Source organism: Microcystis sp. M061S2 (assembly GCF_020245605.1).
Taxonomy (GTDB): Bacteria; Cyanobacteriota; Cyanobacteriia; order Cyanobacteriales; family Microcystaceae; genus Microcystis.
In genome coordinates this window covers 1-57,671 of record NZ_JADBUP010000022.1, presented here as the reverse complement: position 1 = coordinate 57,671, position 57,671 = coordinate 1, and the positions used below count along the sequence as shown (strand labels likewise).

Genomic DNA, 57,671 nt, shown 5'->3' with positions numbered 1-57,671 from the left:
AAACTAGATAAATAGTTTTATGTTTAGTTTCTCCTATGTTTAACTGGTTCCGTCGTCAGAAAGTCCAACCCGAACAAGAACAAGCACCCCCTGCACCCGTAGAGGAAACCCCCAGCGAGGCAACCAGTCAGGAAGACTATTTAGATTGGGCCAAAAAAGCCTTTAAAAATATTCAAGAGAAAAAAGCCACGGCCGAGGCCGTCGTGAGCGAAACCCCTGAAACATCCATTGCTGAAACGGAACCTCTGCAAGAGGAAGAACCGGTTAAAGAAGAAGAAACCGAGGATAATACCCCCGCATGGCTGAAAAAATCTGATCGCCTCGAAATTCTTAAAGAAACCGCCATCGAAACCCCCACAGAACCGGATGAAGATTTTATCTGGTCGGCCAAAGTTTTAGCCAATCAGGGACGACAAGCAGAGGACGTTTCAGAAGAAGAAATCACCTGGTTAAAAAAATTGCGTCAGGGTTTAGGCAAAACGCGCCGCAGCTTGGTCAATCAGCTTAAGGCCGTGGTCGGTCAGGGTCCCCTCAATCAAGATGCGGTGGAGGAAATCGAAGCTTTATTGCTTCAGGCCGATGTGGGGGTAGATGCCACCGATTATATTATCACTACCCTCCAAAATAAGCTAAAACAGGAAGCTTTGCCCCCCGAAAAAGCGATCGAATATCTCAAAGAAATTATCCGCGAGATTTTAGATGCACCTTTAGCCAATTATAGCAACCCCGGTTTTGAGCCAGAAAAAGGCAAATTAAATATCTGGATGCTCACAGGAGTTAACGGAGTTGGTAAAACAACGACTATCGGCAAATTAGCCCATTTATCTAAACAATCTGGCTATAGTTGTATAATCGCCGCTGCCGACACCTTTCGCGCTGCCGCCGTGGAACAGGTGAAAGTTTGGGGAGAGCGATCGCAAGTCGAAGTAATTGCCAACCCGGGCAAAAATACTGACCCGGCCGCCGTGGTGTACGATGGCATCGAAGCCGCTAAATCCAGGGAGGTAGAATTACTTTTAGTAGATACGGCGGGAAGATTGCAGAATAAAAAGAACTTAATGGCAGAATTAAGCAAAATTCGCCGCATTATCGACAAAAAAGCTGAGAGTGCCGTGGTGGAATCCCTTCTAGTTCTCGATGCCACTTTAGGACAAAACGGGCTGCGACAGGCAGAGGTTTTCTCGGAAGCTGCCCAATTAAGCGGCGTGATCCTGACTAAAATCGATGGTACAGCTAAAGGGGGTGTTGCCCTTGCCGTAGCGCGTCAGCTTAACCTACCGATTCGCTTTGTTGGCGCTGGGGAAGGAATCGAGGATCTGCGGCCCTTTTCCAGTTACGAATTCGTGGAAGCTTTACTGAGTGGCGATTGATCTCACCCTGGCTATCTTTCATAATCTTTTCATGGTTGCTTCATAATTGTCTCATTTTTAGTTATGCTAGAACTGGAGACTCGGGGTAACAACTATGCAAAGGACAATTACAGTTAGTCATCTAGGAGTATATTATCGCGGCGTGGAAGCCCTGCGGGATATCACCCTGAAAATTCATCCAGGACGATTAACAGGTATCATCGGTCCCAACGGTGCGGGCAAAAGTACCCTGATCAAAGCCATGCTAGGATTAATTCGCGTACAACAGGGAACCGTTAACTATCAAGGGCAATCTCTACAGCAACAACTGGATAAAGTCGCTTATGTTCCCCAAAGATCTCAAATCGACTGGACCTATCCCGTCACCGCTTGGGATGTGGTAATGATGGGGAGAGTCAGAAAAACGGGTTGGTTTCGTCCTTTTTCCCATATTAGTCGTCAACAGACTTTAAATGCCCTAGAACGGGTGGAAATGGCTGATTTACGCCATCGTCCCCTCGGTCAGCTGTCGGGGGGACAACAGCAAAGAGTCTTTTTAGCCAGATCTTTGGCCCAAGAAGCGGAGATTTTCTGTTTTGATGAACCTTTCGTTGGGGTAGATCAAAAAACTGAGGGGATTCTTTTTAATATCTTTGGTGAGTTAGCCCAAGAAAATAAAATTATCATGGTGGTTAACCATGATTTAGGCGAATCTATCACCCATTTTGCTGATTTAATCCTCTTAAATAAAGAATTGATCCTCGCCGATCAACGATCTAAGGTCTTAACCGATTTTAATCTCCGGCGCGCCTATGGGGGTAAAGTCTCCTTCTATGATGCCATGACACCACCAGATCATCGCCGATCAAGTCTCGATTATCTCGATCGCTTCTCGAAAAACAATGCGATAAACTAGAAGCGAAGATATTTTGGCTGACTGCCGATAGGGACACCGATGAAAACTATTTCCCCGCAAGAAGTAACAGGAACGATCGAACTGGCTCCTAACTATCGAATTCCCCTGTTTTTGGTAATTTTATCGCTGCCTTTACTCTTTTTACAGGTCTGGCTCGGAATAATTTTCTCCCTGTTAGGGCTATTCTTGATGTTCCAGACTACCCGCATTCGTCTCCAGTTTACCCCCACTTCCCTAGATGTCTATCTATCTGGGCAACAAATTCGCTCCTTTCCCTACCAAGAATGGCAAAATTGGCGGATTTTCTGGAACAAAGTCCCGATCCTATTTTATTTCAAAGAAATTAACAGCATTCATTTTTTGCCCATTATCTTTGACAGCGCAACCCTGAGACTGTGCCTCGAAAAATACTATCCTTTAGCAGCATCGCAAGCGATCGACTCAGAAGCGAACTAAGATTGAGATAAAATAAAATCTGGCTAATAGCGTCTTAATTGCCTGCCTTGGCCCTTTGTTCGCTCTGCATTTCTAAAGCCGATGAATTCAGAAGATTTTAATGTTTTACCCCTTGACAAAATGACAGACTTACCCAATGAATCTGTCGAAGAATTTAGTTTTGACGATCTCTGGAATGATCGCCCGGTAGAGAATCCCCTGCCATCGGAAACCGCCCCCGAAGGCGAATTAGTTCCCACAGCGCAGGCGCAACCCCTGCGGGGGGAAATCGAGGCTCTAGAACGGCAAAAACAGAGCCTAGCGGCAGAAATCTCGGCGTTAAAAGCGGAAAAAGAACGCTTGATCGCCGAGGAACTAGGAGATATCAAAGCTCAAATCGAAAGAATGCTCAAGGAAGGCGTAAAAGACCTAGAACAACGCAAACAGGCTTTAGAATTGGCGATCGAACAGTTAGAACGCCGTCGTGAGCGTATTCGGCAGGAAATGCGGAGTAATTTCGCCGGAGTCTCCCAGGACATAGCCGTGCGGGTTCAGGGATTTAAAGACTATCTGGTGGGCAGTTTACAGGATTTGGCTGCAGCTGCTGAACAGTTGGAATTACCCCGTTTTGAAACCCCCGAAAAATCCCCCCGACCCGTGGAACCTCCCCTGCGGACTGAACGGGAGGAAAACCCGCGCCCATCCCGTGGCAGTCAAGGCCGGGATGATCGCGAAGAAAGTCCCCGTCCCCCCCGTACCAGTAACCAGGGCCGGGATAATTGGCAAGAACCCCGTCGTTCTAACCGTTCGGGTTATGAATCGGAACCAGTGGGGCAATCCACCCCTAGACAGGGCTTTTCTGACCAAAATCAGCGCATCCAAACTCTTTTAGACCGTTATCGCAGTCGTCCTGACTATTACGGTCCCCCTTGGCAATTACGGCGCACTTTTGAACCAATTCACGCCGAACGGGTGCAACAGTGGTTCTTTAAACAGGGGGGCCGGGGTACGATTCGCGGTATGGGTAGCCGTCTCCAGAATATTCTGGTCGCTTCGGCAATTATCTCGATTATGGCGGAATTACAGGGCGATCGCTTCCGTTCTCTCGTTCTGGCTAATAGTCCCGAACGTTTAGGCGAATGGCGGCGCGGCCTCCAAGATTGTCTCGGCATTTCCCGCGCCGATTTTGGACCGGACCGCGGCATCGTTCTCTTTGAGTCTCCCGAAGCTTTAATTCAAAAAGCGGAACGTTTAATCGACGATAAGTATTCACCGCTCATTATCATCGATGATACCGAAGAAAGGCTGAATTTCGCTCTTTTACAATTCCCCTACTGGTTAGCTTTTGCCCCTGAACCCCAACAAAGTTCTAGTTATTGGTATTAACTAATTAGTCGTTGAGTATTGCGATACATTGGGCTAAAGAAGCGTTAGTTTTCAGTGCTTGCGGGTTAATATGGGTGGCAGCGGCTCGATAACCTTGTTCTAGGAGAGCTGCAATTAAATCTTCCCTTTTGGGTAGATCTAATTTGCCCCTTCTACCAATTTCCCGAAAGCTATAAAAATAGGGAGGAAAATCGTTTTCTTCCCTCATTATTTCTAACAATTTAACTACCTTTTTCCACTGCCATTGATCGGCTAAATCTGCCATTTTTTCTAGATAAAGGCGATCGTGTAAACTGCCTAACCACAAAGGTCCGGTTAAGGTTAAAGGTTGCCCGTCCCCAGAACAAACTATCTTGCCTAACTTCGGCCAAGGCACTGATTGATATTCCCCGCAGCTATGACAATAACCGAGAAAACCGTAGTTATGACTATTTAATTGTCTATTAGCCGTTAACCGCACCATCACCCGATAACTTTGACCAAAAAAGAAGGAAAAAATCGGCGTAATTCCTAAACCTAACCGGGCTGATTCTAATTGCAAACTGGCGATAATTAATCTTAATCCCTGTTCGTGGGCAGCTGGATGATTGCGAGCATAGGCTCCATAATTAGCTAAACTATTTTCCAGATTATGACCCGTCAGCGTCCGTCCATCGGTATTAGTCAGATAAATTAAACCACCGATTTTAGTGGCTAAAGGAATAGCACTAAACAGAGATGCAGGGGAACCAAAAGCATCAATATCAACTAGATCGTAATAGTCTTTTTCAAGATAACATTCTAGGAGAACTTCTTGAGCAGATTTATAGGTTATTTTGCCTTTTTTCTGTTGTAATAAACTCTCTAAATTAGCGGCTAAAGTTGGCTTAATTTCTGGATTACCATCATTAACCCACAGCCAATCCGCACCACTTTCTAACCAATACCTGAGCGCTCGCACACCGGAGCCGCTCATTACCTCTAAAACGCGCAAACTGCCCCGCTCTTTTTGGGCAATTGCCGCCCCTAAAACTCCTAAATCTCGGACGATTTTACTCTCCGGTCGATAAAAAGTATTGTTGATATTAAATATCGCTTTTTCTTCCTGCATCGATCATCTCATAATTAGCACTCGGCGGAAAGGGTCAGACACTGCCAAAACCGATCAGACATCAAGATAGAAGTAAATCTAAAAAAAGTGTGAAATTATCAGAAATTCCTGATTGTTTTTAGTATTCTAGCCCCAGAAGGCTGATAGGTTCCCCATGAGAACGGCAAATTGAAGATCAAAAAATAACTATTTTTTAATATCTTATAACAGTTTAATCCGGTTTGATGGGAGATAACCTGAAAGCAAAATCATTCAACCTTGATATAGAGATGAAAAAGTATCTAGCAGAGTTCATCGGGACCTTTTGGCTGGTTCTCGGTGGTTGCGGTAGTGCCGTTTTAGCGGCAGTATTTGTGGGTAAAGCCAAGAGTGTCGTAGATGGTGCTGATTTTAATATCCATCTGGGGATTTCTTTTGTCGGTGTCTCCCTCGCCTTCGGTTTAACCGTCCTTACCCTTGCCTACGCTTTCGGGCATATTTCGGGGGGACATTTTAATCCCGCCGTTTCCTTCGGTCTCTGGGCAGGTAAACGCTTCCCCGGTTCGGAACTACTTCCCTACATCATCGCTCAAGTTTTAGGGGCGATTTTAGCGGCGGTAATTATCTACATTATTGCCAGTGGTCAACCGAGTTTCGCTTTGGGAGGCAGCAATCCTCTGGCCACCAATGGTTACGGAGAACATTCTCCCGGTGGTTACAGTTTATTCGCCGCTTTGGTCACGGAAGTGGTCTTGACCTTCATGTTCTTAATTATCATTTTAGGTTCTACCGATCGACGCGCTCCAGCCGGTTTTGCTCCCATCGCTATTGGTTTAGGATTGACCTTAATTCACTTAATTAGCATTCCCGTGACCAATACCTCCGTTAATCCCGCTCGTAGTACTGGTGTCGCTCTTTTATGCGGTAATATGGCTCTCGTTGGTCAATTATGGTTATTCTGGATTGCTCCCATTGTTGGGGCCGTGGCTGCGGGTTTCCTCTACAATAGTTTCTTTGAAGAAACTTTAGAAGAAAGACGAGTTAGAGAATAAGTGGAAAGTTACCGCTAAAGTTTGATTGCTTCAAGAGTCAAGTGCTGATAGCGACCCCACAGGAATCGCTATTTTTTTCGTCCCCACCGACAAAATTGAGCAGCGCTCGTCGTCTCTGCTCGCCTCGATCGAGTAAAGTAATCTCTAGATAATTTTCCGGCAAAAAAGTTAAACGTTCCGACCATTTGATCGCCACTATCCCTAAATCCACCTCGATTCCAGTTGAGCCGATATAGTCATTTCAGATAAGTCTGATACAATCTAGACCGATGAAAATCTTATGAACTCTGGCATTTATATTCTCAATCTTAATTGAAATGACTATAAATCTAAAGAAAGTGTGAAATTAGCAGACTGGACAGTGGGAAGTTCTCAGCTTAGCAGCTAGAAGTCAAGAAAAAGGGACATGGCCTGACCTAAAAGGCCTGTCATACTAAATCCTGTTATAATAAAACGAGTAAAAACGAGGAGATAAAATGCCCAAGAAAGCTTACTTAGCCGAACATCTAAGTTCAGAGGAACTGAAAGATAGATACAGAAGCAGTCAAGCTAACTTATGACTGATTGTTATCATTTTTTAAAACAGGATCTAGTATGACACTTTGTTAACAAAATCTTTTCTTCGAGGTGTATTTGAGTATCTGAGGTGAAATACATGAACTTTTAAGTGAGCAGAAAATCTCTAGACGGCAAATGTTTGCACAAACGAACCTCCTTGAGCTATGGCAAGAGGTAGTAGAAGCCGATGGGCAAATCGCCATTCGGAGCCATTACCGACCTGAACAAGGAAATTACAGATTTTTTCAAGCTAGGATCAAAGATTTTGTATCGAAAAATACAAAAACGGTCAAAGTGACTGTTTAGGATGGTTTTTTCGAGAAGCTTAAGAACCAATCCATACGTCAAAGGAGTTTTCCATGCCCGAAACGCCACAAGAAGTCTTGAAAATGATTCAGGACAACAATATTAAGATTATCGACCTGAAATTTATTGATATGCCAGGTATCTGGCAACATTGCTCCTTCTACTACGATCAAATCGATGAAAGCTCTTTCAGCGATGGTGTTGCCTTCGATGGTTCCAGTATTCGCGGTTGGAAAGCAATTAACGAGTCCGATATGGCCATGGTTCCCGATCCTACCACTGCTTGGATCGATCCCTTCTACAAGGAACCTACCCTCAGCATGATCTGTAGCATCAAAGAACCGAGAACCGGTGAATGGTATAGTCGCGATCCTCGCTCTATTGCTCAGAAAGCGATCGATTATCTGAGCAGTACCGGTTTAGGTGATACTGTATTTTTTGGACCGGAAGCAGAATTTTTCCTCTTTGATAGCGCTCGTTTCGACCAAACCGCCAACTCCGGCTATTACTACATGGATAGTGTCGAAGGTCGTTGGAATAGCGGTAAAGACGAAAAAGACGGAAATCTTGCCTATAAACCCGCCTACAAACAGGGTTATTTCCCCGTTAGTCCCACCGATACCTCTCAAGATATTCGCACGGAAATGCTCTTAACGATGGCTGACTGCGGAGTTCCCATCGAAAAACATCACCATGAAGTCGCTACTGGTGGTCAAAACGAGTTAGGGATTAAATTCTCTACCCTAGTACGGGCCGCCGACTACTTGATGACCTACAAATACTGCATCAAGAACGTGGCCAAGAAATACGGTAAAACCGTCACCTTTATGCCCAAACCCATCTTTGGTGATAACGGTTCCGGGATGCACGTTCACCAGTCTATCTGGAAAGATGGTCAACCCCTGTTCGCCGGGGATAAATACGCCGGACTTAGCCAAATGGCACTGTACTACATCGGTGGTTTGCTTAGACACGCTCCCGCGCTCTTAGCTTTAACTAACCCCACCACCAACTCTTACAAGCGTCTCGTCCCCGGTTTTGAGGCCCCTGTAAACCTGGCCTACTCCCAAGGTAATCGCTCCGCTTCGATTCGGATTCCTTTATCGGGAAGCAACCCGAAAGCCAAACGTTTAGAATTCCGTTGTCCTGATGCCACTTCTAACCCCTACCTCGCTTTTGCCGCCATGCTCTGTGCCGGTATCGATGGGATTAAAAATCAAATTGAACCAGGGGAACCTCTCGATGTGGATATCTACGAACTCAGTCCCGAAGAATTGTCAAAAATACCCTCTACCCCCGGTTCTCTAGAAGCAGCTCTGGAAAGTCTCGAAAAAGATCACGCTTTCTTGACCGATTCTGGTGTTTTTACCGAAGACTTTATCCAAAACTGGATCACCTACAAACTCGATAACGAAGTTAACCCGATGCGCTTACGTCCCCACCCCTACGAGTTCTCTCTCTACTACGATGTCTAAGATTTGATTGAATAATCATTAATCCTAGGGTAGGCTTTTGCCTGCCCTTTTTTTTCGAATCAGCAAGGAGTTGGGGGTTGGGGAGTAGGGGAATTATGAATTATGAATTATGAATTATAAATTATGAATTATGAATTGGGGAGTGGGGGAATTATGAATTATGAATTATGAATTGGGGAGTGGGGGAGCGGGAAGTGGGGAGCGGGGGAGATGGGATAATAAATATAGTCATTTCAATTAAGATTGAGAATATCAATCCCAGAGTTCATAAGGGTTTTGTCGGTCTAGAGTGTATCAGACTTATCTGAAATGACTATAAAAGCTGAATACTCAATAGTGACTCCTGAATACTGACTCCTGAATACTGCCTAATCAAACAACAATCTTAAGCTTGATCTCCTCAGTCGTTAACAGTGATACAATTGCCGTCATAGCTAGGGGTGTCTGAGATAATCAGGCTGAGAAAGACCCTTAGAACCTGAGACTGGGTAATTCCAGCGTAGGGAAGCTGTTTACAGAGGAAATAAAATTATGAGACAAGAATGGGTTGCCCCCCGGCGCGGACAAGCAAATGTATCGCAAATGCACTACGCCCGTCAGGGGATAATTACCGAAGAGATGGCTTATGTGGCAAAACGGGAAAATCTCTCTCCCGAATTGATTCGCAGCGAAATCGCCCGAGGAAGACTGATTATTCCCGCTAATATCAATCACCTCAACCTCGAACCTATGGCGATCGGTATTGCTTCTAAGTGTAAAGTTAATGCTAATATCGGGGCTTCCCCTAACTCCTCGAATATTAACGAAGAACTGGAAAAATTACACCTAGCGGTCAAATACGGCGCCGATACGGTGATGGATCTCTCCACTGGGGGCGGTAATTTGGACGAAATTCGCACCGCGATTATCAATGCTTCTCCTGTCCCCATCGGTACTGTACCCATCTATCAAGCGGTGGAAAGCGTTCACGGTAATATTGAAAAACTCACCGCCGAAGATTTCCTCCACATTATCGAAAAACACGCCGGGCAAGGGGTAGATTACATGACAATTCACGCAGGAATCCTCATCGAACACCTGCCTTTAGTCAAAACTCGTCTGACCGGGATTGTCTCCCGGGGCGGTGGTATTATTGCCAAGTGGATGTTACACCACCACAAGCAAAATCCTCTCTACACCCATTTCGATGAAATTATCGAGATTTTCAAGCGTTATGACGTTTCTTTTAGTCTCGGTGACTCCCTGCGTCCTGGTTGTACCCACGATGCTTCCGATGCAGCCCAATTAGCGGAATTGAAAACCCTCGGCCAACTGACGCGTCGCGCTTGGGAACACGATGTACAGGTAATGGTGGAAGGACCTGGCCATGTTCCCATGGATCAAATTGAATTTAATGTGAAAAAACAAATGGAGGAGTGTAGCGAAGCACCTTTCTATGTTCTTGGTCCCCTTGTCACCGATATTGCTCCAGGGTACGATCATATCACTTCGGCGATCGGGGCGGCTCTGGCGGGTTGGTACGGGACGGCGATGTTATGTTATGTCACCCCGAAAGAGCATCTCGGTTTACCCAACGCTGAAGATGTGCGAAATGGCTTAATTGCCTACAAAATAGCGGCTCATGCGGCAGATATCGCCCGTCATCGTCCGGGGGCGCGGGATCGTGATGACGAACTCTCCATCGCTCGTTATAATTTCGATTGGAATCGTCAATTTCAGTTATCCTTGGATCCCGATCGCGCTAAGGAATACCACGATGAGACTTTACCCGCAGATATCTATAAGACGGCGGAGTTTTGTTCGATGTGTGGACCGAAATTCTGTCCCATGCAAACTAAGGTCGATGCCGATGCAATTACGGAATTAGAGAAGTTTCTCGCTAGTCAGAATCAAGACAATTTAACCCCGGTTTAAAGGGGAGTTATGGGAAGGGCTGACTTGATTTCAGCCCTATTTCTAGCATAGAAGTCAAAATTATGGTAATAACCGCCATTTTTTGACTAATTGACCCGTTTTTCTAGATATTGACCGATCATCAATTCTTGACCGGCGCGAGAGATAATAGTTTGTCGGGTGCGATATTGTTGACCGATGAGTTTAATTTCTTCTTCAAAGACAGAACCGGCGTATTCTGTTCTCAGACAGAGAGTAGAGGGGTTAGGAAAGGTATAAATGGCACTAACGGGTTTATCCGTCGCAAATCCCCGATCGCGATAGAGAATATTATCTAAAATACCGAATATAGTGGAACCGTTGGAGGGTTTTTTACTCTGGGGACGGAGATAATTACTTTGCCAAGTCACTTCCGTACCACCTAATAGAACTGTATCTTCCAGATTATGTAAACGGGCCAGTTGAATTAATGGTTCGCTGCCTTGGGGTAAATATTTAATCTCGATGGCGCTGATAACTTCTTGGGGTTCCGTTTCTTGAGTGAGGGTGTAATAACGTCTCTGGGATTGCCAGCGTCCTTCTGTCTGCTTAAAAAAGGCTAAAGCCGAGGTTTCTAGCGATAATTGGGCGGTTTGAATTAATGTCATAGAAATAAAACCTTTCCTGTTTTTTGGTAGAGCAGATTTGTTATCCTTTGTCAAGAGTTTGCCAGAGAACTGTTACACATCTTAATACAATTATAACCTTGCGGGGAAATTAAGTGGTAGGTGTGTTGAGGGAGATAATTGGGAAAAAGTCGCATAGATACAGCAGTTACAGGGAAAAAAGGGGATAAGATTACTAAAACCTGCGAGCTTATCCTAGTTACTTCCATTTACCCCTATCTATCGATTAATTCTGTCAAATTGGCTACAGTGAGGCCGAGGTGATTTCCCCAACCCCCTTTTTTACCTGTTACTTTTCATCCGATCTGCCCAGTCTTGGTATTGTTAAAAATATAGAACCTCCGAACCAGGTCTCAACTCCGTGCAGTTAAAACAAGTAATCATTGCTCATAAGGCCAACCATCCCCAAAGTAAAGCATGGGCGGAAAAATGCGCTAAACAGTTAGAAGCCCGTCAGTGTAAAGTTTTAATGGGACCCAGTGGCTTTAAAGATAATCCCTATCCAGTATTTTTAGCCTCAGCATCGGAAAAAATTGACCTCGCCATCGTTTTGGGCGGAGATGGAACCATTTTAGCCGCCGCTCGCTATTTAGCTCACGAAGACATTCCAATTTTAGCGGTGAATGTCGGCGGCCATCTGGGATTTTTAACGGAACCTTTTGAGATTTTCCAGGATACGGAGACGGTCTGGGAGCGTTTACAATCCGATCGCTATGCGGTACAACAACGGATGATGTTAAAGGCCAGAATCTATGAAGGGGATAAAAGAAACCCCCAGGCAGTGAGCGAGGCATTTTATGCCCTGAATGAGATGTGTGTGAAACCCGCTAGTATCGATAGGATGCCCACCTCGATCCTGGAAATCGAAGTGGACGGGGAAGTAGTAGATCAGTACCAAGGAGACGGACTATTAGTGGCTACTCCCACGGGATCCACCTGTTACACCGCTTCCGCTAATGGCCCGATTATACACCCCGGCATGGAAGCGATCGCTGTCACCCCGATTTGTCCCTTGAGTCTCTCCAGTCGGCCGATTGTCATTCCCCCGGCATCTCTGGTCAGTATTTGGCCTCTGGGAGACTACGAATTAAACACTAAACTCTGGATGGATGGTGCTTTAGCCACTTCCATTTGGCCCGGGCAATGGGTGGGAGTTACCAAAGCTGAAAAATTCGCCCAATTTATTATCCTGCGGGAAAGCTATTCTTTTTATCAGACTCTACAGGAAAAATTGCAATGGGCCGGGGCGAGAATTCATTATGATGGCAATCGTCATAATTAGGATCGGCTAAAGAGCTTCTGGGGATACTGTCTGAGGGATGATTAAGTAATAGGACAAAATTAACTTCTTGGTTAGGATGGCCAAAAGGTAAGAGGCACTCATGCAAGAGGTAGTTAGATATATGTAATTAATTGTGTCCAGCTACTTATAATTACTAACTACCGAGATGCCAGTAGGTATCGTTAAAGGTTGAGCGGGGGACAAGCAGCAAAAAGCACCTTTTGCCCGCAGCGAATAGCGGGTCAAAAGTTGTCAAAATATTTGACAAAGTTGCCACTTTATGGTAAGAAATTGGGTCATTATTATCCCTTAAATTTTAAATTTCATCCCATCCAGTTAAGCCAGAAGACATAACATAACTGGTAACAGTTGCTTCAAAAAAGTTAGCTTTGGTGTGGCCTTCTTTTTTGGTATCGGAAAAGCGTTCCAGATGGTTATAGGGACTTTTGTTATACTTTTCTTCCCTGTATAAAGGCTCAAGTCCGATCGCTTTTAGCCGAATATTAGCGAGGTATTTAGTGTACTGTTCGGTACTGTATTCGGTAATACCTAAAATGTCGTTGCCAACGATGTGATTTGTCCAGCGACATTCGTGTTTAACGGCACTATCGAACATCTCATAAATCTGTTCAACAGAATGGGGAAAAATTGCCATGGCTTCGGGAATAAGTTTTTGATACAAACGGACGTGACTTAATTCGTCCCGGTTGATCATTTTGAAAACGTCAGCGCTACCGGACATTAGCTGTCGAGAAGCGAGATTATAGAAAAAGATAAAGCCGTTGTAAAAATACAAACTCTCTAGCAAATAATCGGCGACAAGGGCGATAAAATAGCTTTCAGTAGTTTGTTTATCGATGTATTGCTGGTAGAGACTAGCAATAAATTCACAGCGATCCTTGAGAACTTTATCGGTGCGCCAAAAGTCATAAACTTCGCCTCTGCGATCCGAGGGAATAATCGTTTCAATTAAGTATTGATAACTTTGATTGTGCATGGCCTCTTGAGAAATTTGTTCCGCCATACAAAGACTAATTTCTGGCGCAGTGACGCTACCTTTTAGGTGGGGAATATTACAGGTTTGCACGGAATCAAGAAAGGTTAGATAGGACAAAATACCATCATAAGCATATCTTTCTTCGTCGGTAAGATGCCCGTATTCAGTCACGTCTTGAGTGATATCTAAGCGTTGTGGTCATTTATGTTCAATTAGGTTCGCTACCCCTAACCCGCTTTATTCAAGCTGCCATCTGTCACCAAATGGATCGGACTATATCATCATCCTTTGCTTATGCAAAGGAGTCCCCCGCTTCGACAGTCAATCGCTTACTGCCTACTTTACTTAGTCAGATATGATCTGCTGTTCATTAGTCTCTACACCTTCTGCTTTTTTTCTAGCAGCTTGGCACGGTATTGTCTGTGGTGCAAAATCCTGTGACAGTTGGAACACAAGAGAATACACTTATCTAATTCCTTGAACACCTTTTCTTTCTTCAACATCAACATATCTGATGGGGTATATTCCTTCTCAGAGGGTTCGATGTGATGAAAATCAAAGGCCGCAATAGTGTCTTCCGTTGCAGCAAATCCACATTCGGAACAGTACCCTCCTTTATAGAGGCAAAACTCAAGTTTTTTTTGGTTTTTAAACTGAGCATCTCTGTACTTCTGAGAATACTGTTTACTGTAAGTGGATCTTTTTTCTTTATTTCGCTCAATGTAGGCTTTTATTTTTGCGTTTCCTTCGCTTGATGCGTAATACTCTCGCTTGTATTCACAAGTACAGCTTTTACACCTTGCTACTGTCCCGCTTTTTAGCCTTTTATCTTTGTGAAATTCAGAAATCGGTTTTGTGGTATGACACTTAGCGCAAGTCTTGCTTTCCATTTGTTTTGTTGTGCGATACATATTACGCACTATAACAAATTTTCTTGCAAGATAGATCACAGAGTTTCACCGTTTTCAGGGGATTTAGTCTGGACTACCTTATTTAATCCAGAAATTTTCCCGCATTTGTTGATATAAACCCACCGCCCAGGTGTAGCGGACATCGTTTAACTGCATCAGGTTGGTGGTGTTACCAAACCAGATCGAACGGTTTTCGATCGCATCATCTCCCGCCGGATTGAAGATCGGGGAAATGGGCATCGAATGGCAAGAATTAACTAAATGTAAGGACATGATTACTTGGATATTATGGCACTTTTAGGTTATAATAGATTTTCGGTAAAAAGTCAAATGTTTTGATTTTGATTAGGAATAAATTCAAAATCTAGGGCTTCTGCCAAAGTAAATGGGCAATCCTTCGGGAATTTCTCTAGGTTTATCCCTGTTTCAATAGCGGCTTTTTGTCTGGCTTTATTATAGCATTTTTTTAAATTGTCTTCTGTTAAAAAACTCTTAAGACTAGGGCTATTTTCTAAATCTTCTTCGATTCTCTCGCGATGCTCAAAAAGGGTTAATGCCCAGCTTCTGGTTTGTTTTTCTGGCTCTTGTAAGTATTTTAGTAAATGCCATAAAATCACAGTTAGATTGCTTTTTAATGCTTTCTGTTGACTGATAGACATAGATTTTATTTCGTCAATTAAATTCTCTAAATCTAAATCAGAAAATTGATGATTTTCTAGTAAATATATGGTTTTCTCTAGCCAGAGATAGTAGTCCTTTTCGTATAATTTCTTTTCCATAATTACCCACCTTCACTTGCTTTTATCCTCTATCAATATTATTTTGAGATTTCAGGGAACCAATCCTCATTTAAAGCCTGTTCTATAGTGCAAATTGGAGCTAAACTGACCAAATTTTCAGCCATTCCAGATACATCTAAAAACAATTTACGGGCATTTTGATAACAGGGAGAGAAAATTTCCGATAGATAGGGCTTTAAACTGGGACTATCTTCAATAATTTGTTGAATTCGTAGGCGAAAGTTACGAATTTCATTTTTCCATCCTCTTTGATTATATTCTAATTCCGATTCCCAGTAAGCTAGTTTCAGCAAATGTTCTAATAACCGAGTTAAATAACTTTCTAAACTTCGTTTCTCACTTTTCCCCATACTACTAATTTCCTCGATGAGATTATCTAAATCTAAATCGGAAAATTGATGATTTTCTAGTAAAGATATGGTTTTCTCTATCCAGAGATAGTAATCCTGTTCGTATAAAGTCTTATCCATAGCTGTGATTAGGTGATCAATAAAACTCATTTTATCAGTCCTAATCTTTGATGTAAAAAAATTAAGGTGGGCATTGCCCACCGAAGTTAACCTTAATTAGCGCAACTAGAACAACTATCGTCAGACTCTCGAAAATTGTCCTTTTGTACGGTACGGATATAATAAATCGCTTTACACCCCAATTCCCAGGCCATAACTAGGGTATCAAAGATATCTTTGGCAGTGAGACAACGGTTGGGTTCTTCGGGGAAATAAACCCCTTCATTGAGGTTGAATAATAACTCCATAGAAATCCCCGTATCGATCCATTCTTGCATAGTAGCGATCGCTTTCACCACTTGCTGTTGTTCGAGATTTTTATTCTCCGGATAAAACCAGAAAGCTTCTTCAATAAAAGGTGGCGCGATGGGAACAGTTCCCTTTGCCCATTTATCGTAGAAAAAGCGACTATAAACCGGCAAAACACTAGCGGTACATCCCTGTACCAAACTGGAGGAAGTATTAGGAGCAATGGCGGTAATATGGGAATTACGGATACCAAATCGTTGAATATCTGCGGCTAATTGTTGCCATCTTTGCGGTTGCACCGCATTAGTTAAAAACCATTCCACTGGTTTTGCACCGATTAATTTACCTTGACTCCATTCACTACCCAAGAAAGCTTGATAAGCGCCGCGTTCTTTGGCTAATTCCATCGAGGAATAGGTACACCAATAGCCAATTTCTTCAAATAAATTACTAATTTCTGACAGGTTATTGTAGGATAATTTCCGATTAGCTAACCAGTCAGCTAATCCCATCGCCCCTACCCCAATAGTGCGGTATCTATCGTTGTGGTTTTTAGCATTATCAAAGGGAGGGTTAGTAATATCGATAGTATTGTCGAGAATCCTGACAGCGATTTGACAATTAGACTCGATTTCTTCCCTGTCGATATTGGCTAAATTAAGGCTAACTAAATTACAACAATGGGCAGTTTTATCGGGGGTGACATTCGAGAAACTCTCCGTGCATAAATTTACACCGGGGATATAGCCATCGTGTTTATTAGGATTAGCGCGATTGATGGTATCTTTGAAGGCAATGTAGGGCATTCCTGTTTCTACTTGGGAACGCATGATAGTTTTAAATAAGTCCCGGGCATTGATTTTTTTATAGAGGAGAATCTCTTGATCTAAATTAGCTTCTACTAAACGATAGGCCTCTTCAAATTCTTCCCCCCATAGTTCCGCTAATTCTATACCTAATTTAGTGCTAACTTCGTAGGGATCTACTAATGTCCACTCGGCTTTAGTTATCACCCGACGCATGAATTCATCGGTGATAACTAATTGGGGAAAAACATCATAAGCTTTGCGTCTTTGATCGCCGTTTTCTGTCTGCATTTCCAGAAATTCTGGCACATCTAAATGCCAGATGTCAACACCGATAGTTACTGCCCCAGCGCGTCTTCCCCCCTGATTTACTGCAATAGCTGTATCGTTAAGTAACTTAATCCAAGGAATAATCCCACCGGAAGCATTAGCTTTCCCCATTACCCAGCTACCAGTGGCGCGAATTCTACTCACATTCACTCCGACACCGCCACCATTTTTGGAGATGCGGGCAGCATTAGTAATCTCGCCGAAAATGCTTTCTAAACTGTCGTCAATGGAGAGGATAAAACAACTGGTTAGGGAACCTTTGGGAGTGCGTAAATTGGCTAAAATTGGGGTAGCAAGAGAGATTTTTCTTTGAGCAATCGCTTGATAAAATTTCTTCGCCCAGTGGAGTCTATTAGCCGGTTCTTCCACAATGGCAAGCAGTAAGGAACAGGTTAATAATGCCTCTTGGGGTAACTCATTTTTGAGTAAATAACGGCTAGTGATTAACAATGCGCCAGCGTAATCATAATCGATGTCCCAATCGGGATTAATCCAAGAACCAGCTTCTTTTAATTCTGCCTCAGAATAGATGAGAATCCTTTCGTCGTACAGGCGATTTTTAACTTGAGTTTTGACGGTTTTCTCGTAATTTCCGTACTGATAACCCCGGACTACTAAGGTATCTTTCCAAAGACTCCAAATATGCAATCTTCCCGCCACATAGCGCCAATCTGGTTCCTCTGGACTACACATTTCTAGGGCGCAATTAATTAAATTATCCTGTATTTCCCTAGTGGTAATCCCATCCCGCAGGCGTGTGGTTAAACCCGCTTCTAAGGCAATAGAATTGACTTTTTTGCCCTCACAAGCCCACTCTACCACGTCGCGAATTTTGCCGATATTTAAGCTTGTGGTGGAACCATCGCGCCGAATCACTCTAATTGCATGGCTGCCCATATTAGCTAAAGGGGTAGAACGAAAGGGTATTACTTCGTTATTTTTGTGAATGGAAACGGCAGTAGTCAAGGGCTTCGATTGCATAATTGGGAAATTGCGGCGTTAAAAAAACTTGACAAATTAATCTATTTGTACTAGAGTATTCTATCAGATTTTCTAGGAAAACACAACATCTAGCGTGTTAAATAATTTTATAACTCTATATGTAGTAGAGCCAAGATTGTTTTCTTCCCCAAAACAGTGTTTTGGATAATATTTTCTGCCAAAAATTCTCAATTTTCCCGAAAAGATAGTTCTTTTGTATGCTTGACAAAAAGTTTATTCTTTGGTAATAAAAACGGATTGACAAAATATTTCCGATCCCATTGTGCTTGACTACTGAGAAGGTTGTGGTCAGACTTTATTTGTTCTTAACTTTTCGATAATTTAAGACAAGAGTGGATTAAAAGTCAAATTTCCTCTGAGAACCTCTGAGAGAGTAAATTTTCTCTTTTCTCTATTTAGTGGCTTACCGCTAGAATAATAGGACAAAAACGCTATATATAGCGTCTAGCGAGTAGAGGACAAGGATGAAATATTTAGAAGAATGGCGTGATAGCGGGGTGGATGCGGAGTTAATCGATCTCAATGTCACCAGTTTAGCGGGGTTATCTCCCAGTGAATACCTACTCTACTCCCAAGAATTACCGCGACGCAATGATGGCAGAGTTAGGGATGATATTCTCAAGCGTTATGAACATATCAGTCAAGGCGGTTGGTGGTGTTCAGGAATTGACTTATTAACGGGTAATTATGACCTTTGGGGCTGTTTTAAGCCCGATTTTCCCCGTTTAAGCTTTGATAAGGCTAAACCGATTAAGTACGAACATCCTCCCCAAACCCCTACGGGAGTCTTTGCTTTGCGGGTTCCCCTGAAAATTTGGCAAAAGACAGCCCAGCGTATCAGTATTAATATTTTAACTGAAGAAGTGGATAATAAGCAAGAGGATCTCGGTTTTTGGTCCTGGGTGATGAAACATCCAGAGATACCTATTTGTCTTACGGAAGGGGCGAAAAAAGCGGGGGCATTACTAACAGCAGGTTATGTGACAATTGCCTTACCCGGGATTCACAATGGTTATCGTACTCCCAAGGACGAATTAGGTAGGAGAATCGGCAAATCTTATCTAATTCCGCAGCTAGAAAAATTAGCTAATTCGGGACGAAAGATTTATCTAGTTTTCGATCAAGAAACTAAACCGAAAACCCAGCAAGCGGTTAATTTAGCTTTACAGAAAATGGGTTATCTATTCAGTCAGGCTAACTGTGAGGTAAAGGTAGTTACTTGGGATGCTGCTGACGGTAAAGGGGTAGATGATTTACTAATCAATCGAGGAGAAGATTACTTTCAACAAGTCTATCAAAAAGCTACCTCTTGGGAAATTTGGAAGGCATCGAGTTTAAATAGTTTAACTCTCTCACCTCATCTAGAGTTAAATAGCCGTTACTTGCCAGATATTTCTATCCCTACATCAGCGCAGTTAATGGCGATTAAATCTGCTAAAGGTACGGGAAAAACTGAGTTTTTAGCCAAGATAGTTAAACAGGCTGTTGCCAATCAACAAAAAGTTTTAATTATTGGCCATCGTGTGAAACTGGTAGAGGAGTTATGTCAACGCTTTGGTTTAAACTATATCAGCAAAATTAGGGATAATCCTGCGGCACAAATTTACGGTTATGGTTTATGTATTGACTCTCTCCATCCCCAATCGCAAGCAAGATTTCAAGCGGAAGATTGGCAAGGAGCTATTATTATTATTGATGAGATCGAACAAGTCCTATGGCATGGGTTAAATGGGGATACTTGTAAAGCTAATCGTGTAGCAATTTTAAAGTCTTTAAAGTCCCTGCTGCAAACTGTGGTCAGCAGTGGGGGAAAAGTCCTAGTTGCTGATGCTGATTTAAGTGATATTTCCCTAGATTATTTAACTTCTTTAGCTGCAATTAAACTAGAAACTTTCTTGATTAGTAACGAGTGGAAACCCAGTTATCAGGAAGCTTGGCGAGTTTATAGCTACTCTGATAATACTCCCCAACAGTTAGTTAAGGATTTAGTTAAACATATTAAAGAGGGAGGAAAACCTTTTGTTTGTCTATCAGCACAAAAGTTAACCAGTAAATGGGGAACAATTACCCTAGAATCCTATCTAAAAAAGCAATTTCCTCACAAGAAAGTTCTGCGAATAGATTCAGAGTCATTGCAAGATTATAGTCACGCTGCTTATCAAGCGATTGGCAATTTAAATCAGTTGTTGCTTAACTATGATATAGTTTTAGCTAGTCCTGCGATCGAAACGGGAATTAGTATTGATATTCAGCAGCACTTTTCTTCAGTTTGGTGTTTAGCACAGGGAATTCAAACTCCCACTTCTATCGCTCAATTTTTAGGGAGAATTAGAGAGAATATTCCTCGTTATATTTGGTCAGCAGTGCATGGATTTAATCAGGTGGGCAATGGGTCCACTTCTATCCCCAAACTTCTCACCTCTGGACACCGATTAACCGAGGTTAATATTCGCTTACTACACCAATCAGATTTAGAATCTCTGGAGGATTTAGATACAAGTTTTCAAGCGGAATCTCTCCTCTGCTGGGCAAAAATGGCCGTGCGAGTCAATGCTTATATGCTTAATTATCGTCAGTCAATTCTAGGTATTTTACAAGCAGAAGGTCATAGAATTAAAGAACGAAATCAGGAAGAAGAACTAGAAATAAATAATCAGTTAACGGAAGCAATTGAGGAAATTATGGAACATAATTATCGTTCTGAATGCGCGGCGATTGCCAGCGCAGCCGAGATAACGGAATCAGAGTGTCGTCTGCTAAAAAAACAGTTAATTAAGTCCGTGAAAGAAAGGAGAATTCTTAGAAAATATGACCTATACAAACGCTATGGAATACCCGTCACACCGCAATTAGTGATTAAAGATGATCAAGGATGGTATCAAGAACTACGCCTACATTACTTTTTGACAATCGGGCGACAATTTTTGTGTGATCGAGATGCTTTAATTGCCCGTAAACTGATAGAATCAGGTCACGGAAGTTTATTTATTCCCGATTTTAATAGTAGTCAATTAGGAGTGATTATCGGGACGTTAGAATTGTTGGGAATTCCCGTATTATTAGCTAACCCTGAAAGAGAATTAAATAATCATGATGCCGATTTACAAAAAATGGCCGAAATCGCCATTAAAAACCGTAACGAGATTAAAACTATCACCAAGATTAACCTCTCTAATACTTCCCGTCCTCTGACGATTATTCGTAATTGTTTGAACTTGTTAGGTTATAAATTAACTGGCAAGGGCAGCCAGAGAATTGCTAAAAAATCCCTAAAAGTTTATCAGATTGTTGCACCTCAGGATGGTAGAGAACAAGTGTTTCAACAATGGTTATTTAGAGACGAAAAATGTGCGGGAAGTTCCGAGTTTTGGTATGAATAAGGTTCTTAGGGACTTGTTATACAAATAATTAATTAGAAGAATTCTCTAGGTTATTTTTCGGGACATTCAAAACAGGATTTTGGTCAAAGAAACCCCAAGACATAATCTTAAAACCTGCTGGATGTACGGTCATAATTGGCCATTCTTCGGGACGAGGAATATGGGTAACACCGTAGGTATACCAGATGACTAAATCCTCATTGTCGAGAGATTCATTATCAGCAGTATATTGCGGTAAACCTCGGCCTTTTTTGCCTTGATTGGGATAATCTCCCGCTGCATAAAGCTCGTTCGCTTTGTAACGAGTTGCCCAAAAATGATGGGTAGCAAATTCACCCCGTTGACGAGAATCCGCTTGGAAATTGGGATAATAAATTGAATTTGCCGATGGCATTAACATATAACTTGTCGGCATTCCTAGGGAGTTTTTCTGATTCTTATTCATTACCATCCAAGCGCGACTTTCAGCTAAATTCACATCACGAATTGCCTCGGATTCTTGCTGAAGCTGTCTTTGGGACATAGTGAAGGCATTACCAAAGGGATTCTTTTCTGGTGATAAAGTAGAAACCTTCATTTCAGTAACAGAATTTTTAACCCCATCCACATCGAAATCAAGACGAAAATTTAAGAAGTGCTGATGATTAATTGCTTCCACATTTGCCGCTACTAATGTTCCAAATTGATCGCCATGCTCATGAGAATTAGTGAGATCAGGAGTCGCTTTAGCTAACATAATTCCCGTTAAATCGCTGCGCTGTTCTAAAGTACCATCTTCATGAAAAATCCAGTTAATTCCATAGTCATAATTACCAATAGCAGCCACGGTACTAACTACTAATTGACGGGCGCGGCGACCTTCAAAAGTTTCTGTGTTAAAATCATAATGTCGCCAGAGAATTCCCGCATCTTTTTCGTAAATACCTATGATATTTTCTCCGATATAAGGTTCCCCATTATCATCAGCAAACAAGGCATTTAACAAGACAGTATTTTCGGGAACATCATTACCTTTATCCAAGGGAGTCGATAGCCAACCAAAACGATATTCTCCCACATCAAAAGCACTACGAACCGCCCATTCTCGCGAGGTATTGGAGTAGGGAACTAGCATTTCTGACAGTCCTGCACGATATAAAATCATTCTATCTTTACCGTTATCATTGTAGGTAACTAGATAAAGAACTAATCCCTCTCTTGGGTGCATGAGATAACGAAATTTCCAATTTTGCCAGCTAACTTCGTTACCCCTAATCTGAAAAGTTGTCCCTTGCGGTTGTTTAATTCTTAAGGGTTTTAGAGCTTTTTGAAGGGGTGAAAGGGTTTTTTCATCGTAATCAAAATTGGCTTTTGAGAAAGGTACAATCCCAGTATCTCGCACTTCAAATACTTGGCGATTATTTAAATCTACCGTCACCGACAAACCTTCGATCGGTGCGCCATAATAATTACTGCGATCCTTGCCTTTATAGTAAGTAATCCCGCGAATTAAGCGCTTTCCCGATGCTTGTTCTTTCTCGCTCATCATCCCAGGGGCCCAACCATCAATGATGACGTTTTCAAAGTCAGCAATCCCGCGTTTTTTCATAGCTTCTTGCCAACGAATATCAGCTTTAGCTACTTGATCGAGAATTTCGTATTCTTCATCTAACAATGGTGGTTGTCCTGTCGATACTTCTTGCCATGAGAGAATTTTACTCGCTTTGGTATCGACAATAGCCTCATAGGTTTTATTCAGTCTGGGTTCCAGAATTACTAAAAAAGCCTGACGAGCAATAGCATCTCCTTTTTTAAAGTTTAAAACAGTTTGCTTATCGGGTTCTTGTAAAGAAATATTAGGAAATCTGGCGAACTCCGTCAGGGATTTGTCTTTTTTCACCACAGTTACCGCCATTTTAATCTCATTTTCTGTGAGGGGGTCGAGAGGATGGCTAATCCCTGGGGATTGGGCGAAAGTTTTCCCAAAAATTAAGATCACTCCGCAGCTGATTACAAATAAAATCGTCAGTGGCCGCCACCATGAGTATTTTTTCAGCATAGAAATCCCTCGATAAGGCTAAAAGATGGTCAATCCTAGACATGATAATCTGGGATGTCATAATTAACCTTATATCTTTTCAAAAAATTAAGATCGATGTCGGCAGTATTAGCGCAGCTTGATGCACATCAAATTGTTAATTTTGCCACAATACAATATTAGAAAAATCGGCGTTGCTGAATCAAGCTATGAATGTCAACCGTGCCATCCTATCTAAAAGTTAGTTTGCCAGAAGCTTCCTATCTCAAATCAGCAACGCTAACCCCTGCCAACCGAAACCGATAGCAACTCCTCAACCACCGGCTAAAACAGCGATCGAAACGAGATTAAATCCATTTAATAGAGTTCAGACTTGATAGGGATTACCCAAGCGATCCACAAAAACATTGTAATCTAAGGGTAAACGCCCCGGATTAAGCCGTGGTTCCGCTGCGTAACCGATGGGAACGACAACAGCGATCGCCAGATGGGGATGATCGGCAGCACCGATCACAGCTTTTACCTTGTCCTCGATCCAACCGTTGAGAAAACAACTAGATAAACCGAGACTTTCGGCAGCTAAAACCAGATGAGTAGCGGCGATCATGGCATCTTTAATCGCGTATTCCCGGGTTTTTTCGCCCAAATCCTTTTGAAATCCCGGGATTGCCTGTTTAAAATATTTTACCGTGCCTTCGCTCCAAGCACCTGTACCGAGAGCCTGTTCATAGATAGGAGTTAGATCTCCTCCTCCTGCGGCAGCATCGGCAGCGAAAACAAAAGTAACCGGCGCTTGGATAATTTGCTTTTGTCCCCAAGCGGCCTCGGCTAAAGCGGCCTTTTGTGCCTCATCTTGTACTAAAATAATTCGCCAATCTTGGATGTTGAAACTACTAGGTGCGGCAACGGTTAATTCTACTAGGGTTTTCAGCAGTTCTGGGGCGATCGGATCGGTGGTAAAATTTTTAATAGAACGACGTTGATTAATCGCCGTGGGAACATCGAGAGGCAAGGTCATAAAGTCAGTGGATCAAGTTAAATACTTCTAATTATTATAAGGTCAAGCTATCAGCCTCAGCCTTAGGTGTGAAAAAACAGAAATAGTAAAACATCGGGATTAAATTGTGGCGGTCAGGAAAAGATCCACTATACTGTTAGACTTAAACAGGTCATAACCCAATGACCATCTAGCTATAATCATGTCACCGCCACAAAGATCATTTTATGCTTTCTGAGCCGGAACCGAGCGACACCCTCACCACTCCCACCGTCAATATGGGCGATCACAGTACCGATATCAAGCCAATTTTAGCCTTAAAAGAGTTGGTCGCCAGTTTATATCGCGAACAAAACAAAGTTCAAAATCTCTTAAGTTCCCTCGGTTTTGCCCTGCGGAGTTTCAATAATTTAAACCAATTCCTCGATCTTACCCCCTTGATGGCCGCACGAGTGGCAGACGCGGAGGGAGGAGCGTTGATTTTGAGCAAAAATAACGGTCAAGTAGCCCTCGATCAACTCCATTGCCAAGATAATCAAATTAATGGGGAACTACGCCGACAATTAGAGCTAATTATCCGACAATTAAACCAAGAAGCGACACTTGAGAATAAAAATAATCGATCGCTTCTCGACAGTCTCGACCATCAGATCCGGCAAACTCTCGGACAGGGTACACAGGTTTATAGTACACCTGTTTTAGTAAAAAATAGTGAGCGGGGACGTTTATACGTTTTCAGTCGCGATCCCGATTATGGTTGGACACCCACCCGTCGTAAACTGTTGCAGCTAGTGGCCGATCAAACGGCGGTAGCTATAGCTAATAATGAATTAACGGTCGAATTACGTTCTAAGGAACGTCAGGATCGAGAGTTAGAAATCGCTGCCGAAATCCAAAATCGTCTTTTACCCCGGCAATGTCCGAAAATTCAGGGGGTAGAATTGGCAGCCCACTGCCAAACGGCTAATCGCGTTGGTGGCGATTATTATGATTTTATCCCCTGCAACTACGATCAATTTAAACCGGCAAGGGAGGCGGAAATGGAAGCCAGTACCGCTCCTTGGAGTATAGTCATCGGTGATGTCATGGGTAAAGGTGTCCCGGCAGGATTATTGATGACCATGACCCGGGGAATGTTGCGAGCGGAAGTGTTAAATCGTCACTCCCCGGCCCAGATTTTGCGTCATCTCAATCGGGTTATGTATGCCGATCTCGATAATTCTCATCGTTTCGTGACATTATTTTATTCCGAGTATGATCCCCTGACGCGCCGTCTTGGCTACAGTAATGCTGCCCATTATCCCACCCTCTGGTGGCGGGCCAAAACGGGAGAGTTAGAGTCTCTCGACACGGAAGGGACATTAGTGGGTTTAGAGGCCGATTCTATCTATGACGATGCCCAAGTGCAATTAGAAGCGGGAGATACGTTGATCTATTATACCGATGGCTTTACCGATGCAGTTAACTCGAAAGGGGAAAGATTTGATCAGCAAAATTGGCTATCGGCAGTTAAAGAAGCCTGTCAACAGTACACCGATCCCGAACAGATTCTCGAATATTTATTTGGGAAAGTTGCCGCTTTTACTGGGTTGGGAAATGACGGTAGCGACGATATGACTTTAGTAGTTATGCGAGTGAAATCGGAGGAATAAATTATCACTTCCTAGCTCATAAATTAGCTTAATCCTGCTCTTGCCAAGGAGCAAATAAAGGCAATAACGCTAACCCGGGTAAAGCGGCAATTACTGTGATTAAAAAGAACCACTGCCAACCGATCGCCTCGGCTACAACTCCGGCGGGAGCCACCAAAATATCGCGACTAAAGGCCATTAAACTCGATAAAAGGGCGTACTGAGTAGCGGTAAAACGAGCATTACAAAGACTCATTAAAAAAGCCACAAAAGCGGCAGTGACTAAGCCACCGCAGAAGTTTTCAATGTTAATAGCCAAGACCATAAAAGGATAATTTTGACCTAAATTTGCTAAAATAAAATAGGCTAAATTACTAACAGCTTGCAACAGACCAAATATCCAGAGCGATCGATTAATTCCCCAACGACTTAACAGGGAACCACCTAATAAAACTCCCACCATAGTTGCTATCATGCCCAGTCCGCCTTGGATCGCCCCGATATCGGTTTGACTGAAACCAGTTTTTAAGAGAAAAGGAGTCACCATATTATTAACTAAAGCATCCCCTAAACGATAGAGAACAATAAAGGCGAGAATGCCGATTCCTTTACCTATTTGATAGCGTTGAAAAAACTCTTGGAAAGGCAACCAAACTGCCTCTAAAAGAGTTTGGGGATGATCATCTCTAGGGGGAGTAGCTGGGGCGAAAAAAGACCAAATAATCGTTAAAGCCATCAATCCAGCTAGGAAAAGATAGACGAGGGGCCAGGGTTCGTGATCGGCTAAAATTAAAGCGATAGAACCGGTTAAAATTAAAGCCAAACGATAACCTAAAACCCCGATTGCTACCCCAGCACCCATCTCCCATTTTTCTAAAATATCTGTGCGATAGGCATCGTAGGCAATATCTTGGCTGGCACTAAAAAAAGCGATCAGTAAAGCATTAATTGCCAATAATTCCAAAGATTGTTTTGGTTGTTGAAAAGCCATGGCTGCAATCGCTAAAGTTAAACAAACTTGAGCGATTAAAATCCAACCGCGACGACGACCAAGCAGCGGTGGAAGATAGCGATCGAGTAAGGGAGACCAAAGAAATTTGAGAGAGTAGGGGAGAGCGACTAAACTAAATAAACCGATCGATTTCAGATCAACTCCTTCGGTGGTCATCCAAGCTTGCAGGGTACGACCAGTGAGAAAATAGGGCAATCCCGAAGCGAAACCTAAGAATAACAAAGCCGCCATTTTTTGACTGCGGAACACTTGCAAATAAGCGGAAATTTCTTTGATCATGGAGGGGATAGGAGAATAGATTAGATTAAAGAATATAGTTAATTGACCCAAAAAGAAAGAGATTAGTTCTAACCAGCATCATCCCCTCTTAACCATTGCCTGGAGATCAAAAAAAATTCCCGAAAAATAGCGGTCTTTCCCCCAACTGGGGCTATAGGCAGTAGAATAGATGAGATTTTGATTCAGTAGTCTTGAAAAATTGCGGTATTCTCCTTAAGATAGATGCTTGATTCTCCCAACTAGCTCCCACCCCTATTTACCTTTCCCTGATAAGGACTGCCATCCCCACCTTCCCTGCCGACTCCTGTGATTAAAGTGGACTCCTGTTTTATCTCATACCTATTGTCTCATCCCTCCGACTCGGAAGCGACCGGTGACAGTGCCGCCATTACCGTCGAGGTGCGTTTGGCCCAAAGCCAAGATCTCAAAAGCTTGGCGGAGATTCTCGCCGATAGTTTTTTCCCCACGGCCAATTATTGGTCTTTTCTGCGTCCTATCTTTAAATTAGGCATTTACGAGGACTTACGGGGACGATTACGCGGTGATACCCCTTACTATCACTGTCTGGTAGTCAGTCAAACCAGTGTCACCGCCACGGGTTCTCAGGAAGTTATTGTCGCTACGGCGGAAATCAGCTTAAAATCCAGTTCTTTTTTAGCTGTTCCCATTCCTTATATTTCTAATTTAGCCGTTAGTCCCGATCGCCGGCGTGCGGGCCTGGCCCGGAGATTGCTGCTCAAGTGTGAACAGATCGCTAGAGAATGGGGTTTTGAGGAACTTTCCCTCCATGTTCTCGATAATAATCTAGCGGCCCAGTCACTGTACTTAAGTAGCGGTTATCGTTTGCAAAAAACCGACGGTTGGTTGATCAATTGGTTATTTAATCGACCACAAAAGTTATTTCTGCACAAAAAAATCAGCCAATGAGGAGACTCCGAGACAGGTTTTAGGTGTTGGGGGTTGGGGTTTTGGGGTTTTGGGGTTTTGGGGTTTTAGTTCAATTTCCCCACTTCCCCACTTCCCCACTTCATAATTCATAATTCATAATTCATAATTCATAATTCCCACACCCCGCTCCCAGGAAACAAACCCTAGATATTTCTCCAAAATTGCGATGCAGAACGATTATAGGGAAAAATTCTGCTATATTATCTGCTAACTCTCTAAAAAACCCGATTAGTTTAATGATCTTTTCCGGTTATCTGAGAAAAAAAATAGTTCATCTCTTTAAAATATGGTTTTAGGGAGATATTTAGTGATTGTGTGAGGCAATTTGTGGTTAATAAGACGAAATCAAGGCTTAAAAGCGTAAAATCAAGCAAATTAGCAGCTAAACCTGTGAAAAAGCGGCGATTGTCCGGTAAATGGTTCCTGACAGCCCTAGGCTTAACTGGCTGCGCCCTAGTTTCCGCTACGGCGGGGGCGATGTTGGCTGTGTCTCTCTCCTCCACACCTTTGCGACAAGCTGCCCTTAGTCCCGAAGAAGCCGCCGCTTTTAACAATCAGCAGGCGATATCCTATCAAAATCTGCAACTTCCCGCCCTCAACCGTCCCGTTAATATTCTGGTAGTCGGCGCGAAAGTGTTGACATCCGATGTCAAGGAGGCAGAAACCCCAAATCTGGGTTATCATGCCCCGGTTAATTCCTTGGAGGGTTTAACCGATACCATGCTGTTACTGCGTTTTGACCCCCAAAGACAGAAGTTAACCATGCTTTCCATCCCCCGGGATACCCGCACCGATATCGAGGGTTACGGGGAGAAAAAAATCAATGAAGCTAACGCCCTCGGGGGACCTGCTTTAACGGCGGAAACGGTTAGTCATCTTTTGGACGGAGTGGCTATCGATCGCTATGTTCGCATTAATGTGCAGGGTGTGGAAAAATTAATTGATGCTTTGGGGGGGGTGACGGTATATGTTCCCAAAGACATGAAGTACCAAGATTTTAGTCAACACCTCTACATTGACCTGAAAAAAGGGGAACAACACCTCAACGGCGAGAAATTCCTCCAGTTTGCCCGTTTTCGTCACGATGCTAACGGCGATATCGGTCGTATCCAACGACAACAGCAATTAATGCGGTCTTTAGTGGAACAAACTCTAAAACCAGCAACTTTATTGAAAATTCCTGATATTATCGAGGTTATCCGCAATAGTATCGATACTAATCTCAGTTTAGAGGAGTTACTCGCCCTAGCCGGTTTTGCCTCCAAAACTGAGCGCGCTGATGTGCAAATGCTACTCCTACCAGGAGACTTTAATGGTGATGGTCGGCAAGGGATCAGTTATTGGTTGCCCAATCAAAGTAAAATTCAAGAGCTAGTGGCTCAACATTTTAACCACGGCTCTTTTATCGCTGACATCGAGGAAACCACGCAACCGACTCGCATAGCTGTGGAAGATAGCATCGATAATCCAGAAGCGGTGCAAACTCTAGTCAGATATCTGCGCTCGTTTGGTTATGAAAATGTTTTTGTCTCTAAGTCTTCATCGCCAATTCTAGAAACTACCAAAATTATTGCTCAAAAAGGGGATGATTCCCTGGCTGCTGCCCTGCATAATAGCCTTGGTGTCGGGGAAGTTTTGGTGGAAAGTACGGGGAATCTCGCTTCTGATGTGACGATTAAAATTGGTCAAGATTGGCAAGAAAAATCAGCTAATCTTTCTGATCTATCCCCTGGCAACTAAGAGAAAAATCAAGTTTATCTGAGTTAGGAGTTACCCATTGACAAAAAACTCATCCATTATCAGTTATCATTGATTAGTGATTGGTCACTGTTTACTGTTCACTGTTTACTGATTACTGTTTACTCTCCCATGACCCCTTTTGTTGAGAAAATAAAAACTCCTTTAACTAAGCAAAAAATCTCGGTTCTGCAAATTAATTTAGGGAAAAGATGTAACCTTGCTTGTAGCCATTGTCATGTGGAAGCTAGTCCAGTTCGCTCCGAAGAAATGACTCCAGAAGTGTGCGAACAAATTATCGAACTGATCGCAAGATTTCCCCAAATTAAAACCGTCGATCTGACTGGCGGCGCTCCCGAAATGCTCTACGGTTTTAAACCAATTGTGGAAACCTCTAGAAAAGCGGGAAAAGAGGTAATTGTGCGCTCGAATTTAACTATTTATTTCGAGAAAGGATTTACTGATATTCCTGAATATTGCGCTGGCCATCAGCTGCGGGTGGTGGCTTCTTTACCCTGTTATCTTGCCGATAATGTGGATAAAATGCGCGGTCTGGGAGTCTATGATCGATCAATCGCCGCTTTACAATGGTTAAACCGTCTCGGCTACGCTCAAGAGCCGAATTTGATTGTCGATCTAGTCTATAATCCCCAGATTCCTAAGTCAGAGAATTTTTCTCTCACACCGGATCAGGTATCCCTAACACGGGATTACAAAAAGTTCTTGCAAGAACATTTTAATATTTCTTTTAACAATCTATTTACTATCACTAACCTACCCGTCGGCAGGACGCGCTTCCATCTGGAACACCGGCAACTCTATCAACCCTATCTTCAATTCCTCGAAGACCATTTTAATGGCGATACTGTCGAGCATTTGATGTGTCGTAATCAGCTTTCGATCGATTATTTGGGTAATATCTATGACTGCGATTTTAATCAGATGGAAGATCTGGTCGCTTGCACCGGTCAAGGCCAAAAATTAACCCTGTCGGATTTATTACAAGCGGGTAGTTTAGATGTAATTGCAGAGGTACAAACCGCTTCCTATTGCTACGGTTGCACTGCCGGCAGCGGTTCCAGTTGTGGGGGAGCTTTGATTTCAAGCTGAACAAGTGTACTGGATTGACACCGCGTCTTGGAAAATTTAGTACAAATGCTCGGACTAGCTCTCCTCGCTGCCAACTCCGGCGCTATCTTGACGGGGTAGGGTGTGGGGTGTGGGGTGTGGGGTGTGGGGTTTTACCGATTTTCAGGTGGTCAATTACCTAATTTTCAGGGAAAAAGTCCCTGAATTCTCCCTCCGATCACTCCAATCGCTGGCACTTTTTCGTCAAAAGTTGGACTAATGATTAGGGACCAGAAAAAACCGCCGATTCTATATCTTGGCGACTAAGGGAGTATTTAAAAGCGCGATTGATGTCACTGCCGTCATTGGCTGCCCGAAAGTAACGAACGGTGATTTCTTCGATGTCGAGGCAGATTTCCGCTTTCCATGTCGGTTTTTCCACAGTCCAACAGTGGATATTCTCGGTATTTTTCCGACAACCTAATTTAACTAGCCATGCTTCGATCGCCGGTAAGGGATGATTATAGAGGGGAGTATCAGCAGTGGGAATCTTCATCGCATCTAAATCAAAAATAATTGGGCTACAGTGACAGCATTCTCTCCTCGAAGCATAGCAATAATCACCGCCAGTAACAAGCAGCCGAGCAGGGTGAGTGCCAAGATAAACAAAGCAAAAATCTCTCCCGAAGATAGGGGGCGATCAGTCGGATCGAGATAGGCGCTACGATTAGCTATGGGTTCATCGCCATCGGGGATGGTTTGGATGACATTCCAGCGCGAGTAACCTATCTGTAAATCATACAGGGAACGGCGATCGGGATTACTCAGGGTGGCATAAGCTTCGTTAAGACGCTGGAATTTAACCGTTGCCACTTCGGGGCTGAGTTCGGTAGTATCGGGGTGGTATCGTTTGCTGAGTTCCCGATAGGCGCGTCGCACTTCGATCACCGAGGCACTCGGATGTAGTCCTAGAATGGCATAATAGGTATTGGCAAAGCGCGAGTTAGCGGCAATGACTCGCGAGGTGGTTTGGGAATTATCGCGCTCGAAGGTCACAAGATTTTTTACACTAAAAATTGTCTTAATATTTTAACCCTGTTGATCATGAAATCTCGTTATCGGCTGCGTCTTCAGATCTGTCTTGTCTTTCTCATTGTTGCTCTGACGAGTTTGTCTCCTTGGCTAACCCCTAGCGCCTATGCGGGGATCGATGATGATCGCCTCGATGGTAATATTTTTGTGGTCTATGCGGGTAATGGTTCCCTCGTACCACCGCGTTTAAATTTAGCGGAAACTTTTCAACGGAAAATTCCGGCTATTATTGTCTATTATTTGGATGATAGTAGCGATTGTAAGCGATTTGCGGCGATTGTCTCCCGTTTTCAAGAGTTTTACGGTCGTGCCGCCAGTATTATCCCCGTTACTGTCGATTCTATCCCCTTAAAGTCTTCCTATCGTCCCGATGAACCTGGTTACTATTATCGCGGTGGGGTTCCCCAAACGGTGGTTTTAGACCAACAGGGTAAAGTGGTTTATGATGGTTTGGGCAATGTTAAATATGAAGATGTGGATGATGTCTTAAGAAAGGTTTTTGATCTTTTGCCTCGATCAGAATCGGTAGAGTTAAAAAGACGCTCTTTTAACGAGTTTAACGCTGAATTGCGCTAGTTACCTCTTTTTTATCCTCAATTGAACCAAAAATAATCATTTAGGGATGCTGTCAGCAGCGTCTCTATCTTGTTTTTAGGAACAATAAAATTATTTACTTATTGCTTTTATTATTATTTAAGATTTATTTAAACCGATAAATGCTAGGCAATTCAGATTTTATCTGGAGTAACACTTGAAAAATATTGGCAATAGTGCCAGACTGGAAAAAGTTTGCTAACCTGATTATATTGAGAATAATAATCATTCTTGTAGGTGTGTGAGACAGCAATGAAAATCAAGCAAAATTTCCTAACAGCAGCGATATTACTGGGTTTTTCTAGTCCTGTACTGGCTAATAGTCTCGAAAACCTCTCTAGTAACCCCATGGCACAGGTGACGACGGTGAATCAATTGCGGGATGTTTCTCCCACCGCCTGGGCTTTTGAGGCCTTAAGAAGTCTCGTGGAGAGGTATGGTTGTATAGTAGGTTATCCTGACCTTACTTTTCGCGGTGAACGCGCTTTAACTCGTTGGGAATTTGCCGCCGGGTTGAATTCCTGCTTAAATACCCTAGAAAGATTGATTCAAGAAGGAGTAGCGGTATTAAAAGAAGATCTAGACAAAATCAAGCGATTAGTCAGCGAATTCGAGACAGAATTAGCGGCTTTAGGGGCAAGAGTTGATAACTTAGAAAACCGGGTTGCCTTTCTGGAAAATAATCAATTTTCCACCACTACTAAATTAACCGGGGAAGTGGTGATGGCATTATATGGGGTAGCCACAGGAGAAAAAAACGGTGGTGAAGGGATTCCCCAAGTGCCAGCTTTTGGTTATCGGGCCCGTTTAGAATTAAATACTAGCTTTACAGGCAAAGATTTACTCTATACCCGTCTAGCAACGGGAAATATTGCCGATTTAGCCGATACCACGGGAACTTTTCAAAGTACCTTAGCCTTTACCCAACCCGACGGCAACGATTTATTGGTAGAAGTTTTAAACTACAGTTTCCCCGTCACGGAAAATATCTACCTCTGGTTAGAAGCGACGGGAGGTGCTAAAGATGACTTTACCAATACCCTCAACTTTTTGGATGGAGATGGTGCTAGTGGGGCGCTTTCCGCTTTTGGTACCCGCAATCCCCTTTATTTTGCCCCCGGACAAACTGGACTCGGTTTACAGGGTAATTATGGGGCTTTGCAATTCAGCGCCGGTTATCTTGCTGGGGATGCTAACGATCCTAACCCGGGTGCGGGTTTATTTAACGGTTCCTATACTGCCCTAGGGCAGCTGGGTTATGTTCCAAACGATAATTTTGGCATTGCTTTATCCTACTTTCATGGTTATAACCAATTAGATACGGGAACGGGAAGTCAGCGCTCGAATTTCCGATTTTTCACCGAAGAGCTATTCGGGGAGGCTGTCCCGACTATTAATAATAGTTTGGGTTTACAATTTACTTGGCGAATTGTCGATGGTTTTGTCCTCGGTGGTTGGGGTGGTTACACAAAAGCTATCACCCTTAGCACCTTAGATGGACAACTAGAACGCGGGGATTTAGATATCTGGAATTGGGCGGTAACTTTGGCTTTTCCTGATTTATTTAAGGAAGGAAATACGGCCGGTATTATTGTTGGTATGCAGCCCTGGGTATCTAGTTCTAGTATTAGATTAAATGATGGTAGTGGCACTAATGATCCCGATACTTCCTTTCATATCGAAGGATTTTATGAGTGGAAACTCACCGATAATATTGCCCTGACTCCGGGGGTAATCGTGATTACTTCTCCTAACTCAAATAATAACAATTCCACCTTAGTTATCGGAACTATCCGCACGACTTTTACTTTCTGATTTATCTAGGCAGCTGGTCAGAAATAAAGATAAAGTATGACGGGATTTGACATCATCTCTCGACGACCGGCTGCTGTTCCGACATTCCAAACCCTTAACTATAGCACTTTTCACGTTACTGAGGTATCGACAAGTTTTGCCAACAAAGGGTTTAAGCGCCTTGCCCATGCCTCATTCTGATGAGGTGCTGCCAGAGCAGCAGTGCCGATCCCTAGTTTAGAATGTGTTTGTAGGGGGAACGAAAAATACTCAAGAATCTGATTGAAATTGGTAGTGCTAAACAAGTAATGATAAATCCAAAGAGGAATTATAGTGATGGATAAAATACTAGATCCCCCCGATCCGTAGGGGATTTTGGACAATTAGGCATGGCGGAGAGATACTTGATTTTTAGCGACTATTCTATCATCATTACTTCTTGATGACTACCGTAAAAAGCAAAAAGCGGCTAAGTTTGCCTTTTGCTCCCTCTTATCTATTCCTCTCGATAATTTTCACTCAAATCATGAAAAAACGCTTACAATGGCTAGGTTTAATCATTATCACCCTGATGGGTGTCCTAGCTTTTCGTTCCCCAGCAATTGCCCAAACCCCGCGACATTTTACCGATTTAACTTTTCCTCCCCTTCCTGAAGTTACAGTTCCCCAATACGAACGTTATCAACTAGATAATGGTATGGTGGTTTATTTAGTGGAGGATCGGAGCTTACCTTTAGTGAGTGGTACGGCGATGATTCGGACGGGAGGAAGATTAGAACCTGGGGAAAAAGTCGGATTAGCCGATATTACTGGAACCGTGCTGCGTAGTGGTGGCACGGAAAAACATCCTTCTAATGTCTTAAATCAATTATTAGAACAAAGAGCAGCCCTCGTAGAAACCTCGATCGATCTTAACTCTGGAACTGCTAGTTTTAGCGCTCTTAGTGAAGATTTAGAAGCAGTTTTTAATCTCTTTGCCGAGGTTTTGCGTTCCCCAGCTTTTGAAAATCAGAGGGTGGAATTAGCCAAAGTTCAGGAAAAAGGAGCAATTGCCCGACGTAATGATGATCCCGATGATATTGCTAGTCGGGAGTTTAAAAAGCTAGTCTATGGTGATAATAGCCCCTACGCTCGTACTGTAGAATATAGCACTTTAGCTAATATTGACCGTCAGGATTTAATCGATTTTTATCGTACCTATGTCCGTCCCGACCAAATAATTTTAGGGATTGTCGGTGATTTTGATTCTCCGTCGATGAAAGCATTAATCAATAAGACTTTTGGCGATTGGAAAAATCCCGCAACTACCCCTAAAATTGTCACTCCTTCGGCAACTCAAAAAAATCTTCAAGGTGTCTTTGTTGTCAATCAACCCCAATTAACCCAGAGTACGGTTTTATTAGGCCATCTTGGTGGTCGTTTGGATAGTCCTGACTATCCCGCTTTAACGGTATTAAATGAGATTTTAAGCGGTTTTGGTGGTCGTTTATTTAATGAAGTGCGCTCCCGTCAAGGATTAGCTTATTCTGTCTATGGTGTCTGGAATAGTCGTTATGATTATCCCGGTTTATTTATTGCTGGAGGTCAAACTCGCACCGATGCTACCGTACCTTTTATTAAGGCAATTTTAGGCGAAATCGAGCGCCTTCGCAATCAACCCGTAACCGCAAAAGAATTAGAAGACGCTAAAAATGCTATTCTCAATTCTTTTGTTTTTAAGTTTGAGAAACCTGGTCAAAATTTATCGCGATTGATGACCTATGAATACTATGGTTATCCCCAAGATTTTATCTTCCGTTATCAACAAGCGGTAAAAGGGGTGACAATTGCTGATATTCAACGAGTGGCCCAACAATATCTGCAACCGAATCAAATTGTGACTCTAGTAGTGGGTAATGAACAGGAAATTCAACCTCCCTTATCCAGTTTAGGAACTACGGTTAAAACTGTTGATGTCACCATTACACAACTATAAATAAATCTAGGTTGGATGGAGCTAAACTAGGTGAAATCCAACCTAAAAAAATTAGATAAATATAGCACGATAGATGACTTTACAAGTCACAATAAATTATCCTGAAAATTTACCCGACTTTCTTCAAAAAACACGAGAGGAATTCGAGAGAGAAGCAACCTGGGCTATGGTAGTAAAACTCTTTGAGATGAAACCTATTTCATCGGGTATGGCTGCCAATTTATTAGGAGTGGATAGGGTTAATTTTTTATTGAGATTGACCGATTTTGGCCTAGGGATGATTGACTTAACAGAAGAAGAACTATTATCAGACCTTGAAAATGCCTAAAGCTAAATTACAGCCCTTCTCATAAAAAAAAGTATAACCTAATTTGGTATTGACTCCTGACTGCTGACGACCGACTCCCCAAAACGAAAACTTCCTATCTCACCATTGAGATAACTGCTGTAACTATTTTGAGATAACTAAGGCTATCATTGAAGAAAGTTACTGTTGAGACTCCTGATTAATTTGTTAATTTTTGTGTTAATTACCTAGACAATCAAACCCTTTAGAGATAGGGTTATCGTGGCTGATTTGGCTATTATATAGTTTTGTAAATAAATATCAAACTCAAGGATTTTTGAAGATGGTATGTAGCTAAACTGAAAGTATAAAGTACAGAGGTAAAAATACTTATGATGCTACTACAAGATGTTGCGAGAACCTCTAGAGAACAAGCATTAATTCTGTGGTTTGAAGAAGTAGACAGCAAAGATGTGGGATTAGTCGGTGGGAAAAACTCCTCATTAGGCGAAATGATCCAACAATTAACCCCGAAAGGGATTAATGTACCCACAGGATTCGCCACCACCGCTTACGCTTACCGTCACTTTGTCGAAAAAGCCGGACTAGACGCACAATTAAGACAAATTTTCCAAGATTTAGACGAAAATGATGTGCAGAACTTGCAAGAAAAAGGTAAACAAGCGCGCACATTAATCTTAAATACACCGTTCCCCGATGATTTAAGTCATGCGATCGCTATTGCCTATCGCCGACTCTGTGAACGTTATGGCGATGATCTCTATCATTCCATAGATGTGGCCGTTCGCTCAAGCGCCACCGCCGAAGACTTACCAGAAGCGAGTTTTGCCGGACAACAGGAAACCTATCTCAACGTGCAAGGGGTGAGGGGAGTTTTAGAAGCTTGCCATAAATGTTTTGCCTCTTTATTCACCGATCGCGCTATTTCCTACCGTCATCATAACGGTTTCGATCACTTTGCCGTCGCCCTTTCCGTCGGTGTCCAAAAAATGGTGCGTTCAGATCTAGCCACCTCCGGGGTGATGTTTTCCATCGATACGGAAACAGGGTTCAAAAATGCCACTTTAATCACGGCAGCCTACGGTTTAGGGGAAAATGTCGTGCAAGGTGCCGTTAACCCCGACGAATATCTGGTTTTTAAACCCACTCTTAAAAACGGTTACAAACCCATCCTCGACAAACGCCTCGGCAGTAAAGCCATCAAGATGATCTACGATGATGGAGGATCGCGTCTAACCAAGAATATCCGAGTTAACAAGCTAGAACAGGATCAATTCTGCATTAGTGACCAAGAAATCCTCACTTTAGCCCGTTGGACGACCCAAATCGAGGAACATTACTCGCAAGTGCGCGGAACCTACACCCCCATGGACATCGAATGGGCAAAAGATGGGATCACGGGAGAACTCTTTATCGTTCAGGCCCGTCCAGAAACCGTACAATCACAAAAAGCCGCTAATATCCTTAAATCCTACGAAATTAAAGAAAGAAGTCAAGTTTTAGCAGTGGGAAGGAGTGTAGGTGCGGCAATTGGTCAAGGAAAAGCCAGAGTCATCCTCAGTGTAGATAAAATCAACAACTTTAAACCGGGAGAAGTTCTCGTCACCAATCGCACGGATCCCGACTGGGAACCGATTATGAAACAAGCAAGCGCGATCGTGACTAATCAAGGTGGTCGTACTTGCCATGCCGCTATTATCGCACGAGAAATGGGCATTCCGGCGATCGTGGGTTGCAATAATGCCACGGAAACGATTAAAACCGGTCAGGAAGTCACCGTTTGCTGTGCGGAAGGGGATGAAGGGAAAGTTTACCTCGGATTGCTACCCTTTGAAATTCTTGAAACTCCCCTGGACAATTTGCCCCAAACTCGGACAAAAATCCTCATGAATATCGGTAATCCCGAAAAAGCCTTCGCTTTTGCCGATATTCCTGCCCAAGGGGTCGGTTTAGCCCGTCTAGAGTTTATTATCGCTAACCACATTCAGGCCCACCCCAGTGCTTTGCTGAAATTCCACGAATTGGAAGAAGGAGACGTAAAAGACCAAATCGCCGAATTAACCAAACACTACGAGGATAAACCCCAATTTTTCGTCGATAAATTGGCCCGGGGAATTGCCATGATTGCAGCCGCATTCTACCCCAAAGATGTAATTGTGCGGATGTCTGATTTTAAATCCAATGAATACGCTAATTTATTGGGTGGCAAACCCTTTGAACCCAAGGAAGAAAACCCGATGATCGGTTGGCGCGGCGCTTCCCGTTATACTGATCCTAATTATCGCGAGGCTTTCGCTTTGGAATGTCGGGCGCTGAAAATGGTCCGGGAAGAAATGGGATTAACTAATGTGATTCCGATGATTCCTTTCTGTCGTACCCCCGAAGAAGGGATGAGAGTCCTCGAAGAAATGGCGAAAAATGGTCTCGAACGCGGGGTTGATGGTTTGCAAGTTTATGTGATGTGTGAGTTACCAAGTAATGTAATTCTTGCCGACCAATTTGCTCAGGTGTTTGACGGATTTTCGATCGGTTCTAATGATTTGACCCAATTAACCTTAGGATTAGATCGGGATTCTGCCCTAGTTGCCCATCTTTTTGATGAACGGAATGAGGGAGTTAAACGCATGGTGAAAATGGCCATTGAAACCGCTAAAGCCCAAAATCGCAAAATTGGTATCTGTGGTCAAGCCCCCAGTGATTACCCCGAATTTGCTCAATTTTTAGTGGAATTAGGCATCGATTCCATCAGTCTTAATCCTGATTCTGTCCTCAAGACTTTATTGATGGTGGCAGCAGTGGAGCAAGGACAATAGTTTAGTGACAAAGGTGGGCAAGTCCCACCTTTTTTTATCTTGGTATAAGTAATACTAAATCCGTCGAGTATAGGCTACATATCAGGACAGGCACTCAGGCAAAAGGGAGAATAAATAATCAGTTTTTACTAACCAGATTTAGTATTAGATATTGAGGGGTAATTAATTAAAATTCCCAACAGTGATTAGCATCCTTTAACGCGGCTTTTACCGTCGATAATTGACTGAAATTCTCCAATAAATAGAGCAAAATAAGATGGTAATTTCTTCTAAAATTAAGGAAAGTTTTTGATTATCACCAGAGGATAAATATCGATCCACCAGTTGATAACATTCATAGATTTTCAAGAATAATTATTAGTTTTTTAAGAGATGGCGGTACTTTTCTTGGAGATTTTCCGTTGCTTGAGTTAATTTTCCCTTGTCGTCTAAGATGGATAGTTTCATGATTTCCGATGAGGCTTTAATTAAAAGTAGTACCTCCCGAAACTTGGCTGCATCTTCCTCTAGATGGGGATTAAAATTAGCTCGTGACTCCAGTTCATTTAAACTCTGAATAGCTCTACTATTAAGACTATGAACGAGGTATTGTAACTCCTTAATTCTGCGCTGAACTTGTCCTAAAAAACTCTTACTTTTATCTAATTGAGCTATTTTATTATTCACTTCCTTGGCGTATTCGATAGCTTTACTTAGGGCTTTTTTCCCTTCTCCTCCTAAGACAAAACCACCAATCATTAAAGCAGGTCCGACGGTAATACCTCCTAAAACCACTGTTCCCAAAGCCATACCACCACCACCGGCAGCTAAAGAACCACCTCCTAACCATGCTAAGGTGGCATTCCAAGCGGCTGCCCCACTAAGTCCACTAATTGCTGTTCCTGTACTAGCAGTACCGAAAAGACCAATTAATCCTAGGGTTCCCTGACTGGCTGCCGAAGCGACTCCCACTACTTTTAAACCCCCCACAGCCAAACTTTGCGCGTTTAACACTTCTGCTTTATATTCCTTGAATTGTTCGGCAGAAAATCCCTCAAACCCTTCTGAGAAGCGTTGATGGGATGGGGAGGAATTTTGACCAATTCTTTGACTAATTCTTTGATCAATTCTGCTAATAAACTTAACAAATCTGCCGATAGTGTTGATTTTGACATTAATTTGCAGTTGACCGTATTCTTCCGCGAATTTTTGGGTAGCTTGAAACTTTTTTTCTAGGGATTTGTTGGCTTTTTTATATCTTTGTTCGGCACTTTTGCCAATTTTTTGCGCCTTTTGTAGCTTGGAGACACCATTAGCACCCGCACTAACTCCCACACCAGCAGTAACTAAGGCCGCCGCACCAAGAATAATCGGGATAATAAAGATCATGACCGAAAAGCTCCTAGTTTATTCAGTTTTGTAAAATTCTACCAACATAGTTAAAAAAAAATCAAGGATTGTATCGGTAGAATTACGGCCCTCTTATTCTTTGTGTGATAAGTTTAACTTATATAGAAGCGATCAATCTTTGTGTCCTTTGTGTCTTTGTGGTTCGTTCCACGCACTCGCCAGCAAGACTGTATTTTAGAATAGATTTTACCCACCGAACCCAAGAGAGCCGAATCACTGAATAGCTGATAGCTGGTAGCTGAGGATTTATAACTTGCGTTCGTAACTTAACAACGTATTTTTTAATAACATTGCCACCGTCATCGGACCGACACCCCCGGGTACAGGAGTAAGATAACTAGCTACTTCTAAAACCCCAGCATAGTCCACATCCCCCACCAAACGGTCAGCGACGCGATTAATCCCCACATCCACCACCACCGCACCAGGTTTTACCATATCCGGGGTGATTAAATTCGCTTTACCGACCGCAGGTACTAAAATATCGGCACTTCTGGTTATTTCTGCCAGATTTTCCGTGCGCGAGTGAGCAATAGTTACCGTAGCGTTTTCCTCCAATAACATTAAAGCTAAAGGTTTCCCCACTAGAATGCTGCGACCCACCACCACCGCGTGCTTACCAGCTATGGGAATATTATATTCTTTCAGCAGTGCCATGACCCCCGCAGGAGTACAACTGCGAATACAGTCCTCACCTCGCACTAAACCGCCTAAATTGAGAGGATGTAAGCCATCAGCATCTTTTTTCGGGTCAATTTGGTAGAGAAGGGAAACCGCATCTAAATGCTTAGGTAAAGGTAATTGAATTAAAATCCCGTCCACCCGCTCATCTTGATTGAGACGGACAATTTCCGCTAAAATTTCTAGTTCACTTGTATCGGTGGGAAAATGACGACCAAAAGAGGCCATACCGATTTTAGTACAAGCTTTCTCTTTATTGCGGACATAAACGGCACTAGCGGGATTGTCTCCCACCATCAACACCGCTAACCCCGGAGGTCGTCCCATTGGAGATTTTAGCGTCTGGATGCGCTCTCCTAGACCAAGCTGGATTTTTTGAGCTAAGGCTTTCCCGTCGAGAATTTGGCAAGTAGTTACGGACATTCTATGATAATACCGAGAACAAAAATCTTTCGGATCTATTCTATGGTCAAAAAGATTGGCTAATCGCACTCGTTAAGGTTAAAGCAAGAATGTCTATTCAGACTCGTGTAGGGCGCATCGGCAGTTTATTATTATTGCTAGGGTTATTCGGTTGTAGTACCCTTGCTGACCTCGGTATTGCCGTTCCCTACATCGGTGATCCTCCCCTAACAGCGATCGAGCAATTACAGGAAAAACCAAAAGGTGCTTTAGTTTATCTTAGGGGAACTGTGAGCAATTATGCCCCTTTTTTAGCGGGAGGAGCCTATCTTTTGCAGGATGGTTCCGGCAAGATTTGGATTCGCACCAATAGCAATAAATTACCCCGTCAAGGCGAAGAAATCGTCATTAAGGGCAAAATTGACTTTGAAGCTATTCCCCAGGGTTCCCAAACCGTTAACGAATTGTATGTGGTGGAATTAGAACAGATGGATGCAGTAGCAGTTAATTCGGTTCCCACTCCTTCCCCGTCCCCAGAAATTAAACCTTCCCCCACCTCAGAAGTTAAACCCCCAGAAAATAATTCTCCCCCAGTCTCCACTAAACCCCTGGAAAATCCCCGACAGGTGACAATTCCCAGCGCAGCTGAAACAAAACCCCCAGCAACTCCCGTCGTTACCCCCGTTAAACCCAATCCCCCCGTGCAACCCGTCGCAGAAGCGATTCCCCCCAAACCCCCCGCAGTGGTTAAACCCGTCCCAGACCCCCTTGATGCTTTCTTTTTACCCCATAAACAAAGCAAGAAATAGCTAGGGTTAGGTGTGGGAATTATGAATTATGAATTATGAAGTGGGGAGAAAATACAAATAATCTCCTGACAACTGACAACTGATAACTGATAACTGATGATATTTGTTGCTTTGGCGATTTTGGAACAGGACGGTCGATTTTTAATGCAGTTGCGCGACGACATCCCGACGATTCTCTATCCGGGGGTGTGGGGTTTATTTGGTGGTCACTTAGAAGCGGGTGAAAGTCCAGAAATAGGGTTAAAACGAGAGTTAAAAGAAGAAATTAACTACGAAGCCCCTAGTTTACGCTATTTTCGCTCTTATAACGATGATAATCTCTCCCGTTATCTTTATCATGTACCCCTGACCGTGGAATTAGAAAAATTAGTGCAAACGGAAGGGCAAGATTTAGCATTATTACCTCCGGCTGCCATCCGTCAAGGGGAATACTATTCCCAGAAGATTAATCAGACTCGTTCTTTAGGAAAAATTCATCGCCAGATATTGCTCGATTTTATAGAACTAGAACTATAGTGGATACTAGAGCCAGACAAGGAACTCCCTTATCTATACGAAAGTCGTAGTTAACACTGCTCCTCACCTCCCTCGAAGGCAAAATGCTCCCGCTTTTTGAATGGCTTTATTGAAACGTCAATCTTATTTTGGCTTTGTCTTTATGAACCAGTCGCGTCCCTCGTTCGTTTCCGTGCAGAAACTCCTATCCGGAGGTGCGATCGCTACCCTAGCAGTTAGTTCCCTGATGGTCCTTACCCCCGCAGCCAAAGGGGAAAAACCCTTAGAAGATAACCCGAAAGCGGTCATCGACCAAGTTTGGCAAATTGTTAATAATGAATTTGTAGATCGTGGTTTTCATCAAATTGACTGGCAAAAAAAACGTCAAGAATTGTTAAGCAGAAATTATACTAATCCCCAACAAGCTTACACAGCAATTCGCGAAGCTTTAAAGGAATTGGATGATACTTATACCCGTTTTTTAACTCCTAGTGAATTTTCTGTCCTCACCAGTCAAACTTCTGGAGAATTATCGGGAATTGGGGTACGTTTAGCTCTCGATAAACGCACTAGCGATCTGGTCGTTGTCGATACGGTGAAAAAATCCCCCGCCAAGGAAGCAGGAGTAAAAAGCGGTGATCGCCTGATCAGAATTAACGGCAAACCCACCGCTTTAATGACCCTAGAACAGGCAATGGAGGCACTACAGGGAGAAGTGGGTACTAGCGTTAGTTTACAGCTTGCCCGTCCCGATAAAGGGGTATTTGAAGTGACTTTGACCCGGGTAGATATCGAAATCCCCTCCGTTAGCTATACCCTTAAACAGGAAGGTGGGGTGAAAGTTGGTTATATCAAACTGGATGAATTTAGTTCCCACGCAGCCGAACAAATGAAACAGGCGATCGAGGAATTAAGTCAACAACAGATATCCGGCTATGTTCTCGATCTGCGGGGCAACCCCGGCGGGTTACTATTTGCTAGTGTTGATATCGCTCGTATGTGGATGAAACAGGGCAAAATCGTTAGCACTATCGATCGACGTGGTGGAGATCGTCAATTTATCGCCAATAACACCGCTATTACCGATTTACCCCTAGTAGTCTTGGTTAATAAAGGTTCCGCCAGCGCCAGCGAAATCCTCGCCGGAGCGCTGAAAGAAAATGGCCGGGCGACTTTAGTAGGTACATCGACCTATGGCAAGAGTACCGTCCAATCGGTACACACCCTCTCCGATGGTTCTGGTTTAGCGGTGACAATTGCCCGTTATTATCCCCCCAACGGCGAAAATATCTACAAAAAAGGCATTAAACCCGATGTGCAGATCGAGTTAACCCAAGAACAACAGCTGCGCTTCCGCGATGATCCTTCTTTGCTGGGAACTAAGGATGATCCCCAGTATCAACAGGCGATCTCACTCCTACAATCCCATAGTGTCAAACGTCCCGGCACTGGCAATCTCAACAACCCTTTGAGTAGTCGGGCCGAATAATCGTCCTAAAAAATCTGGGGAAACGGCGACTGTTTCGGCGAAATGGCGATTCTAGAACAGCCTTTAAAGCATTTAACCGCGATAGCTCTTGCTCCCGTGCAGTTGCTCGTGATTCCCGCCCAAAGATTTCTACAGCTACAAATTCTGCAGCTAAGCATAAGACGCAGTATAAAACTGTATCTTAGATTACAAATGCTCGATTATTCGCCAAAAAGTAACCTGATCAAAACCTCACACCCTGCTCTATAATTCCCGACGACCTTCTAAAGCTCTCGCTAAGGTTACTTCATCAGCGTATTCCAGATCGCCGCCCATGGGCAACCCAAAAGCGATACGGGTAACTTTAGTGAAGGGTTTTAGTAAACCCCCGATATACAAAGTCGTGGTTTCCCCCTCGACACTGGGACTGATAGCTAAGATAACTTCCTGAATTTTTTTCTGGCTGACTCTGGTGACTAAAGACTGTATATTTAATTGATCCGGTCCAATGCCATCCATAGGTGAGATAACACCCCCTAAAACGTGATATTTGCCCGAATATTCCCTAGTTTTCTCCAAAGCAATCACATCTCTGGAGTCAGCTACCACACAGATAGTCCCCGTTTCTCGGTTGGGATTGCGGCAAATTTCACAAATCGGTTCGGCCGAAAGATGGAAACAAACCTGACATAATCCTACTTGTTTTTTCGCTGCTACGATCGCCTGGGCCAATTCGATCGCATCTTGTTCTGGTCGTTTGAGAATATACAGGGCCAGACGTTGAGCGCTTTTTGGTCCGACTCCGGGTAATTTTTGTAACTGCTCGATCAAACGAGCTAAAGGCGGTGTATAAATAGCAGTTAATCCTCTTATCAGTTATCAGTTATCAGTTATCAGTGGGTAAGTTATCAGTTATCAGATTTGAGTTTTCAAGTGAGCAGTGTTACATGGAAGTTTCCTGCTGTCTTTTCACTGTTTACTGCTCACTGCTCACTGATTAAGACCTTTTTGGTAAACGGACATCGATAACACTGGTGTTGAAATTATAATTATCTCCTTCTAACTCGATTAAAGTGCCAATTTTCACCTTTTGACCGCCAACAACCGCACCAGTATCAGTAACTTCCGCTTGACCACTGAGAGTCATAATCATATCTTGAGAATAGTTTTCTGTGCGGGGATCGGGTAGGACTTTTACACTACCATCCGGCTGCGGAACTAAGACATTTCTCGCTAAAGGTTTAACATTTTTTATATCCACTTGACCGGCCGGTTGATTACGAATAACAATATTAGTTTTCTTCTCGGTATTGAATTGATTAATCAAAGCGTTGGGATTAAGAACACTTAAACCCCGGACAATAACATCCACTTCTATGGGTTCTTTGGTAACTTGAGCGATCGTACTTTTACCACTCGTTCCAGGGACAACAAAAATACCGATAATTGTCAATAAAATTACTAAGGCCGCTCCGATATCAAGCAAGCTAAATTTACCGAATAAACGTCCTTTTGAGTCTAATAACTGCATAGCCTTGAATTTATATAGATGACTATTCCTAGAGATCGAGCCTAGAGAGTAAATTCTATCACGATCGGAATCTTGGTCGCAGACAGGAAGTCTGACTTAAGATAGAAGATCGGAGTTTCATACGGAGCGATCGATAGACAATGGCGGGTAAAACTCAACTTAAGAAACAAGAAAAGCAACTATCTCCAGTGGATCTGACCCCTTCTGACGGTAACAACCTCGAAAAAGTTGCCCCCGTTAAACATTGGTCGATCGAAGATAGCGAAAATCTCTATCGCATCCAAGGCTGGGGAGAACCCTATTTCTCGATCAATGCCGCAGGAAATATTACCGTCTCGCCCCAGGGAGAAAGGGGCGGTTCTTTGGACTTATACGAGTTAGTTTCAGCGATTAAGCGGCGGAATATCGGTTTACCCCTGTTAATTCGGTTTAGTGACATCCTTGAGGATCGGATTGAGCGCCTGAATGCCTGTTTTAACCGAGCGATCGCCCGTTATAATTATCCCAATGTCTATCGCGGTGTCTATCCGATCAAGTGCAATCAACACCGTCACATCGTCGAGTCTTTAGTGCGTTTTGGTAAACCCTATCAATTTGGGCTGGAGGCTGGTTCAAAACCTGAGCTAATGATTGCTTTAGCTACCCTAGAACCAGCCTTAAACGGCAAAAATGACAAAACACAACCATTGCTAATTTGTAACGGCTATAAGGACAAAGAATACCTAGAAACCGCTCTTTTGACCACTCGTCTCGGTCATCGGCCTTTGATTGTCATCGAACAATTGGAAGAATTATATTTAACCCTGCGCGTCAGTCGTCAGTTAGGAATTGCCCCACATTTGGGAGTGCGTGCGAAACTGGGGACAAAAGGGGTGGGCCGTTGGGGATGTTCCACGGGAGACCGGGCAAAATTCGGTTTAACCGTCCCGGAAATCTTGACGGTGGTGACGGAATTAGAACAAGCGGGGATGTTAGATTGTCTGCAACTGCTGCACTATCATATTGGGTCGCAAATCTCCGCTATTAGCGTCATTAAGGATGCTATTCGCGAAGCTAGTCAGATTTATGTGGAATTAGCGAAATTAGGGGCAAATATGACCTATCTCGATGTGGGGGGTGGTTTAGGGGTCGATTACGATGGCTCAAAAACTAACTTCTACGCCTCAAAAAACTACAATATGCAGAATTATGCCAATGATATCGTGGCCGAGGTCAAGGAAGCTTGTGAAGATGCCCAGATTTCACCCCCAATTCTCATCAGTGAAAGTGGTCGGGCGATCGCTTCTCATCAATCGGTGTTAGTCTTTGATATCTTGGGAAGTAGTGAGGTTCCCCAAAACCCTCCCGATCCCTGCAATGGGAAAGAACACCTCATCCTCCGTAATCTCTGGGAAACCTACACGGGTATCGATGAGCGCAATTATCAGGAAGCTTATCACGATGCGGGACAGTTCAAAGAGGAGGCGATTAGTCTGTTTAATTTCGGTTATCTCAGTCTCAAAGAACGAGCTAGAGCCGAACAATTGTACTGGGCTTGTTGTCACAAAATTCTGCAAGTGGCCCGACAACAGGATTATGTTCCCGATGACTTGGAAGACTTAGAGCAAATTATGGCCTCAATTTATTATGCCAATCTCTCGGTTTTTCAGTCAGTTCCCGATAGTTGGGCGATCGATCAACTATTTCCAATTATGCCGATCCATCGTCTCGATCGAGAACCTACTCAAAGAGGTATTCTCGCCGATTTAACCTGTGATAGTGACGGGAAAATTGCCCAGTTTATCGATTTGCGCGGGGACGTAAAATCAGTTTTAGAATTGCATCCGTTGGAGTACAAAAACGGTAAACATTCTCCAGAACCTTATTATCTAGGAATGTTTCTGGTGGGTGCTTATCAAGAGATTATGGGCAATTTACATAATCTTTTTGGCGATACTAACGTGGTACATATTCAGATGAGTCCCAAGGGATACGATATCGAGTATCTAGTCAAAGGGGATACGATCACGGAAGTATTAAGTTATGTGCAGTATTCCGCAGAAGACCTGTTAGAAAGAATTCGTCTTCGTTGTGAACAAGCTTTGCAGGAAAATCGCATGACGGTGGAAGAATCCCAGTTACTACTACAGGATTATGAACGCAGTTTGCGACGTTATACCTATCTAGTGGGTGGGGATTGATGATTGCCCTTGCAGATCGAGTAATCGATCGAGGATGATAGAAAATAGACAAAATAGACAAAATAGATAGGCAGTAAGGGGAAGCAGTGGATAAGGGAACGCTGGTAGAATTTCGAGTGCAAGGAGAAAGGCGCTTAGGGGTGATCGATCGCCCAGAAGGGAAAAAAGATTGGATCGTCATCGATCAAGGGGGAAACCCGCATAAACTGCGTCCCCAACGCTTCGATTACATTATCAAAGCAGGTCCGTCCAACCATAAGGAGATTGGCAATTTTCTGCGAGAAGTCCAACCCTATCTAGATGCTAGTGGTTTAGAAGTGGCCTGGGAATTATTAGCCGGGGAAAATCAGTTAGTCACTCCCGAAACCATGGCCGAGATCCTCTTTTCCGATCGCAGTCCGCAGTTTTGCTATGCAGCCCATTGTCTCTTGAGTGATGATAAAGTTTATTTTAAAAATAAAGGGGATGGTTACGAAGCCCGCTCGGAAAATCAGGTAGAGGAAATCAAACACCAGCTAGAGGTGGAACAACAGCGTCAACGGGAAAAAGGCCAATTTCTCCAACGTCTCCAACAGGCCCTGGCCGGTGAAACGGTAGAATGGTCAGAAAGCGATCGAATTCGTCTGGAGTCTCTAGAAAAATTTATCCTCCAACCCGAACAAAAATATCCGGCAGCCATGGACATACTCTCGCTGCTGGGCCGTTCTCAAACCCCCGAGGCCGCTTTTGAATTGTTAGTCGATTTGAAATGGTGGAGTAGTCACGAAAACCTTTTCCTGCGACGCAGTTCCTACCCCGTTCAATTCTCGAAAAAGGTACTTGATGTGGCGCGTCTTAATTTACTCAATCCCCCTGCGGATGCGGATGTCAACAATCGTCTCGATTTAACCCACCAAAAAATTTATACCATCGACGATGAAAGTACCGAGGAAATCGATGACGGATTATCGGTGGAAATGCTCGCGGATGGTGGTCATCGTCTCTGGATCCATATTGCCGATCCTAGCCGTTTAGTGCTTCCCGATGATGAATTAGACCTAGAAGCGCGTCGTCGCAGTACCAGTCTCTATCTTCCCACGGGAATGGTTCCCATGTTTCCCCTAGAATTGGCCGCCGGTCCAATGAGTTTGGTACAGGGTAAACTTTGTCCTGCCTTGAGTTTTGGGGTAATCCTCGATGAAACTGGTGCGATCGCCGATTATCGAATCCATCCTAGTACAATTAAACCTACCTATCGCCTCACCTACGAAGATGTGGATGAAATGTTACATCTGGATCTGCAGCATGAACCGGAAGTAAGGATTCTCAACCGTTGGGCCAAACAACGCCACGCCTGGCGCAAATCTCAGGGATCGATTAACATCCAAATGCCAGAATCATCCATTAAGGTGAAGGCTAACGACGAAATTATCATAGAATTGCAGGAAGTGTCCCCATCTCGGCAATTAGTGGCGGAAATGATGATTTTAGCCGGAGAAATCGCCGGTCGCTACTGTCAGGAACACGAGATTCCCGTGCCTTTCCGCGGACAACCACAACCAGAATTACCCCCCGATGAGGAGTTAATTTTACTACCCGCCGGCCCTGTGCGTTCCTGTGCCTTGCGTCGCTGTATGCCGCGCAGTGAGATGACGACGATTCCTAACCGTCATGCTAGTCTGGGATTGAATACCTATTCCCAAGTAACTTCGCCAATTCGCCGTTATACTGACCTTTTGACCCATTTTCAACTAAAAGCCCATCTCCGGGGCGATAAACTGCCTTTTACCCGGGATAGAATGCAGGAAATTCTCTATAGTGTCGCTAGTTCGGCCCAAGAAGCCACCTCGGTGGAACGACAAACTAATCGTTATTGGAGTTTGGAATTTTTGCGACGACAGGGAGATCAAGTCTGGCAAGCTTTGGTTTTACGCTGGCTGCGGGAAGAGGAAAATTTAGGCTTGATTTTATTGGAGGAATTGGGGTTAGAATTACCCCATCGTTTTGAGCGTTCGGTATCTTTAGGCGATCGCTTCCAAGTACAAGTTAGTCGCTCTGATCCCCACCGCGATGAGATCCGTTTTCGCGAGTTATCGGGTTTTGTCTCCTCCCAAGCAAGTTAATCTCTCGGGGAGTCAGTATTCAGGCTTCGGCCGTGAGCTCAGCCGAACGGAGTCGGGAGATAGGGTGATAGGGATTTACGGGGTTTAGGGAAATTTCAGCCAAATGCTCCACTACCCCACACCCTGCCACCACCGAAAAGCTTTTTGCCGCAAACCCTGAGTAAGGTTCTTCGGTTTGTGTTATGCAATGGACGGAGGTTATAAGGGATGAAACTATTATAGAGAAAGGCATTTGGCGATTTTTGTCAATTGTTTTTGATCTAGAGCGAACTAATCAATTAAATCTCTTGCCAGATAAGGATTTAGTTTATTTATGCCACCCTATCGAACCATAACAAGTAACGAAGAGCCTCAGTTATTAGTGTATCTTCAGTGGTTAGGATTAAATCGAATGAGTCATCATCAGTTCGTAACCCATCGAACCGGAATGTAAGAGCGTGAGCGGATTCAGCAACCAAGCTAAGAACTGTAGTAACTACAGCAGTCCCAAGAGCCAAAGCTAATGTGCAATTTTTCATTTTTTACTCCTGAGTAGTGTTTTTGTTGGTGTAAGGTTGTAGTTTTACTTTTTCAGGTTCGGAGTGCGATCGCCCCTCTTGCAGCCTAGTTCAAGCAACAGCCTAACCCAACAACAAAGACGGACAACAGAACAATACACGTTACCCTCCCCGATAAAGTATCAAAAGCTACAATTTAATAAATCTTTATATTTCTCTCCCTAGCAACGACTCCCAAAGGAAGGAATCTCAATTAGTTTCCCCTGTTTTACTCCTTCTCAAGCGAACTATCGTCTTCCGTGAGGGATTGTGGAGCGGTATGTCGGATTCGGTATTATTTATAAATATCACCACGAGAACCGATCTCAGTGATAATGAAAAGCCGTTCTTCTCGATTGACTTGCATTAATACCCGATAATTACCAACTCGCAGACGATAACCCTCACGTCCTTTAAGTTTTTTGAAATCTGTCTGAGTAGGACTAACCAGCAATTGATCCAGTTCATTTAAGATACGCTCTTGGCTACGAGGCTGTAACCGTTTTAGGTAACGCTCGGCTGGTTTTAAGATGATGTAACGCCACATCCTAATTCAGCCTTTAACTTAACTAAGGATTTGCCAGGATCGCGCCCTTCTAGATACTCCTGATAGGCTTTCTCTGCCGCTTCAATTTCTTCGGGAAGCACGTCATCAGCCGTCTCAGAAGTTTCTAAATACTCTAGGAATTGCTCAATATCTACAGCACTTTGGTCGTTCATGCTACTGCCCTTACCTCCTTATTGTTTTTCTGGCTTTCATTTTAAGTTTTACCACATTTATAAGTGTATCCTAAGAGTGCGATCGCAGCGATTCACAGGAGAAGGAATCTCAATTAGTTTTCCCTGTTTTACTCCTTCTCAGGCGAACTATCGTCTTCCGTAAGGGATTGTAGCGCGGTATGTCGGATTCGCCTTTGTGTTCTCCCTTGACCACCTCTCAACTCGATCGCTAACCCAAATTAAGCACGATTATATTGCCATAAAGCCGTAGAGGCTTGGTCTCCAACCCCTTGAGGACAAGATAGACTGCACCTGCTCATTCTGTCGGCTGGAGAGGGGAAACCCGTTACTGATTCTACTCACAGAGAAGGACTAATTTTATTGGTGTAGAATAGAGACAATTATTGAGAGAGAAAGAAAATGAGCACTATTTCCCTTGAAATTCCTGAAGAAATCTTAATTAGTCTCAAAGAAACTCCTGAAAATCTATCAAGAGAATTAAAAATATTGGCAGCCGTTAAACTTTTTGAACTTGACAAACTATCTTCAGGACGTGCAGCCCAATTAGCCGGAATGTCACGAGTAGAATTTTTAACTATTTTGGGGCGTTATCAAGTCTCCCCTTTTTCTTTAACGACTGAACAATTGGAACAAGATATTGTCAATGCCTAATCCTCAAGTCATTGTCAACACCTCTCCTCTACTGTACTTACATCAAGTGGGCTACTTGGAATTGCTCCAACGCTTGTATTCTCAAATCTTGACTCCTCCAGCAGTAATCGAAGAATTAGCAATCGGTAAAAATAAAGGAATTGATGTTCCCAATATTCAGGCAATTGAATGGATTTCAATTACTCTGGTTAAATCAGTCAGTCTAATTCCGGCTATTATTGATTTAGGGCAAGGAGAAGCTGAGGTCTTAGCTTTAGGATTAGAAAATCCAGATAGTTTACTGATTTTTGATGATCAGTTAGCCCGACGTATTGCCGATTTATATCGCTTGAAATATTCAGGAACGCTTGGTGTTTTAGTTAAAGCGAAGCAGCAGGGCTATCTATCTTCTGTTGCTCCCGTTATTGCTAAGTTACGCCATCAAGGAATGTGGCTAACTGATAAAGTTGTCAATGATGTTCTTCGATTAGCTGGAGAGTAAGTATGCTTAAAAAAAAGGCTCTTCGTTACTTGGTATGGTTCGATAGGGGAGCATAAATCGACTAAATCCTTATCTGGCAAGAGACTTAATTGATTAGTTCGCTCTAGATCAAAAACAATTGACAAAAATCGCCAAATGTCTTTCTCTATAAGAGTTTCATTCCTTATAATCCTGTACGTTGCATAAGACAAACCGAAGAACCATCTGGGTTGTAATAAACCTACACCTGTCAGCATCCCACACCCCATCTTCCCACTTCCCCCCCGTTGAGTTAGCGGGTTAGGCTTCGATCTGTCAGAATACAAGTGTTGAAACAAACCTTTTAAGAGGCTTCATGGTGGAAGTTAAAGTCGTTCCCCCGAAACGCAATTGGGTTCAGACGTGCTGGCAATCCCTGAATTCCTTATCCCGCTTACTGGTGATTGCTCTAGCCGCACCACTTGTCGTCCTGAATGTCTGGGCATTATCGGCAATTTTTGGCTATTTTGAATCTTTATTTGTTATTTTACTGATAGCGGCCGTTCTATCTTTTCTCTTGGGTTATCCGGTGACTTGGTTGGAACGTCAGGGATTAAAACGGGGTTTAGCTGCGATCGTGGTTTCCCTGATCACGATTTTAATTTTTGTGGCCGTGGGCATAACCCTAGTTCCCCTAGTCTTCACCCAAGCACAGCAATTTGTCAACAGATTGCCAGAATGGTTAGACTCGGGACAGCGCCAACTGATGCAACTAGATACCAAAATCGACACGATGAATCTACCGATTCCGATCAGTTTCGATGGTCTGATCGCTCAGTTTAACAGTCGTTTAGGGGCAGAATTGCAAATTTTAGCGGGAAGAAGCGTTAATTTAGCCCTTAATCTCACCGTTTTTACCGTGGTGCGAGTGCTTGATGTGCTGCTAACCATTATCCTCACCTTTTATCTGCTTCTCCACAGTCCCGATATCTGGAGGAGTATTATCCAATGGTTGCCCAAACCCGTCCAACAACCCTTTTCTCTAACCCTACGCTTAAGTTTTCAGAATTACTTTGTCGGACAGGTGATTTGTGCCACCTGCATGGCCCTGGGATTAGTCACGGCATTTTTATCGATTAAAGTCCCTTTTGGTCTTCTATTCGGCCTCTTGATTGGTACCATGGCCTTAATCCCTTTTGGGGGAACTGTCGGCATTGTCACAGTGACAGCTTTACTAGCTTTGCGCGATATTGGTTTAGCTCTGCAAGTTTTAGCCGTAGCTGTAGTGGTGCAGCAAATTGTCGAAAACGGCATTGCTCCCCGAATTTTGGGCAGTGTCACCGGGTTAAATCCCTTTTGGGTGTTGGTTTCGGTCTTGACGGGGGCGCGAGTGGGCGGTTTACTGGGGGTGATTGTCGCGGTTCCCATGGCAGTAATGATCAAGGAAGCTTTGGAGGTGATCCGTCAAGTGACACCAGAGGAGACAAAACACGGGATAATTAAACCCTCTCTCCCCCTAGAATCAGAATCCTCTAGCGAGGTGGTTTCTCGCTGAAGAATGACTGACGGCATCATCTAGGGCGATCTGAACAGTAATATTGACCGGGATAAATCGGCAATTTTCTCGCAGGTTCTTGGCTTTTCTCCCTCGATCGAGTTATGATGTAAATATTGGTAGATTAACTCCACTAGGCCTGATCGCCGTCCATGCCCGGAAAGGACAAATGAAGGCCTGAAGATGTCTTGCTGGTCTCTGCGGCCTGGCTTATTGGGAGATTAGCTAACCAATTATCTCTAAACTGAGATAATTTTAAGAACGGGTCATTGTCTATCCCGGTAAATAAGCAAAAAATCGATATTTTGGTTAAATAGGCTACATTAACAGCCAGGTTTCTATCGTAAGCTCGAAGTTAAGACATAAAGTCAATATCACCCTCCGATTGCAATGAAAAAATGTTTGGATCGCTTAAGGTTTAAGCCTTTCAGACATTTTTTTTGTGGATTGAGCTAGTAAATAATAGTAAATACGTTGAGTATAGGCTACTTATGAGGATAGGCAAGAGGCAAGAGTCAAAAGGCAAAAGGAGGAATAGATAATCAGTCTTTAATAACTGGATTTAGTATAAGCTCAGTTCGCAATCAGATAAGGAAGCCGTTTTGATCTAAGCTAGAGAACAACTAATCTAGGCTAGGCAATGCTTGTACCCACAAGGTAACAGGGATGAACACCAACAGACCATGATCTGGAGAGATCGTCAAGAAAAGTATCAGAGGGAACTCTTGGAAAAGAATTGGTAAAATATAATTAGTAGGGAGAATATTGCTGTTAATGTTTCGCTTACTCACAAGACGTTAACCAAGCCCAAAGGCAAAAAAATAGCAGTAATTTGCTAAAAGCTAAAAGCCGATAGCTGACTGCTCTATATATCTCTCGTATTCTTTACTTGTCGAGTTCAACACGACCCCTTTATGGAATCAAGCAACCCGTCAGGGAAGACTTCCGAACCTCCTAGTCATAGGTGGGCCAACTTACTCGGAACCATGATCGCAATTCTGACCCTAACGTTACCCTTGTTAGCGATTGGATATAACTCCACGCCTAACTATACCGAAGAACCCCTTACCGGTAACACATCCTACTCCCTAACGAGGCAAATGAGGTGACAGAATTGAGATAGACGATTGCCAAAATAAAAATTTTTTTCTTCGTCCCGATCCCCCTTATGGGTAAAATTTGGATCGGAGTTGATCAAAGTGTGTTTTAATTTTGCTTGCGCTTTTAGGTGACTCTAAAGGCGCTATTGTCTTGTATTTGGAGAAAGCTTGTGGATTTATCGCGCATTCCTGCCCAACCGAAACCCGGTTTAATTAACGTTTTAGTGGAAATTACCGCCGGCAGTAAGAATAAATACGAGTTTGATAAGGATTTAAACGCCTTTGCTCTCGATCGCGTTCTCTATTCTTCGGTACAATATCCCTGTGATTATGGTTTTGTTCCCAATACCCTCGCCGATGACGGCGATCCTTTAGATGGTATGGTGATCATGGATCAGCCTACTTTCCCCGGCTGTGTGATTACGGCGCGCCCTATTGGTATGTTAGAAATGATCGATGGTGGTGATCGCGATGAAAAAATTCTCTGTGTTCCCGCTAAAGATCCTCGTTATGCTGAGGTAAAATCTCTCAAAGATGTCTCTCCCCATCGCTTGCAGGAAATCGCCGAGTTTTTCAAAACCTATAAGAATCTAGAGAAAAAAGTCACAGAAATTCTCGGTTGGAAAGATGTGGACGCAGTAACCGCTTTAGTTGAACAGTGTATTGCTGCTTATAAGTAAGGTTTGCGGCAAAAAGTTTGTTGGTGGGGTTAGGAGCCGGTCGTCCGTCGGCAGGAGATTATTTTTATTTATTCTCCCCCCCCAATTCATAATTCCCGCTCCCTTCTCCCCACTTCCTAATTCATAATTGATAATTGATAATTCCCATTCCCCACTTCCCCACTTCCCCACTTCCTAATTCATAATTGATAATTGATAATTCCCATTCCCCACTTCCTAATTGATAATTGATAATTGATAATTCATAATTCATAATTTATGAGAATAGAAACCTTAAAATCGGGTTTAATCGTCTCCTGTCAAGCACCAGTAGAGTCATCTCTGCACGATCCTGTAATTATTGCCGCCATGGCTCATGCTTGTGTGGATAGGGGTGCTTGTGGGGTAAGAATTGATAGTCCCGCTCATCTGAAAGCCACCCGTCAACAATTGCCAGATATACCGATAATTGGACTTTGGAAACGCAATTATCCCGATTGTTCGGTATATATTACTCCCAAATATCAAGATGCTCTCGCTATTGCCGATGCCGGTGCCGATATAATTGCCTTGGATGCTACCCCCAGAAAGCGTCCTAATGATGAAATTTTAGCCACAATTATCGATCGTATTCATCAGGAAACTGGTAAATTAGTCATGGCAGATATAGACTCGATCGAAAGTGCTATTTATGCCGTGGCAGCCGGTGCTGATATTGTCGGTACAACTCTTTACGGTTACACAGAAGCCAGTAAACATCTGCAGCCGCCGAGTTTTTCTTTCCTAGAAGAATTGGTTAATAAGTTATCAGTTCCTGTTATCTGTGAAGGAGGAATATCGACTCCAAAAGAAGCAAAAAAAGCCCTAAAAGTTGGTGCATATTCGGTAGTTGTCGGCACGGCAATTACCGGGATTGATTTAAAAACTACCGCTTTTTTACAAGGAATTTTATCAAAGGACTAATGGGAGGGAAAAACCCCAAAAAGTTTAGCCGCACCTCCTAAAATAGCGACAACCAAAGCGATTATTCAGTTATCAGTTATCAGTTATCAGATTTGAGTTTTAAGTGTGCAGTATGGATTAAGTGAGCAGTATTAAATGGCAGTTTTCTGCTGTCTTTTCACTGATTACTGATTACTGATTATGGCAGTTTTCTACTAGAACTCTTGCAAATTAATTATATGTTATAATGATTGGTTAACTAATTTTCCCCAAAAAATTAGTTAATCAGTACATTCGTCCTGAATGAAAACTTGAAGTTTAACTTTTAACTCAAAACTCTTTAGAGCTGCTTTAATT

General features: G+C 43.2%; 48 protein-coding genes, 3 pseudogenes and 1 riboswitch. Of the genes and pseudogenes, 30 read left to right on the top strand and 21 right to left on the bottom strand.

Going from position 1 to position 57,671, the window contains the following annotated elements:
- Positions 1–35: 35 nt before the first annotated feature.
- The 4 genes from ftsY to IM475_RS04580 all read left to right on the top strand — a co-directional run bounded on the left by ftsY (position 36) and on the right by IM475_RS04580 (position 4,086).
- Positions 36–1,370 (top strand): signal recognition particle-docking protein FtsY, encoded by a 1,335-nt coding sequence (ftsY, locus tag IM475_RS04595; protein WP_287726831.1) that lies wholly within the window; start codon positions 36–38, stop codon positions 1,368–1,370.
- Between the two features lie 94 nt (positions 1,371–1,464).
- Entirely contained in the window at positions 1,465–2,265 is an 801-nt protein-coding gene (locus tag IM475_RS04590) for a metal ABC transporter ATP-binding protein (RefSeq protein ID WP_287726830.1), read from the top strand.
- 39 nt (positions 2,266–2,304) lie between these two features.
- Positions 2,305–2,721: a DUF3119 family protein gene (locus IM475_RS04585; protein WP_002777863.1), complete on the top strand. Its 417-nt coding sequence runs from the start codon at positions 2,305–2,307 to the stop codon at positions 2,719–2,721.
- 81 nt (positions 2,722–2,802) lie between these two features.
- Positions 2,803–4,086, top strand: coding sequence for a DUF3086 domain-containing protein (locus tag IM475_RS04580; protein WP_287659589.1), 1,284 nt, complete (start codon positions 2,803–2,805; stop codon positions 4,084–4,086).
- Positions 4,087–4,090: 4 nt separating this feature from the next.
- Here IM475_RS04580 and IM475_RS04575 read toward each other — a convergent pair whose 3' ends face one another.
- Entirely contained in the window at positions 4,091–5,176 is a 1,086-nt protein-coding gene (locus IM475_RS04575; protein ID WP_287726829.1) for a class I SAM-dependent methyltransferase, read from the bottom strand.
- Between the two features lie 269 nt (positions 5,177–5,445).
- Here IM475_RS04575 and aqpZ point away from each other — a divergent pair, with 269 nt between their 5' ends.
- Positions 5,446–6,207, top strand: a complete 762-nt coding sequence (gene aqpZ / locus IM475_RS04570) for an aquaporin Z (RefSeq protein WP_238707244.1) — start codon at positions 5,446–5,448, stop codon at positions 6,205–6,207.
- A gap of 37 nt (positions 6,208–6,244) precedes the next feature.
- Here aqpZ and IM475_RS04565 read toward each other — a convergent pair.
- Positions 6,245–6,427: pseudogene (locus IM475_RS04565) on the bottom strand (tRNA (adenosine(37)-N6)-threonylcarbamoyltransferase complex ATPase subunit type 1 TsaE); the annotation flags it as partial.
- A gap of 697 nt (positions 6,428–7,124) precedes the next feature.
- Between IM475_RS04565 and glnA the strand changes: the two are divergent.
- Together glnA and thiC are read left to right on the top strand one after the other, a co-directional pair.
- The gene (gene glnA / locus IM475_RS04560; protein WP_002748126.1) at positions 7,125–8,546 is read left to right on the top strand and encodes a type I glutamate--ammonia ligase; all 1,422 of its coding nucleotides are present in this window, start codon (positions 7,125–7,127) and stop codon (positions 8,544–8,546) included.
- Positions 8,547–8,972: 426 nt separating this feature from the next.
- A riboswitch (TPP riboswitch) is annotated at positions 8,973–9,069 on the top strand.
- Positions 9,070–9,077: 8 nt separating this feature from the next.
- The gene (gene thiC / locus IM475_RS04555; protein ID WP_287726828.1) at positions 9,078–10,460 is read left to right on the top strand and encodes a phosphomethylpyrimidine synthase; all 1,383 of its coding nucleotides are present in this window, start codon (positions 9,078–9,080) and stop codon (positions 10,458–10,460) included.
- A gap of 86 nt (positions 10,461–10,546) precedes the next feature.
- On the opposite strand, the gene IM475_RS04550 is transcribed toward thiC, so the two are convergent.
- On the bottom strand, positions 10,547–11,086 hold the full coding sequence (locus IM475_RS04550) for a phycobiliprotein lyase (protein WP_287659974.1): 540 nt from the start codon (positions 11,084–11,086) through the stop codon (positions 10,547–10,549).
- A 379-nt stretch (positions 11,087–11,465) separates the two neighbouring features.
- Here IM475_RS04550 and IM475_RS04545 point away from each other — a divergent pair, with 379 nt between their 5' ends.
- Positions 11,466–12,386, top strand: coding sequence for an NAD(+) kinase (locus IM475_RS04545; RefSeq protein WP_287659975.1), 921 nt, complete (start codon positions 11,466–11,468; stop codon positions 12,384–12,386).
- Positions 12,387–12,702: 316 nt separating this feature from the next.
- On the opposite strand, the pseudogene IM475_RS04540 reads toward IM475_RS04545, so the two are convergent.
- The 6 genes and pseudogenes from IM475_RS04540 to IM475_RS04515 form a co-directional block, all read right to left on the bottom strand.
- Positions 12,703–13,581 (bottom strand): annotated as a pseudogene (locus IM475_RS04540) (ribonucleotide-diphosphate reductase subunit beta); the annotation flags it as partial.
- 179 nt (positions 13,582–13,760) lie between these two features.
- Positions 13,761–14,273, bottom strand: coding sequence for a hypothetical protein (locus IM475_RS04535; protein ID WP_287726827.1), 513 nt, complete (start codon positions 14,271–14,273; stop codon positions 13,761–13,763).
- A 105-nt stretch (positions 14,274–14,378) separates the two neighbouring features.
- A pseudogene (locus IM475_RS04530) lies at positions 14,379–14,567 on the bottom strand (ribonucleotide-diphosphate reductase subunit beta); the annotation flags it as partial.
- Positions 14,568–14,620: 53 nt separating this feature from the next.
- Entirely contained in the window at positions 14,621–15,073 is a 453-nt protein-coding gene (locus IM475_RS04525) for a DUF29 domain-containing protein (RefSeq protein WP_287659977.1), read from the bottom strand.
- A 38-nt stretch (positions 15,074–15,111) separates the two neighbouring features.
- Positions 15,112–15,564 carry a DUF29 domain-containing protein gene (locus tag IM475_RS04520; RefSeq protein WP_287660006.1) on the bottom strand — a complete coding sequence of 151 codons (453 nt, stop codon included), beginning with the start codon at positions 15,562–15,564 and terminating at the stop codon, positions 15,112–15,114.
- A gap of 92 nt (positions 15,565–15,656) precedes the next feature.
- Positions 15,657–17,969, bottom strand: coding sequence for a ribonucleoside-diphosphate reductase subunit alpha (locus IM475_RS04515; RefSeq protein ID WP_287659978.1), 2,313 nt, complete (start codon positions 17,967–17,969; stop codon positions 15,657–15,659).
- 485 nt (positions 17,970–18,454) lie between these two features.
- On the opposite strand from IM475_RS04515, the gene IM475_RS04510 reads away from it, so the two are divergent.
- Positions 18,455–21,370 carry a plasmid replication protein, CyRepA1 family gene (locus IM475_RS04510; protein WP_287726826.1) on the top strand — a complete coding sequence of 972 codons (2,916 nt, stop codon included), beginning with the start codon at positions 18,455–18,457 and terminating at the stop codon, positions 21,368–21,370.
- A gap of 28 nt (positions 21,371–21,398) precedes the next feature.
- On the opposite strand, the gene IM475_RS04505 is transcribed toward IM475_RS04510, so the two are convergent.
- Positions 21,399–23,408, bottom strand: coding sequence for a primary-amine oxidase (locus IM475_RS04505; RefSeq protein WP_287726825.1), 2,010 nt, complete (start codon positions 23,406–23,408; stop codon positions 21,399–21,401).
- A gap of 346 nt (positions 23,409–23,754) precedes the next feature.
- The gene (locus IM475_RS04500) at positions 23,755–24,405 is read right to left on the bottom strand and encodes a nitroreductase family protein (RefSeq protein ID WP_287726824.1); all 651 of its coding nucleotides are present in this window, start codon (positions 24,403–24,405) and stop codon (positions 23,755–23,757) included.
- Between the two features lie 206 nt (positions 24,406–24,611).
- Here IM475_RS04500 and IM475_RS04495 point away from each other — a divergent pair, with 206 nt between their 5' ends.
- A complete protein-coding gene (locus tag IM475_RS04495; RefSeq protein WP_287726823.1) occupies positions 24,612–26,036 on the top strand; it encodes a PP2C family protein-serine/threonine phosphatase in 1,425 nt (474 codons plus the stop codon).
- A 28-nt stretch (positions 26,037–26,064) separates the two neighbouring features.
- On the opposite strand, the gene IM475_RS04490 is transcribed toward IM475_RS04495, so the two are convergent.
- Positions 26,065–27,306: an AmpG family muropeptide MFS transporter gene (locus IM475_RS04490; protein ID WP_287726822.1), complete on the bottom strand. Its 1,242-nt coding sequence runs from the start codon at positions 27,304–27,306 to the stop codon at positions 26,065–26,067.
- 306 nt (positions 27,307–27,612) lie between these two features.
- On the opposite strand from IM475_RS04490, the gene IM475_RS04485 reads away from it, so the two are divergent.
- From IM475_RS04485 to arsS, 3 genes are all read left to right on the top strand, one after another.
- A complete protein-coding gene (locus tag IM475_RS04485; protein ID WP_287726821.1) occupies positions 27,613–28,233 on the top strand; it encodes a GNAT family N-acetyltransferase in 621 nt (206 codons plus the stop codon).
- Positions 28,234–28,581: 348 nt separating this feature from the next.
- Positions 28,582–29,994: an LCP family protein gene (locus tag IM475_RS04480; RefSeq protein ID WP_287726820.1), complete on the top strand. Its 1,413-nt coding sequence runs from the start codon at positions 28,582–28,584 to the stop codon at positions 29,992–29,994.
- Between the two features lie 129 nt (positions 29,995–30,123).
- Entirely contained in the window at positions 30,124–31,101 is a 978-nt protein-coding gene (arsS, locus tag IM475_RS04475; RefSeq protein WP_287726819.1) for an arsenosugar biosynthesis radical SAM (seleno)protein ArsS, read from the top strand.
- A 241-nt stretch (positions 31,102–31,342) separates the two neighbouring features.
- Here arsS and IM475_RS04470 read toward each other — a convergent pair whose 3' ends face one another.
- Both IM475_RS04470 and IM475_RS04465 read right to left on the bottom strand, forming a co-directional pair.
- Positions 31,343–31,615, bottom strand: coding sequence for a DUF3143 domain-containing protein (locus IM475_RS04470; RefSeq protein WP_004268884.1), 273 nt, complete (start codon positions 31,613–31,615; stop codon positions 31,343–31,345).
- Between the two features lie 5 nt (positions 31,616–31,620).
- A complete protein-coding gene (locus IM475_RS04465) occupies positions 31,621–32,115 on the bottom strand; it encodes a J domain-containing protein (protein ID WP_287726818.1) in 495 nt (164 codons plus the stop codon).
- Between the two features lie 48 nt (positions 32,116–32,163).
- Between IM475_RS04465 and IM475_RS04460 the strand changes: the two genes are divergently transcribed.
- The 5 genes from IM475_RS04460 (at position 32,164) to ppsA (ending at position 39,634) form a co-directional block, all read left to right on the top strand.
- Entirely contained in the window at positions 32,164–32,727 is a 564-nt protein-coding gene (locus tag IM475_RS04460) for a thylakoid membrane photosystem I accumulation factor (protein WP_046663582.1), read from the top strand.
- A gap of 270 nt (positions 32,728–32,997) precedes the next feature.
- Positions 32,998–34,560 carry an iron uptake porin gene (locus tag IM475_RS04455; protein WP_287726817.1) on the top strand — a complete coding sequence of 521 codons (1,563 nt, stop codon included), beginning with the start codon at positions 32,998–33,000 and terminating at the stop codon, positions 34,558–34,560.
- A 505-nt stretch (positions 34,561–35,065) separates the two neighbouring features.
- Entirely contained in the window at positions 35,066–36,514 is a 1,449-nt protein-coding gene (locus IM475_RS04450) for a M16 family metallopeptidase (protein WP_287726816.1), read from the top strand.
- Positions 36,515–36,587: 73 nt separating this feature from the next.
- Positions 36,588–36,842, top strand: coding sequence for a UPF0175 family protein (locus IM475_RS04445; protein ID WP_287726815.1), 255 nt, complete (start codon positions 36,588–36,590; stop codon positions 36,840–36,842).
- Between the two features lie 350 nt (positions 36,843–37,192).
- Entirely contained in the window at positions 37,193–39,634 is a 2,442-nt protein-coding gene (gene ppsA, locus IM475_RS04440) for a phosphoenolpyruvate synthase (RefSeq protein ID WP_287726814.1), read from the top strand.
- Positions 39,635–39,991: 357 nt separating this feature from the next.
- Here the strand turns inward: ppsA and IM475_RS04435 are convergent, their stop codons facing one another.
- Together IM475_RS04435 and folD are read right to left on the bottom strand one after the other, a co-directional pair.
- Complete coding sequence (locus IM475_RS04435) at positions 39,992–41,002, bottom strand: hypothetical protein (protein ID WP_287726813.1); 1,011 nt, start codon at positions 41,000–41,002, stop codon at positions 39,992–39,994.
- 267 nt (positions 41,003–41,269) lie between these two features.
- Positions 41,270–42,127: a bifunctional methylenetetrahydrofolate dehydrogenase/methenyltetrahydrofolate cyclohydrolase FolD gene (gene folD, locus IM475_RS04430; RefSeq protein WP_287726812.1), complete on the bottom strand. Its 858-nt coding sequence runs from the start codon at positions 42,125–42,127 to the stop codon at positions 41,270–41,272.
- 89 nt (positions 42,128–42,216) lie between these two features.
- Between folD and IM475_RS04425 the strand changes: the two genes are divergently transcribed.
- The 4 genes from IM475_RS04425 (at position 42,217) to IM475_RS22935 (ending at position 45,148) form a co-directional block, all read left to right on the top strand.
- The gene (locus IM475_RS04425) at positions 42,217–42,915 is read left to right on the top strand and encodes an OB-fold nucleic acid binding domain protein (RefSeq protein ID WP_287726811.1); all 699 of its coding nucleotides are present in this window, start codon (positions 42,217–42,219) and stop codon (positions 42,913–42,915) included.
- Between the two features lie 96 nt (positions 42,916–43,011).
- A complete protein-coding gene (locus tag IM475_RS04420) occupies positions 43,012–43,431 on the top strand; it encodes an NUDIX hydrolase (RefSeq protein WP_287726810.1) in 420 nt (139 codons plus the stop codon).
- Between the two features lie 142 nt (positions 43,432–43,573).
- On the top strand, positions 43,574–44,899 hold the full coding sequence (ctpB, locus tag IM475_RS04415; RefSeq protein ID WP_353737436.1) for a carboxyl-terminal processing protease CtpB: 1,326 nt from the start codon (positions 43,574–43,576) through the stop codon (positions 44,897–44,899).
- Positions 44,900–44,911: 12 nt separating this feature from the next.
- A complete protein-coding gene (locus IM475_RS22935) occupies positions 44,912–45,148 on the top strand; it encodes a cyclic nucleotide-binding domain-containing protein (RefSeq protein WP_353737435.1) in 237 nt (78 codons plus the stop codon).
- Here IM475_RS22935 and recR read toward each other — a convergent pair.
- Both recR and IM475_RS04405 read right to left on the bottom strand, forming a co-directional pair.
- Complete coding sequence (gene recR / locus IM475_RS04410) at positions 45,143–45,733, bottom strand: recombination mediator RecR (protein ID WP_043999193.1); 591 nt, start codon at positions 45,731–45,733, stop codon at positions 45,143–45,145. The genes IM475_RS22935 and recR overlap by 6 nt on opposite strands.
- A gap of 142 nt (positions 45,734–45,875) precedes the next feature.
- On the bottom strand, positions 45,876–46,409 hold the full coding sequence (locus tag IM475_RS04405; protein WP_004162056.1) for a DUF4330 domain-containing protein: 534 nt from the start codon (positions 46,407–46,409) through the stop codon (positions 45,876–45,878).
- A gap of 140 nt (positions 46,410–46,549) precedes the next feature.
- On the opposite strand from IM475_RS04405, the gene speA reads away from it, so the two are divergent.
- Together speA and IM475_RS04395 are read left to right on the top strand one after the other, a co-directional pair.
- Complete coding sequence (gene speA, locus IM475_RS04400) at positions 46,550–48,589, top strand: biosynthetic arginine decarboxylase (RefSeq protein ID WP_287726808.1); 2,040 nt, start codon at positions 46,550–46,552, stop codon at positions 48,587–48,589.
- Positions 48,590–48,675: 86 nt separating this feature from the next.
- The gene (locus IM475_RS04395) at positions 48,676–50,691 is read left to right on the top strand and encodes a ribonuclease catalytic domain-containing protein (RefSeq protein WP_287726807.1); all 2,016 of its coding nucleotides are present in this window, start codon (positions 48,676–48,678) and stop codon (positions 50,689–50,691) included.
- 831 nt (positions 50,692–51,522) lie between these two features.
- On the opposite strand, the gene IM475_RS04390 is transcribed toward IM475_RS04395, so the two are convergent.
- Together IM475_RS04390 and IM475_RS04385 are read right to left on the bottom strand one after the other, a co-directional pair.
- On the bottom strand, positions 51,523–51,774 hold the full coding sequence (locus tag IM475_RS04390; RefSeq protein WP_004162546.1) for a type II toxin-antitoxin system RelE family toxin: 252 nt from the start codon (positions 51,772–51,774) through the stop codon (positions 51,523–51,525).
- The gene (locus tag IM475_RS04385; protein ID WP_004162545.1) at positions 51,753–51,947 is read right to left on the bottom strand and encodes a hypothetical protein; all 195 of its coding nucleotides are present in this window, start codon (positions 51,945–51,947) and stop codon (positions 51,753–51,755) included. Before IM475_RS04385 ends, IM475_RS04390 begins: the two co-directional genes overlap by 22 nt.
- 420 nt (positions 51,948–52,367) lie before the next feature.
- Between IM475_RS04385 and IM475_RS04380 the strand changes: the two genes are divergently transcribed.
- From IM475_RS04380 to IM475_RS04365, 5 genes are all read left to right on the top strand, one after another.
- Positions 52,368–52,619, top strand: coding sequence for a UPF0175 family protein (locus tag IM475_RS04380; RefSeq protein WP_002764591.1), 252 nt, complete (start codon positions 52,368–52,370; stop codon positions 52,617–52,619).
- Positions 52,612–53,100 carry a PIN domain-containing protein gene (locus tag IM475_RS04375; protein ID WP_004162544.1) on the top strand — a complete coding sequence of 163 codons (489 nt, stop codon included), beginning with the start codon at positions 52,612–52,614 and terminating at the stop codon, positions 53,098–53,100. The genes IM475_RS04380 and IM475_RS04375 overlap by 8 nt, the downstream gene beginning before the upstream one ends.
- A 334-nt stretch (positions 53,101–53,434) precedes the next feature.
- Positions 53,435–54,613 (top strand): AI-2E family transporter, encoded by a 1,179-nt coding sequence (locus tag IM475_RS04370; protein ID WP_061430718.1) that lies wholly within the window; start codon positions 53,435–53,437, stop codon positions 54,611–54,613.
- 914 nt (positions 54,614–55,527) lie between these two features.
- Positions 55,528–55,722 carry a TLTLP motif-containing protein gene (locus tag IM475_RS23095; RefSeq protein WP_012267246.1) on the top strand — a complete coding sequence of 65 codons (195 nt, stop codon included), beginning with the start codon at positions 55,528–55,530 and terminating at the stop codon, positions 55,720–55,722.
- A 161-nt stretch (positions 55,723–55,883) separates the two neighbouring features.
- Positions 55,884–56,393: an inorganic diphosphatase gene (locus IM475_RS04365; RefSeq protein ID WP_004162542.1), complete on the top strand. Its 510-nt coding sequence runs from the start codon at positions 55,884–55,886 to the stop codon at positions 56,391–56,393.
- A gap of 121 nt (positions 56,394–56,514) precedes the next feature.
- Here the strand turns inward: IM475_RS04365 and IM475_RS04360 are convergent, their stop codons facing one another.
- A complete protein-coding gene (locus IM475_RS04360) occupies positions 56,515–56,646 on the bottom strand; it encodes a hypothetical protein (RefSeq protein WP_287726806.1) in 132 nt (43 codons plus the stop codon).
- 5 nt (positions 56,647–56,651) lie between these two features.
- On the opposite strand from IM475_RS04360, the gene IM475_RS04355 reads away from it, so the two are divergent.
- A complete protein-coding gene (locus tag IM475_RS04355) occupies positions 56,652–57,335 on the top strand; it encodes an N-acetylmannosamine-6-phosphate 2-epimerase (RefSeq protein WP_287726805.1) in 684 nt (227 codons plus the stop codon).
- Positions 57,336–57,671: the final 336 nt, after the last annotated feature.

What these genes read in the sequence shown, in the direction of transcription:
- IM475_RS04575 (WP_287726829.1), bottom strand. Translation starts at nt 5,176, where the DNA reads ATGCAGGAAGAAAAAGCGATATTTAATATCAACAATACTTTTTATCGA.
- IM475_RS04390 (WP_004162546.1), bottom strand. Translation starts at nt 51,774, where the DNA reads ATGTGGCGTTACATCATCTTAAAACCAGCCGAGCGTTACCTAAAACGG.
- IM475_RS04590 (WP_287726830.1), top strand. Translation starts at nt 1,465, where the DNA reads ATGCAAAGGACAATTACAGTTAGTCATCTAGGAGTATATTATCGCGGC.
- IM475_RS04495 (WP_287726823.1), top strand. Translation starts at nt 24,612, where the DNA reads ATGCTTTCTGAGCCGGAACCGAGCGACACCCTCACCACTCCCACCGTC.
- IM475_RS04455 (WP_287726817.1), top strand. Translation starts at nt 32,998, where the DNA reads ATGAAAATCAAGCAAAATTTCCTAACAGCAGCGATATTACTGGGTTTT.
- IM475_RS23095 (WP_012267246.1), top strand. Translation starts at nt 55,528, where the DNA reads ATGGAATCAAGCAACCCGTCAGGGAAGACTTCCGAACCTCCTAGTCAT.
- IM475_RS04375 (WP_004162544.1), top strand. Translation starts at nt 52,612, where the DNA reads ATGCCTAATCCTCAAGTCATTGTCAACACCTCTCCTCTACTGTACTTA.
- arsS (WP_287726819.1), top strand. Translation starts at nt 30,124, where the DNA reads ATGACCCCTTTTGTTGAGAAAATAAAAACTCCTTTAACTAAGCAAAAA.
- glnA (WP_002748126.1), top strand. Translation starts at nt 7,125, where the DNA reads ATGCCCGAAACGCCACAAGAAGTCTTGAAAATGATTCAGGACAACAAT.
- thiC (WP_287726828.1), top strand. Translation starts at nt 9,078, where the DNA reads ATGAGACAAGAATGGGTTGCCCCCCGGCGCGGACAAGCAAATGTATCG.
- IM475_RS04515 (WP_287659978.1), bottom strand. Translation starts at nt 17,969, where the DNA reads ATGCAATCGAAGCCCTTGACTACTGCCGTTTCCATTCACAAAAATAAC.
- ctpB (WP_353737436.1), top strand. Translation starts at nt 43,574, where the DNA reads ATGAACCAGTCGCGTCCCTCGTTCGTTTCCGTGCAGAAACTCCTATCC.
- IM475_RS04445 (WP_287726815.1), top strand. Translation starts at nt 36,588, where the DNA reads ATGACTTTACAAGTCACAATAAATTATCCTGAAAATTTACCCGACTTT.
- IM475_RS04500 (WP_287726824.1), bottom strand. Translation starts at nt 24,405, where the DNA reads ATGACCTTGCCTCTCGATGTTCCCACGGCGATTAATCAACGTCGTTCT.
- IM475_RS04385 (WP_004162545.1), bottom strand. Translation starts at nt 51,947, where the DNA reads ATGAACGACCAAAGTGCTGTAGATATTGAGCAATTCCTAGAGTATTTA.
- IM475_RS04360 (WP_287726806.1), bottom strand. Translation starts at nt 56,646, where the DNA reads ATGAATTATGAATTATCAATTATCAATTATCAATTAGGAAGTGGGGAA.
- IM475_RS04490 (WP_287726822.1), bottom strand. Translation starts at nt 27,306, where the DNA reads ATGATCAAAGAAATTTCCGCTTATTTGCAAGTGTTCCGCAGTCAAAAA.
- IM475_RS04510 (WP_287726826.1), top strand. Translation starts at nt 18,455, where the DNA reads ATGAAATATTTAGAAGAATGGCGTGATAGCGGGGTGGATGCGGAGTTA.
- IM475_RS04355 (WP_287726805.1), top strand. Translation starts at nt 56,652, where the DNA reads ATGAGAATAGAAACCTTAAAATCGGGTTTAATCGTCTCCTGTCAAGCA.
- folD (WP_287726812.1), bottom strand. Translation starts at nt 42,127, where the DNA reads ATGTCCGTAACTACTTGCCAAATTCTCGACGGGAAAGCCTTAGCTCAA.
- IM475_RS04380 (WP_002764591.1), top strand. Translation starts at nt 52,368, where the DNA reads ATGAGCACTATTTCCCTTGAAATTCCTGAAGAAATCTTAATTAGTCTC.
- IM475_RS04420 (WP_287726810.1), top strand. Translation starts at nt 43,012, where the DNA reads ATGATATTTGTTGCTTTGGCGATTTTGGAACAGGACGGTCGATTTTTA.
- speA (WP_287726808.1), top strand. Translation starts at nt 46,550, where the DNA reads ATGGCGGGTAAAACTCAACTTAAGAAACAAGAAAAGCAACTATCTCCA.
- IM475_RS04580 (WP_287659589.1), top strand. Translation starts at nt 2,803, where the DNA reads ATGAATTCAGAAGATTTTAATGTTTTACCCCTTGACAAAATGACAGAC.
- IM475_RS04425 (WP_287726811.1), top strand. Translation starts at nt 42,217, where the DNA reads ATGTCTATTCAGACTCGTGTAGGGCGCATCGGCAGTTTATTATTATTG.
- IM475_RS04585 (WP_002777863.1), top strand. Translation starts at nt 2,305, where the DNA reads ATGAAAACTATTTCCCCGCAAGAAGTAACAGGAACGATCGAACTGGCT.
- IM475_RS04470 (WP_004268884.1), bottom strand. Translation starts at nt 31,615, where the DNA reads ATGAAGATTCCCACTGCTGATACTCCCCTCTATAATCATCCCTTACCG.
- ftsY (WP_287726831.1), top strand. Translation starts at nt 36, where the DNA reads ATGTTTAACTGGTTCCGTCGTCAGAAAGTCCAACCCGAACAAGAACAA.
- IM475_RS04370 (WP_061430718.1), top strand. Translation starts at nt 53,435, where the DNA reads ATGGTGGAAGTTAAAGTCGTTCCCCCGAAACGCAATTGGGTTCAGACG.
- IM475_RS04435 (WP_287726813.1), bottom strand. Translation starts at nt 41,002, where the DNA reads ATGATCTTTATTATCCCGATTATTCTTGGTGCGGCGGCCTTAGTTACT.
- IM475_RS04405 (WP_004162056.1), bottom strand. Translation starts at nt 46,409, where the DNA reads ATGCAGTTATTAGACTCAAAAGGACGTTTATTCGGTAAATTTAGCTTG.
- IM475_RS04520 (WP_287660006.1), bottom strand. Translation starts at nt 15,564, where the DNA reads ATGGATAAGACTTTATACGAACAGGATTACTATCTCTGGATAGAGAAA.
- IM475_RS04450 (WP_287726816.1), top strand. Translation starts at nt 35,066, where the DNA reads ATGAAAAAACGCTTACAATGGCTAGGTTTAATCATTATCACCCTGATG.
- IM475_RS04460 (WP_046663582.1), top strand. Translation starts at nt 32,164, where the DNA reads ATGAAATCTCGTTATCGGCTGCGTCTTCAGATCTGTCTTGTCTTTCTC.
- IM475_RS04535 (WP_287726827.1), bottom strand. Translation starts at nt 14,273, where the DNA reads ATGGAAAGCAAGACTTGCGCTAAGTGTCATACCACAAAACCGATTTCT.
- IM475_RS04525 (WP_287659977.1), bottom strand. Translation starts at nt 15,073, where the DNA reads ATGGAAAAGAAATTATACGAAAAGGACTACTATCTCTGGCTAGAGAAA.
- aqpZ (WP_238707244.1), top strand. Translation starts at nt 5,446, where the DNA reads ATGAAAAAGTATCTAGCAGAGTTCATCGGGACCTTTTGGCTGGTTCTC.
- IM475_RS04550 (WP_287659974.1), bottom strand. Translation starts at nt 11,086, where the DNA reads ATGACATTAATTCAAACCGCCCAATTATCGCTAGAAACCTCGGCTTTA.
- IM475_RS04505 (WP_287726825.1), bottom strand. Translation starts at nt 23,408, where the DNA reads ATGCTGAAAAAATACTCATGGTGGCGGCCACTGACGATTTTATTTGTA.
- ppsA (WP_287726814.1), top strand. Translation starts at nt 37,193, where the DNA reads ATGATGCTACTACAAGATGTTGCGAGAACCTCTAGAGAACAAGCATTA.